The organism is Methylomonas sp. (assembly GCF_023228165.1).
GTDB lineage: Bacteria > Pseudomonadota > Gammaproteobacteria > Methylococcales > Methylomonadaceae > Methylomonas.
Genome location: NZ_JALOBS010000007.1, coordinates 57672 through 115342, shown reverse-complemented (window position 1 = coordinate 115342; position 57671 = coordinate 57672). Strand labels below are relative to the sequence as shown.

General features: G+C 51.9%; 53 protein-coding genes (2 of these 53 cut by a window edge). 35 read left to right on the top strand and 18 right to left on the bottom strand.

Going from position 1 to position 57671, the window contains the following annotated elements; genetic code table 11:
* The 8 genes from gor to M0R33_RS06955 all read left to right on the top strand — a co-directional run.
* A protein-coding gene (gor, locus tag M0R33_RS06990; RefSeq protein WP_292567023.1) for a glutathione-disulfide reductase crosses the window boundary here: on the top strand, positions 1-153 show its 3' end. It extends 1206 nt beyond the left edge of the window; the window shows 153 of its 1359 coding nt (coding positions 1207-1359); its start codon lies off the left edge, out of view; it ends in the stop codon at positions 151-153.
* Between the two features lie 118 nt (positions 154-271).
* The gene (locus M0R33_RS06985) at positions 272-1453 is read left to right on the top strand and encodes a cytochrome c peroxidase (RefSeq protein WP_292567021.1); all 1182 of its coding nucleotides are present in this window, start codon (positions 272-274) and stop codon (positions 1451-1453) included.
* Positions 1446-2522 (top strand): metallophosphoesterase, encoded by a 1077-nt coding sequence (locus M0R33_RS06980; protein ID WP_292567018.1) that lies wholly within the window; start codon positions 1446-1448, stop codon positions 2520-2522. Before M0R33_RS06985 ends, M0R33_RS06980 begins: the two co-directional genes overlap by 8 nt.
* Positions 2523-2536: 14 nt before the next feature.
* On the top strand, positions 2537-2947 hold the full coding sequence (locus M0R33_RS06975; protein WP_292567016.1) for a cytochrome C: 411 nt from the start codon (positions 2537-2539) through the stop codon (positions 2945-2947).
* A gap of 117 nt (positions 2948-3064) precedes the next feature.
* Positions 3065-3352 (top strand): ferritin-like domain-containing protein, encoded by a 288-nt coding sequence (locus tag M0R33_RS06970; RefSeq protein WP_292567013.1) that lies wholly within the window; start codon positions 3065-3067, stop codon positions 3350-3352.
* Positions 3353-3619: 267 nt separating this feature from the next.
* Positions 3620-4129 carry a hypothetical protein gene (locus tag M0R33_RS06965; RefSeq protein ID WP_292567010.1) on the top strand — a complete coding sequence of 170 codons (510 nt, stop codon included), beginning with the start codon at positions 3620-3622 and terminating at the stop codon, positions 4127-4129.
* A gap of 799 nt (positions 4130-4928) precedes the next feature.
* A complete protein-coding gene (locus M0R33_RS06960) occupies positions 4929-5294 on the top strand; it encodes a glyoxalase superfamily protein (RefSeq protein ID WP_292567007.1) in 366 nt (121 codons plus the stop codon).
* Positions 5295-5430: 136 nt separating this feature from the next.
* Positions 5431-6177: a 3-oxoacyl-ACP reductase family protein gene (locus tag M0R33_RS06955; RefSeq protein ID WP_292567004.1), complete on the top strand. Its 747-nt coding sequence runs from the start codon at positions 5431-5433 to the stop codon at positions 6175-6177.
* A 377-nt stretch (positions 6178-6554) separates the two neighbouring features.
* On the opposite strand, the gene M0R33_RS06950 is transcribed toward M0R33_RS06955, so the two are convergent.
* A complete protein-coding gene (locus M0R33_RS06950) occupies positions 6555-7565 on the bottom strand; it encodes an IS110 family transposase (protein WP_292567001.1) in 1011 nt (336 codons plus the stop codon).
* 494 nt (positions 7566-8059) lie between these two features.
* Here M0R33_RS06950 and M0R33_RS06945 point away from each other — a divergent pair, with 494 nt between their 5' ends.
* The gene (locus M0R33_RS06945) at positions 8060-8449 is read left to right on the top strand and encodes a lipocalin family protein (protein WP_292566998.1); all 390 of its coding nucleotides are present in this window, start codon (positions 8060-8062) and stop codon (positions 8447-8449) included.
* A gap of 97 nt (positions 8450-8546) precedes the next feature.
* Here M0R33_RS06945 and M0R33_RS06940 read toward each other — a convergent pair whose 3' ends face one another.
* Both M0R33_RS06940 and M0R33_RS06935 read right to left on the bottom strand, forming a co-directional pair.
* The gene (locus M0R33_RS06940; RefSeq protein WP_292566996.1) at positions 8547-9362 is read right to left on the bottom strand and encodes a PhnD/SsuA/transferrin family substrate-binding protein; all 816 of its coding nucleotides are present in this window, start codon (positions 9360-9362) and stop codon (positions 8547-8549) included.
* Positions 9363-9523: 161 nt separating this feature from the next.
* Positions 9524-10324: an exodeoxyribonuclease III gene (locus tag M0R33_RS06935; RefSeq protein WP_292566993.1), complete on the bottom strand. Its 801-nt coding sequence runs from the start codon at positions 10322-10324 to the stop codon at positions 9524-9526.
* A gap of 257 nt (positions 10325-10581) precedes the next feature.
* Between M0R33_RS06935 and M0R33_RS06930 the strand changes: the two genes are divergently transcribed.
* Complete coding sequence (locus M0R33_RS06930) at positions 10582-10830, top strand: hypothetical protein (RefSeq protein ID WP_292566990.1); 249 nt, start codon at positions 10582-10584, stop codon at positions 10828-10830.
* Positions 10831-10944: 114 nt separating this feature from the next.
* Complete coding sequence (erpA, locus tag M0R33_RS06925) at positions 10945-11277, top strand: iron-sulfur cluster insertion protein ErpA (RefSeq protein WP_292566987.1); 333 nt, start codon at positions 10945-10947, stop codon at positions 11275-11277.
* 62 nt (positions 11278-11339) lie between these two features.
* Here the strand turns inward: erpA and M0R33_RS06920 are convergent, their stop codons facing one another.
* Positions 11340-12209, bottom strand: a complete 870-nt coding sequence (locus tag M0R33_RS06920; protein WP_292566984.1) for a hypothetical protein — start codon at positions 12207-12209, stop codon at positions 11340-11342.
* Between the two features lie 252 nt (positions 12210-12461).
* Between M0R33_RS06920 and M0R33_RS06915 the strand changes: the two genes are divergently transcribed.
* Positions 12462-13946: a DUF2235 domain-containing protein gene (locus M0R33_RS06915; protein ID WP_292566982.1), complete on the top strand. Its 1485-nt coding sequence runs from the start codon at positions 12462-12464 to the stop codon at positions 13944-13946.
* A gap of 51 nt (positions 13947-13997) precedes the next feature.
* Here M0R33_RS06915 and M0R33_RS06910 read toward each other — a convergent pair whose 3' ends face one another.
* From M0R33_RS06910 to glnE, 4 genes are all read right to left on the bottom strand, one after another.
* Entirely contained in the window at positions 13998-15821 is a 1824-nt protein-coding gene (locus tag M0R33_RS06910) for a hypothetical protein (RefSeq protein ID WP_292566980.1), read from the bottom strand.
* A 3-nt stretch (positions 15822-15824) separates the two neighbouring features.
* Complete coding sequence (locus M0R33_RS06905) at positions 15825-16250, bottom strand: putative lipoprotein (protein ID WP_292566977.1); 426 nt, start codon at positions 16248-16250, stop codon at positions 15825-15827.
* 150 nt (positions 16251-16400) lie between these two features.
* On the bottom strand, positions 16401-17342 hold the full coding sequence (locus tag M0R33_RS06900; protein WP_292566974.1) for an MBL fold metallo-hydrolase: 942 nt from the start codon (positions 17340-17342) through the stop codon (positions 16401-16403).
* 235 nt (positions 17343-17577) lie between these two features.
* A complete protein-coding gene (gene glnE / locus M0R33_RS06895) occupies positions 17578-20448 on the bottom strand; it encodes a bifunctional [glutamate--ammonia ligase]-adenylyl-L-tyrosine phosphorylase/[glutamate--ammonia-ligase] adenylyltransferase (protein WP_292566972.1) in 2871 nt (956 codons plus the stop codon).
* Between the two features lie 274 nt (positions 20449-20722).
* Here glnE and M0R33_RS06890 point away from each other — a divergent pair, with 274 nt between their 5' ends.
* The 10 genes from M0R33_RS06890 to atpE all read left to right on the top strand — a co-directional run bounded on the left by M0R33_RS06890 (position 20723) and on the right by atpE (position 34301).
* The gene (locus M0R33_RS06890) at positions 20723-23245 is read left to right on the top strand and encodes a chemotaxis protein CheB (protein WP_292566969.1); all 2523 of its coding nucleotides are present in this window, start codon (positions 20723-20725) and stop codon (positions 23243-23245) included.
* 2 nt (positions 23246-23247) lie between these two features.
* Complete coding sequence (locus tag M0R33_RS06885; RefSeq protein ID WP_292566967.1) at positions 23248-24651, top strand: PAS domain-containing hybrid sensor histidine kinase/response regulator; 1404 nt, start codon at positions 23248-23250, stop codon at positions 24649-24651.
* Between the two features lie 73 nt (positions 24652-24724).
* Positions 24725-26956: an EAL domain-containing protein gene (locus M0R33_RS06880; protein WP_292566965.1), complete on the top strand. Its 2232-nt coding sequence runs from the start codon at positions 24725-24727 to the stop codon at positions 26954-26956.
* A gap of 374 nt (positions 26957-27330) precedes the next feature.
* On the top strand, positions 27331-30438 hold the full coding sequence (locus tag M0R33_RS06875) for an AAA family ATPase (protein ID WP_292566963.1): 3108 nt from the start codon (positions 27331-27333) through the stop codon (positions 30436-30438).
* Complete coding sequence (locus M0R33_RS06870) at positions 30431-31285, top strand: mechanosensitive ion channel domain-containing protein (RefSeq protein WP_292566961.1); 855 nt, start codon at positions 30431-30433, stop codon at positions 31283-31285. Before M0R33_RS06875 ends, M0R33_RS06870 begins: the two co-directional genes overlap by 8 nt.
* Positions 31272-32651, top strand: coding sequence for a F0F1 ATP synthase subunit beta (atpD, locus tag M0R33_RS06865; protein ID WP_292566959.1), 1380 nt, complete (start codon positions 31272-31274; stop codon positions 32649-32651). Before M0R33_RS06870 ends, atpD begins: the two co-directional genes overlap by 14 nt.
* Positions 32648-33052: a F0F1 ATP synthase subunit epsilon gene (locus M0R33_RS06860; RefSeq protein ID WP_292566957.1), complete on the top strand. Its 405-nt coding sequence runs from the start codon at positions 32648-32650 to the stop codon at positions 33050-33052. Before atpD ends, M0R33_RS06860 begins: the two co-directional genes overlap by 4 nt.
* 2 nt (positions 33053-33054) lie before the next feature.
* Positions 33055-33327, top strand: a complete 273-nt coding sequence (locus M0R33_RS06855; protein ID WP_292566954.1) for an AtpZ/AtpI family protein — start codon at positions 33055-33057, stop codon at positions 33325-33327.
* A 6-nt stretch (positions 33328-33333) separates the two neighbouring features.
* Positions 33334-34026, top strand: a complete 693-nt coding sequence (locus M0R33_RS06850) for a F0F1 ATP synthase subunit A (RefSeq protein ID WP_292566951.1) — start codon at positions 33334-33336, stop codon at positions 34024-34026.
* Positions 34023-34301, top strand: coding sequence for an ATP synthase F0 subunit C (gene atpE / locus M0R33_RS06845; protein WP_292566948.1), 279 nt, complete (start codon positions 34023-34025; stop codon positions 34299-34301). Before M0R33_RS06850 ends, atpE begins: the two co-directional genes overlap by 4 nt.
* Positions 34302-34402: 101 nt before the next feature.
* On the opposite strand, the gene M0R33_RS06840 is transcribed toward atpE, so the two are convergent.
* Complete coding sequence (locus M0R33_RS06840) at positions 34403-34720, bottom strand: hypothetical protein (RefSeq protein ID WP_292566945.1); 318 nt, start codon at positions 34718-34720, stop codon at positions 34403-34405.
* 401 nt (positions 34721-35121) lie between these two features.
* Here M0R33_RS06840 and M0R33_RS06835 point away from each other — a divergent pair, with 401 nt between their 5' ends.
* From M0R33_RS06835 to M0R33_RS06825, 3 genes are read left to right on the top strand one after another with little or no spacing between them, the layout of a single operon-like run.
* On the top strand, positions 35122-35883 hold the full coding sequence (locus M0R33_RS06835; protein WP_292566942.1) for a F0F1 ATP synthase subunit B: 762 nt from the start codon (positions 35122-35124) through the stop codon (positions 35881-35883).
* The gene (locus tag M0R33_RS06830; protein WP_292566938.1) at positions 35876-37315 is read left to right on the top strand and encodes a F0F1 ATP synthase subunit alpha; all 1440 of its coding nucleotides are present in this window, start codon (positions 35876-35878) and stop codon (positions 37313-37315) included. The genes M0R33_RS06835 and M0R33_RS06830 overlap by 8 nt, the downstream gene beginning before the upstream one ends.
* Entirely contained in the window at positions 37312-38124 is an 813-nt protein-coding gene (locus tag M0R33_RS06825; protein WP_292566936.1) for a F0F1 ATP synthase subunit gamma, read from the top strand. The genes M0R33_RS06830 and M0R33_RS06825 overlap by 4 nt, the downstream gene beginning before the upstream one ends.
* Positions 38125-38241: 117 nt before the next feature.
* Here the strand turns inward: M0R33_RS06825 and M0R33_RS06820 are convergent, their stop codons facing one another.
* Entirely contained in the window at positions 38242-38712 is a 471-nt protein-coding gene (locus tag M0R33_RS06820) for a hypothetical protein (protein ID WP_292566933.1), read from the bottom strand.
* Positions 38713-38826: 114 nt separating this feature from the next.
* Between M0R33_RS06820 and M0R33_RS06815 the strand changes: the two genes are divergently transcribed.
* Positions 38827-39222: a hypothetical protein gene (locus M0R33_RS06815; protein ID WP_292566930.1), complete on the top strand. Its 396-nt coding sequence runs from the start codon at positions 38827-38829 to the stop codon at positions 39220-39222.
* 258 nt (positions 39223-39480) lie between these two features.
* Here M0R33_RS06815 and M0R33_RS06810 read toward each other — a convergent pair whose 3' ends face one another.
* Positions 39481-39921: a DUF3124 domain-containing protein gene (locus tag M0R33_RS06810; RefSeq protein WP_292566927.1), complete on the bottom strand. Its 441-nt coding sequence runs from the start codon at positions 39919-39921 to the stop codon at positions 39481-39483.
* A gap of 585 nt (positions 39922-40506) precedes the next feature.
* Entirely contained in the window at positions 40507-42672 is a 2166-nt protein-coding gene (gene glgX, locus M0R33_RS06805; RefSeq protein WP_292567191.1) for a glycogen debranching protein GlgX, read from the bottom strand.
* Positions 42673-42855: 183 nt separating this feature from the next.
* Here glgX and M0R33_RS06800 point away from each other — a divergent pair, with 183 nt between their 5' ends.
* From M0R33_RS06800 to M0R33_RS06790, 3 genes are read left to right on the top strand one after another with little or no spacing between them, the layout of a single operon-like run.
* A complete protein-coding gene (locus M0R33_RS06800; RefSeq protein WP_292566925.1) occupies positions 42856-43527 on the top strand; it encodes a DUF4912 domain-containing protein in 672 nt (223 codons plus the stop codon).
* Positions 43528-43535: 8 nt separating this feature from the next.
* Complete coding sequence (locus M0R33_RS06795; RefSeq protein WP_292566921.1) at positions 43536-45137, top strand: 1,4-alpha-glucan branching protein domain-containing protein; 1602 nt, start codon at positions 43536-43538, stop codon at positions 45135-45137.
* 10 nt (positions 45138-45147) lie between these two features.
* Positions 45148-46617 (top strand): endonuclease/exonuclease/phosphatase family protein, encoded by a 1470-nt coding sequence (locus M0R33_RS06790; RefSeq protein ID WP_292566918.1) that lies wholly within the window; start codon positions 45148-45150, stop codon positions 46615-46617.
* 128 nt (positions 46618-46745) lie between these two features.
* Here M0R33_RS06790 and M0R33_RS06785 read toward each other — a convergent pair whose 3' ends face one another.
* Positions 46746-47006: a hypothetical protein gene (locus M0R33_RS06785; protein WP_292566916.1), complete on the bottom strand. Its 261-nt coding sequence runs from the start codon at positions 47004-47006 to the stop codon at positions 46746-46748.
* Here M0R33_RS06785 and M0R33_RS06780 point away from each other — a divergent pair.
* Positions 47005-47220, top strand: coding sequence for a hypothetical protein (locus M0R33_RS06780; RefSeq protein ID WP_292566913.1), 216 nt, complete (start codon positions 47005-47007; stop codon positions 47218-47220). The two genes, M0R33_RS06785 and M0R33_RS06780, sit on opposite strands and share 2 nt — an antisense overlap.
* A 61-nt stretch (positions 47221-47281) precedes the next feature.
* On the opposite strand, the gene M0R33_RS06775 is transcribed toward M0R33_RS06780, so the two are convergent.
* A complete protein-coding gene (locus M0R33_RS06775) occupies positions 47282-47515 on the bottom strand; it encodes an outer membrane beta-barrel protein (protein WP_292567188.1) in 234 nt (77 codons plus the stop codon).
* A gap of 183 nt (positions 47516-47698) precedes the next feature.
* Here M0R33_RS06775 and M0R33_RS06770 point away from each other — a divergent pair, with 183 nt between their 5' ends.
* On the top strand, positions 47699-49291 hold the full coding sequence (locus M0R33_RS06770) for a phospholipase D-like domain-containing protein (RefSeq protein ID WP_292566910.1): 1593 nt from the start codon (positions 47699-47701) through the stop codon (positions 49289-49291).
* Between the two features lie 24 nt (positions 49292-49315).
* Here the strand turns inward: M0R33_RS06770 and M0R33_RS06765 are convergent, their stop codons facing one another.
* From M0R33_RS06765 to M0R33_RS06755, 3 genes are all read right to left on the bottom strand, one after another.
* The gene (locus tag M0R33_RS06765) at positions 49316-49720 is read right to left on the bottom strand and encodes a hemerythrin domain-containing protein (protein ID WP_292566908.1); all 405 of its coding nucleotides are present in this window, start codon (positions 49718-49720) and stop codon (positions 49316-49318) included.
* Between the two features lie 140 nt (positions 49721-49860).
* The gene (locus M0R33_RS06760; protein WP_292566905.1) at positions 49861-53331 is read right to left on the bottom strand and encodes a hypothetical protein; all 3471 of its coding nucleotides are present in this window, start codon (positions 53329-53331) and stop codon (positions 49861-49863) included.
* A 162-nt stretch (positions 53332-53493) separates the two neighbouring features.
* Positions 53494-53751 carry a hypothetical protein gene (locus M0R33_RS06755; RefSeq protein ID WP_292566902.1) on the bottom strand — a complete coding sequence of 86 codons (258 nt, stop codon included), beginning with the start codon at positions 53749-53751 and terminating at the stop codon, positions 53494-53496.
* Positions 53752-54226: 475 nt separating this feature from the next.
* Between M0R33_RS06755 and M0R33_RS06750 the strand changes: the two genes are divergently transcribed.
* Both M0R33_RS06750 and M0R33_RS06745 read left to right on the top strand, forming a co-directional pair.
* Positions 54227-55129, top strand: a complete 903-nt coding sequence (locus tag M0R33_RS06750; RefSeq protein WP_292566899.1) for a cation diffusion facilitator family transporter — start codon at positions 54227-54229, stop codon at positions 55127-55129.
* A gap of 46 nt (positions 55130-55175) precedes the next feature.
* Positions 55176-56441, top strand: a complete 1266-nt coding sequence (locus tag M0R33_RS06745) for a D-alanyl-D-alanine carboxypeptidase family protein (RefSeq protein ID WP_292566896.1) — start codon at positions 55176-55178, stop codon at positions 56439-56441.
* 12 nt (positions 56442-56453) lie between these two features.
* On the opposite strand, the gene M0R33_RS06740 is transcribed toward M0R33_RS06745, so the two are convergent.
* A complete protein-coding gene (locus tag M0R33_RS06740) occupies positions 56454-56660 on the bottom strand; it encodes a SlyX family protein (protein WP_292566894.1) in 207 nt (68 codons plus the stop codon).
* A gap of 132 nt (positions 56661-56792) precedes the next feature.
* Here M0R33_RS06740 and M0R33_RS06735 point away from each other — a divergent pair, with 132 nt between their 5' ends.
* Positions 56793-57095 (top strand): DUF6763 family protein, encoded by a 303-nt coding sequence (locus tag M0R33_RS06735; protein ID WP_292566891.1) that lies wholly within the window; start codon positions 56793-56795, stop codon positions 57093-57095.
* 10 nt (positions 57096-57105) lie between these two features.
* Positions 57106-57671, top strand: the 5' portion of a protein-coding gene (locus M0R33_RS06730) for an ATPase (RefSeq protein ID WP_292566888.1). The gene runs 283 nt beyond the window's last position; only the first 566 of its 849 coding nucleotides appear in the window; its start codon is at positions 57106-57108; its stop codon lies beyond the right edge, outside the window.

Genomic DNA, 57671 nt, shown 5'->3' with positions numbered 1-57671 from the left:
CATATGGTCGGCGCCGATGCCGGCGAAATCATTCAGGGTATGGCAGTTGCCATTCGGGCCGGCGCTACCAAAGCAGTGTTCGATTCCACCATCGGTATACATCCTACCGCGGCAGAAGAATTCGTTAGCATGCGCAAATCCGTGCCGGAATGATGAATGCAGTTAGATTTTATTGGTGCAAATCGCAAAAAAGGTTACAGTTATAAAACAGTTCGGAATATACCGACGCCGGTCGGCATGATTTTCAAAAAACGCAAACAAGGAGGCCGTTATGCGCCACTTTCTGTTACTGGCCTTGAGTGCCGCCGGCTTTGCCGGTGCGGCTGGGGCGGTCGATAGCCCTCAGCCGCCCGCCACGGCACCGGTTTCGACGCATAGCGCTAATCCGTTATTGGGGTTGCCGCCCGTGCCGGTGCCGGCAAATAATCCGCAATCGCAGGCCAAAATCGCCTTGGGCGATAAGCTGTTTCACGATAAACGGTTTTCCATAGACGGCACCATCAGCTGCGCGTCTTGTCACGACGACGACAAAGCTTTTACCGACAATCTGCCGGTATCGGTCGGTCATCACGGCCTGACCGGCACCCGCAATGCGCCGACGGTCATCAACGCGGCATTTTACAAATTCCAGTTTTGGGACGGCCGCGAACCGGATCTGGAAGGCCAATCCAAAGGGCCATTCATTAATCCGGTGGAAGCCGGCTTGCCCAGCCATCAACCCATTTTGGATATCGTCCGCAGCGACCCTGACTATAAAGCCGCTTTCCAAGACGTATTCAATGTCGCTGATGCAAAGCTGACCATGGAGCATGTCGCCAAAGCCATCGCCAGCTTCGAGCGCAGCATCGTGGCCGGCAACTCGGCATTTGATCGGTTTTATTTCAAGGGCGACCAAACCGCGTTGAGCGAACAGCAAAAACGCGGCTTTCAGTTATTTCTGGGCCAGGGCCGTTGCGTGTCCTGCCATGTCATCGAGCAAGACCAAGCCTTGTTTACCGATAACCGCTTTCATAACATCGGCGTCGGCATTAACGCGATTCAGGCGGATGTGCCCAGATTGGCTTTTGCGTTTTTGGAAGCCAAAAACAAAGGTGGCGATGTCGATCAAATGGTGCTGACCGACAAAAAATCTTCCGAGCTGGGCCGCTTTGCGGTCACCGACGGCATTAGCGAAATGGGGGCCTTTAAAACGCCGACTCTGCGTAACATTGCCTTGACCGCGCCCTACATGCACGACGGTAGCCTGAAAACCTTGAAAGAGGTCATCATCCATTACAGCAACGGTGGAGTGACGCCGGCCACTGCTCCGGTCAATCCGTATCTTAGCGGCGGTATTCGGCCCTTGAATTTGTTGGACAGCCAGATCGACGATCTGGTGGCTTTCCTGGAGAGCTTGACCAGCCAGCAATACCTCAAACCCACTGCAGCCAAACCAGGAGAAAGCCATGAATGACATCAATCGGAGTCGGCGAGATTTTTTAAGAACCGGTGGCGCTTTGGCTTTGGGCGCTAGCCTACCTATCAGCCTGGTGGAGCTAGCCTTTGCGGAATCCAGCCAGAATTTTACCTTTGCCTATATTTCCGACGCCCACATTCAGCACATCAAGGGCAATCGCTTTGTACGCAACTGGGATATGGGCTTGCAGCGGGCGGTGGCGGAGGTTAATTTACTCACCCCCAAACCGGATTTCGTGATGTTCGGCGGAGACTTGGCCCAATTGGGCAGTAAGGAAGAACTGGATCACGGCGCGGAAATCATGTCGGCTTTAAAGCACGATGTGCGCTATGTGATGGGCGAACATGATTATTATCTGGATTTGGGCGCTTACTGGGAACAACTATTTGGTCCGCAGTACTACAGCTTCGATCATAAAGGCGTGCACTTCATCGTCTTAAACAGCATTCGCACTTACGACGACTGGACATTCAAGCGTTGGCCGACCGCCGAACAACGCATGTTGGAAATGGCCGGGCTGGATAATCCCAACGGTTCGCCATTCATGGTCGGCGAGGAGCAACGCAAGTGGCTGAAGGAGGACTTGGCCAAAGTGACCAAAACTACACCGCTGGTGGTGTTCTCGCACTCGCCGCTGCAAAAAATCTACAAGGGTTGGAATTTCTGGACCGAAGACGCCGAACAGATTCAGGCCTTGCTGAAAGCGTATAAAAAAGTCTCGGTGATCTACGGCCACGTACATCAGATTCAATACAACCAGATTGGTAATATCAGCTTTAACTCGGTGATGGCCACCGCCTGGCCGTGGCCGTATCCGCAGGCATATGCGCAAGCCGAGCAGTATTTGCCCAAGCTGACGGTGCCGATGAATCGGGCCGATCCGTTCTTCGAGCGCGACGCCACCGGCTGGCAGTTTATCAATGTTGCCAACGGCAACGTGGATCTGAATTTTACCTTGTACAGCAACAAGGATAGGGTAGTACGCTTCGATAAAGCCAAAAAACAGCCGCAAGATGTCGAGTATCAGGTCGACAAAGCCCGCATCGACCCGCAAAGCCATTATTAACGCCGGAGATTACTATGTCTACATTCGATTTTATTGGCAAAGGCCTGCTGGCGTTGAGTCTGATGGTCACCGTAAACACCGTTTCAGCGGACGAATTTACCCCGGAAGACCAACAACGCTGGCAGCAACAGTTCATGGACAGCGTCAAGCAGGGCCGGGAATTATGGACCAGCCCGACTCTGGGTACTAACGGCGTGGCGTGCGCGCAATGCCACCCCAATGCCGCCAACACCCACCCGGAAACCTATCCCAAATTCCAGAAACAAATCGGCAAAGTGATTCCGTTGTGGGAAATGATCAACTGGTGCTTGCGCAACCCACTGGAGGGCGTGCCGTTGGCGGCGGACGACCCGAAGATGATCGCCATTCAAGCTTACGTGACCTACGAGCGGCGCGGAGTGAAACTGGAGCCGGGGAAACATTAAATAGATGGTTTGCAGATTGAATTGTGATGCCCATATCCAAAAGTTGTCGGCAAGCTTGATGCCCGTATGGCACCGCGCGACACTTAATAACTTAAAACCAACGCAGGAGATAAAACCATGGCAAACGAAGGTTATCACGAACCCATTAATGAACTTAGCGATGCAACCCGCGACATGCATCGGGCCATTACCTCGTTAATGGAAGAACTGGAAGCGGTCGATTGGTACAACCAGCGCGTCGATGCGTGTAAGAATCCGGAACTGAAAGCCATTTTGGCGCATAACCGCGACGAGGAAAAAGAACACGCGGCGATGGTGCTGGAATGGATTCGCCGCCAGGACCCGAAATTCGACCATGAGCTGAGGGATTATTTGTTTACCGACAAAACCATTGCCCATGAGTAGTGTTGTTGGATGCGGCGGGGTAAATGCGGTATCCATACCATGGCTTTCGTATGGCAAGATTCTACGGAAGCTTTGATTTGGAATGATTAACGAATATCATGGGTTGGAAATTAATTACGCAGGCACATTTGCCTGATTTACCGGCTAATATCAAGTTATCAAGGCAAATATGCCCGGTTTACCGATTATGCAGGCAAAAGTGCCTGAAAACCCCGCCAATATCAACTTATGTAGGCATATTTGCCTGATAATCAATGGTTATGTTTCATGAGCCCAATGGCTAAGAAAAGCAATCCACTGCTGACACTGACACAGCTTCGGTACAAAATTATGCCGTTGCTTATGGAAGCCACTAAAGGTGACGATGGCGTCCTAGGTGAAATTGTGCGAATTCACCTTGTAACAGAATACTTGCTCGAAGAGTTAATCCGTTTGGTTTTAGAAAAAAATGCCGAGGCGGTATTGTCTATCGGGTTGAAATACAGTCAAAAGCTCCAGTTGGCAAGCCAACTGGAGCTTGTTGAAGAGCTTAATTTGCTGCCTGATTATGTGGTGGGCTCGCTACGCAAATTGAATAAGTTGCGAAATAGAGTTGCCCTTCGCTTAAATGAATCGGTCGAAGATGCTGAAGTACTAGAACTGTTTGTGGGGCTGGAAAGTGAATTGCCATACATTGACCTTATGGAGCTTGGCACAGTGATAACTCTTCGAAGGTATCGTTCCTTTATCTTTGGACACATGCTGCCCAAATTCGAGTCTATTGAAAATGAAACATAATCGGGTAAGAGCCGGTTTCTCTCCGGCTCTCCCCACAACACCCCGCATGCGGGTCCGCACGGGGCGTTTCCTCTGCATAGCTAAAATTGACCGCGCCGTCGCAATCAATCCCAAAGCTGGCTACGAAACCTTACCGCCGCACATGTCGAGCATGAACGAGATAAGGACGTCTCACTCTTTGACAGAGGTTCAGGCCTTCACCCTGTCCTACCCATTACAGTAGGCATTTGGCTACTATGCCGTCTGCTGACTTCTGTTTAATCACCTGAACGGTTGCCCGAGCAGGCGCTACGGAAGATGGCCAAGTCGCTATCAAATTTGCTCGATCACTGGCCGATAGCAGCCAGGTCGCCTGGACATTTATAGCAGTTGCCCAACTGTCATTCATCATCGATCATCTCCATCGCTTGTTAAACAGATCTCCCCAGATAAGAACGTGAACTGTCACTGCACAACTGCCACATTTACCGTATTCCTCGAACCGGTGGGTTTCGTTATCTGGTGCTAACTCACCCCTGGAACTCGGCCTTTTATGTGATTTCTGTCCGTCAGCTCGCAGCTTTGCACTGGGGCTTCCTCCAGACAACACCTCGCGGTATTGCCCTTACCGTCGGCTAGTCGTTAAAATAGTCGGCATATGTTAAATGCTAACCAATGTCGGTTCTCCGACAGGGGACTTTCACCCCATAAGTTCACGCCCATGCTGGGCGTACACAAAGCGCTGCTGTCGGACAAATTTTCCGTTGCTCTCCAAATTTGCCGCAGAGCACGGCGTTAAACACAAGTGGAGTTCATAGCAATGAAAGTTGGAAACCCAATACCAATAATTCGTTCATTTGATGAAGCTAAAGCTAAGGAGTTCTATATAGAGTTTCTTGAGTTTAAGGTGGACTGGGAGCATCGATTCGAAGATGGAACACCGCTATATATGCAAATATCTAAAGGCGGTTGTGTTATCCATGTCTCCGAGCATCACGGTGACAGTAGTCCAGGTTCTTCCCTTAGAATAGAGATCGATGAACTTGATGTTTTTCAAAAGCACTTGAGTGATAAGAAATATAAAAACGCTCGGCCTGGAATAACCGATCAACCTTGGGGTAGAGATATGTCAATTGCAGATCCGTTTGGAAATAGGGTTATTTTCAGTGAGTTGAACAATGTTTAACAAAGTGTTGCACGCGGATTTGGTAAAGTCGTCACCTTTTTTGCAAAGAGCTGCAAAAAGTCGCCAACTTTACCAAACCGGTGAACACGGCGTTAGGCGTATCACAGTCAGTTCTGTAACCAACCCAAGGAATCCTATGAATCACACACTCAAAAATAAACGTGCACTTGTCACAGGTGGTAGCCGAGGCATTGGCGCCGCCATCGTCAAACGTCTGGCCAGCGAAGGCGCTGACGTCGCATTCACCTATAGCAGCTCGCTCGACAAGGCAAACGATATCGCCGCAGCAGCGCGATCGCTCGGGATCAAGGTGATCGCCATTCAGGCTGATAGTGCCGATGCCAGTGCAGTCGTCTCCGCAGTCGATCGCACCGTGAGAGAATTTGGCGGGCTCGATATCTTGGTCAACAGCGCAGGCGTTTTGGCCATGGGCCCTATCGACACTTTCACGCTCTCAGACTTCGACCGGACGGTCGCTATTAATGTGCGGGCGGTGTTCGTGGCGACCCAGGCGGCGGTCAAGCACATGAAAGAAGGAGGACGCATCATCAACATCGGCAGCTGTAACGCCGAAAGGATGCCCTTTCAAGGTGGAGGAGTTTATGCGATGAGCAAGTCCGCTCTGCAAGGGCTAGTTAAGGGCTTGGCGCGCGATCTCGGAACGCGCGGTATCACCATTAACAATGTGCAGCCTGGCCCGATAGACACGGAGATGAACCCCGACAAGACCGAGTTCGCCGAGATGCTCAAAAAGCAGTTCATGGCGCTACCGCGCTATGGCACAGTCGAGGAGGTCGCGGCGATGGTCGCTTACCTTGCCGGCCCGGAAGCCGGTTACGTCACAGGCGCAAGCCTGACCATTGACGGAGGATTCAACGCCTAGCAGTTCATCAACAGACGCCCAACATGTCGCTCCACCTGACCGCTTCGTCGCTGTGCTTCTCAGCAGCAGGTAAGCTTAGTCTCAGGTGTCGGATGAATCATCCGCACCGGTCACCCATCTGGATCAAGGTCGTTGATGTCGGCGTAGTCAACCGATTCATTCAACACCCCTGGCGCCCTGGCGCCCCACAAAAACCTTGGTTCCGAACCGTGTCCAAAATGTTTATCACAGATCTCATGGTTCTGTTTGTTCAACAGTCCAACCCCAGTGTGGTTCGCGGTTCGGGCGAATGATGTCAATCGATGGCGGACTGCGGCATCCAATCAGAGTCTCATGGTTTTACCAACCCCAATCCTGGCTTACCGCAGTCGCCAAACTTAACTGGCAAACAAGCGTGTCGCATCAAATCGCGTTTGATCTCGCAACATATAATAGGCCGCCCTGGCCAATTTATGCGCCACCGCGCGAATCGCGACGATGCCATTGGTGCGGTGCCGTTTGCGTTCGTAAAACCGTTTCGCCAAAGGCTCGTAGCGAACCGCAAAATGCGCCGCTTCGGAGAACGCCCAGGACAAGTATTTATTGCCACTTTTCGCATTGCCTTCGCCTTTCTTCTTGCCATTGCTGGTTTTCTCGCTTTTAACGCAACGACAATAAGACGCATAGTGGCCTACTTGTTTAAATCGGGTGATATCGCCGGTTTCCAGTAGGATCGTTGTCCCCAGCATCGGTCCGACGCCGGTCATGCTGGTCAGAATATCGTAATCGTCTTTTGGTTTGATCTGTGTCATCACTTTTTGCTCCAATTGAGCGATTTCCTGAGCAATCGTACGGTAAACCCGTAAATGGCTGTCCACGCCTAACTGCGTGGCCTCATCAGGCAGTTCTAGGGTCACGTCCGATTTCTTCAACTGATTGCAACTCAGCCGTATACCGGTACTTCGCCAGATCTGGCTTTGTACACAGATCAATTGTCGACTACCGGTTCTGACCAGTTGCATACGGCGTCGTAACAAATCCCGAATCGCTCGTTGTTCACGCGGATAAATGTAACCGGTTTTCAATAACCCTAAGCGCATTAAATGGGCTAGCCAGAAAGCGTCATAACGATCATCGGTATATTTTAAGCCTTCATATTGCTTGATCCCGGCCGGGTTAACCAGTTCAACCCGGAAGCCTGCCGCCTGCAAACCATCCACTAACCAATACCAGTTAAACGTCGATTCAACGGCAATAGCCACTAGCCGGTCCTGGTACGGTGCCAATAGCGACAAGGTGAGAGATACATTATTACCGATACGCCGCTCTTCAAGTCGTTGGTCATTCTCGTCAATCACCACCACAACGTGGTTATTTGAATGCAAATCGATTCCGCAGTAAAGTGCCATGTCAGTCTCCTCTTGTTTTTCCTCAAACGCCAGTGTAACGCACCGGCGATGGAGGAGGCTGGCTAGAGGATTATCAGAGTAAAATTAAATTTCTACTACACTGCCACTATTGATTAACTTCAGGCAAAACACATGGCGCGACTAGCTATGTAGGGTATGCATCGCATACCGTTTGCAAAAGATAATGATCAAAAAAATGTACGCGGTGCGTACCTACGTGGCTGGTCAATGGTAAGAGTCCTATGCGCAATTTAAATTCTAACCACGCGGTTGATGCGGTTATTGCTGCATCCTACCGGGCTGCGCGCATGCGGGCAACGATGCCGCAGCCAAGCAAGTGGCATTTAATATTCTTGAAAATGGAGTTTTGTTTAAATTTATTGTTATTAAACAATTGTTTATAAAATATAGGGGCTTGAATTATATTTTCTTTAGTTATCGGATTTAGGCGAGTAGAATCCAAAAGGTGTTAATTAGAGAATAGGAAAATAATAATGAAAAAGATCAATGCAGCGGTGATTTTGTTGGGCTTGTCCTTGTGCGTTCCTGCGGTTTATGCGGACATTGCGTTGCAGGCCAAAGACGAAGTGAATGGTTCCTGGAAGCTGGACCACACTAAAAAAAATGCGGATAGCGAGGAAAATCTTAAGCGGGAAGACACCTGGAATTTTAAAGACGGTAAAGTCACTATTTTACATATCCCCCGCGAAGGGGTTTTCTACGATCAACCTCCGGTTAATTACGAAGTGGAAGGCGGAAAATTAAAAATCTCCATTTTAGGCCGGTCCGACAAATATGACGTGTATTCCTTGGTGGAAAAAAACGATAAAAATATGACCTTAAAAGGAAAATTCGGCGATTTGTATTTTTTTAACAAAAAATAAAATAGTAGCTTGGGTTATGGCGAAGCGGGGGTTTCGCCATAACTATCCTATCCCTGCTTGCTGCGTCTATTGTTAATCAATACCAAGCTTAACTACGCTAACGGGTTTTTATGTGCTGATTTTTCTGATATCGGCGATACAGGTCCAGCATGCTATTCAGAGACTCAGGCTGTATGCGGGTAATGGCTTTAACATGAAATAAGTCCAATATCTGCTGTCCGGCAATGCTGTTCGGTAATGCCTGTAGATTGGTGCGGATGGCGTTCGCTTCCACTTCGGGGTTGTTTTTGAACACCAGTATTAACGCCATAATGAAATGAGCGCCGGAGTGATGGACTATTTTGATGCCCTGTTTTACGGCGGGATTGAGTTCCATGACTAAATCGACAACGTGATTCGGCACCAGACAGGCGTCGCTGGTTTTAAAATACACATCCAGCACGGATTGAGACAAGGTTCTGGTGTCTTTGATGGATTTAAAAAAACTGCTGGGGGCTTTATTAGCCTCTTTTTGGATGAGCTGTTGTAAATAAAACCCCATCAATAAATCATCGGCATAAAGGGATAGCCGTTTGCCGGACAGGCTGCGAATATCTTGATAGGCAATGTCATTGTTGACGATTAATACATAATCTTCTTCAAGCTGCTGACCGCGTTGGGCCGCCCATATTTCCTTCTTTAGCAGCGGGGCTAGGCTTTCTTGGTTTTTCAAGTAAAAATAGCTGTTGATCAGACTGTAATTGATTTTGCCTGCTTTGGCTAAATCAAGCATTTCCTGCATGCTGTTTAACGGCATAACCGATAATTCCACGTCGATATTTTTGGTTAATTCCCTGGCCAATATCTGCAGGGCGACTTGTTTGTCGGTGTTGTTTAGTTCCTTTAAACCGGTTTCGATATAAGCCAACGTCATGTGTTTTTCTTGGGCGCACACTGCATTGCCGCACAACCATAGGCCAAGCAGGCACCTCAAGCCAATATTTACGCAACTATTCTTCAACATCCGATTTTGAGTATTAACGATTCAGGGTTAGGTTAATAGGATAGGCGCTTGCGGGGTTTTTAATCTGGTCGCTAGGCGATCGATGACAGCGCGGATAATGGTTGTCGGTAATCGATAATTAATGGGGCATGGTCGCTGAAGCGCTGTTGTTTATAAATGCTGCAGGATACCGCCGTGGCGGCCAGTTGGGGGGTAGCTACTTGGTAGTCGATGCGCCATCCCACATTGTTGTCCCAGGCTTGGCCTCGGTTGCTCCACCAGGTGTAGCAGGCGTCGGTCGCGTCCGGGTGCAGTTTTCTATAAACGTCCACCCAGCCTTGCTCGTCTAAGACCTGTCCAAACCAGGCTCTTTCTTCGGGCAGGAAGCCGGAGTTTTTTTGATTGCCACGCCAGTTTTTTAAATCAGCCTGCTGATGGGCAATGTTCCAATCCCCGCATACCACCACCTCGCGGCCGCTGGCCATCAAAGCCGCCAGATGCGGATAAAATCGGTCCATGACGCTGAACTTCACGGCTTGCCGGTCCGGTCCGCTGGAACCGGAAGGGAGATATAGCGAAACCACCGATAAATTGCCGAACCGGGCCTCCAGATAACGGCCTTCCGCATCTATGTCGGCATATCCCAAGCCTTCAATCACCTCATCGGCGGGCGCTTTGCTGTATATGCCCACCCCGCTGTAGCCCTTCTTTTCAGCGTAATGAAAATAACCGAAATAGCCGTTCGGGCTTTGCATTTGCTCGGTCAGATTGGCGTGCTGTGCTTTCAGTTCCTGTAGACAGATCAGCTCAGCGTGCTGATGCGCCAGCCATTCGTATAAGCCTTTACTGGCGGCGGAGCGGATACCGTTTAGGTTGAGGGAAATAATGCGCATGAGGGTCTTGGTTTAGGTGGTCAGGATAGAAAATAACGGCGGGTATTAGTCTAAAGTTTTGAATTAGACTGTATTTTATACCGAATAACAGCCTGGAAAGTGGCTGATTGCCCATCGCCGACAGGCCAGGCAAGTTGAGGGGTTGCTGGTTGCTGAAGCGCGTGCCAAAAGGCGGGATTATCCGCGCAACCGGGATTTATGCTGGGCTTTTCTAGAGAAGATGTAAAGGCAGAACTGATCATGATCCGTTATCCGGCGTGGCCAAGCGCATTCTGTCGAATAATCGTTGGCGATTCCGCGTGCCGGGCGGGAAATGGGGCGTCGTGCTAGGACTGACGGTAACTTCGCGGTTGGAGACCGGCACGGAAAGCATGGAAAATGGGCTGCAACGGGATTTTTTAATGGCGGAAGGTTGTCATTGCAGGCAGCGTTATTGCACCGCTAAGCCGGTGTCTGCTGCTGAATTCGTGGAACTTTATCTGGCGGACGCAGCTAACGCCGGTTGAGGCAACATACCGGCAGCGGTGTTTTGCGGTTATGGATAGCCAAGCGAATAAATCTTGATTAAAATAGTAGGTAAAAGCATAATCATTTTTTATCAGTTACTTAGAGAGACTTTTATGGCCGATCCTATTGTGTTTACCGATAGTGCTGCAAGCAAGGTTGCAGGTTTGATTCAGGAAGAGGGTAACGATAACCTCAAACTGCGGGTTTATATCACCGGCGGCGGTTGTTCGGGTTTTCAATATGGCTTTACCTTCGATGAAGAAGTTAATGACGACGACACGCAAATTCAAAATGGCGGCGTGACGGTATTGATCGACTCGATGAGCGTGCAATATCTGACCGGCGCCGAAATCGATTATAAAGAAGACCTGACCGGTGCCCAGTTCGTTATCCGCAACCCCAATGCCACCACTACTTGCGGCTGCGGTTCTTCCTTCTCGGCTTAATGAGATAGCGCTGAATCGGCCGGCAGGTTGCCTGATAGAGCTTGCGTTTCCGGACTATACGTTTAGCGTAGCCAATTGATTTCCAGAGCCGTGGCTTCGCCTATCATGCACTCGGCCAAACTGTCCGGCATGCGCATACGATTTTCCGATAGCGGAATACGCCCTGCCATGATTTCCGCCCGCTTTTGCGGGTAGAGCGGAGATTGATTGGGGTCTGCGTAGCCAACAGGAAACAAGGGGCTGTTGTCCGGAGCGTATTTGTCGCTGGCGCCGACGGTATGTAACACTTCGTGAGCGATGACGATATTGTTTTGTTGGTCTTGTTCGATTGCCGCAAAGGCCTGCACCAGCGCGACCAGACCTTTATCCAGCCCCAGTGAATGTTGTAAGCGTTTACCTTTGCCGGCCGCGTGATACTGCACAAATACCCTGATTCTGCGAATGTTGGAGTCCGAGTCCGGGGTGTTTTGATACACCCAATAGCGAAACTTTATTCCCCACCAGATAATGGCCGCATAACCGGCGCTCGGTAACGGTGCCGGCGGCGGTTGTACCGTTACGACCGGTCCCAGTTTGGTCGAAGTCGGTTGCCGGGTAATCAGGTTGTAATCCAGGCTTTGTTCGGCAAAGAAACCATCGATGGAGGCGAATACGCTATCGTCCAGATCGTGGATATAGTCATTGACGGCCGGATGGTCGTTGTCGGCATTGATGGGGTAAATCACCAGCTGTAATGGTTCGGTCCAGGAGCGGGATTTGAGTTTTTGCTGTTGGGCATAAAAGGCCAAGCCGATGAACACGCTGAATAAAATCAGGATGCGGATGATTTTGAATAATGGCATAAACGATAAATCCTCGTTAGCGGTACCGTGCAAATAGTTCGATTCGGCGGATACTTGGCTTACCCGTTGTCGATGAAGCAAGGCAGACAACAAGTGAGTACTAAAGTAAAAAAATCGCCCGGGCAAGCAGCGTTTCATTTAGCATAACAGGCGCTTTTTACAGACAGCCAGTAATCTTCCCGGCTCAACTACCCAAAAAGGCTACGCTGCCGGATAATCCTCAGAGCTTTCACGCTGGATTTTAAGAAAATTTATCGAAGGATAGCCGCGCAAAGCCTGGAACACAGTAACTTAGCAGCATGATGACAACCCGAAGCCAACAATAAAAAACAGGAGCCAGACATGAGCAAAAATATCATCCTGCTTTCCGACGGAACAGGAAACTCCAATATCAAAAAACGCGGAACCAACGTTTTCAAGATGTATGAGGCCATTGATTACAACAAACTGCATGGACCTGCGGATCAGGTCGCTTTTTACGACGACGGCGTCGGTACCCAGGAGTTCAAACCTTTGAAAATAATGGGTGGAGCTTTCGGATGGGGTTTGGCTAGAAACGTCAGGAATCTGTATAAGCGTTTGGTACAGGTTTATGTGCCGGGCGACAAAATATACTTATTCGGCTTCAGTCGCGGGGCTTTCACGATCAGAACCCTGGCCGGCTTAATTACCAATAACGGCATACTGGATAACGACAAATATCCCACCGACGAGGCACTGGAGCTGGCGGTTTTACAACTGTATGAAGGTTACCGAGCACAAAACGCGGCGTTATTGGAAAAAGTGTTTTATACCCCGCTGATGAAAGGTCTGTTCAACGCCTTTGGCGGTCCGGCGCCTGATGTGCATCCGGGCAAGCAAAACCGGCAAATAGAATTCGTCGGCGTGTGGGATACGGTAGACGCCGTCGGCCTGCCGTTCGATTGGGCGACCGACCAATGGGACAAGTGGATATTTCGGTTTACCTTCCCGGACCACGAGTTGCACCCCAATATCAAGCAGGCCTGTCATGCGCTATCCATCGATGACGAACGGTTAAGTTTTCATCCTTTGTTATGGCGGCAGGAGCCGCGAATCGAGCAGGTCTGGTTTCCCGGCGTGCATTCCAACGTCGGCGGCGGTTACCCGCAACAAGGGATTTCGCTGGTAGTCTTGGACTGGATGATCAACAAAGCCGAAGCGGCCGGCGTGCAATTTATCCCTTATCAAAAAGCCTTTGTGCAGGACCAAAAATTCGCCTTGGACAAGCTTTACGATTCCCGGTCGGGAGTCGGCGTGTATTATCAATATCAACCGCGCGACATTGCCGACGATTGCCGGCAAAACAATATCGACATTCCCCAAATTCATGTCAGCGCTTTCCAGCGGATTGCCGATGGTGTTTTCGGCTACGCGCCGGGAAATCTGCCGAATAATTTCCAGGTGGTCGATAATGACGGGCCCCATCCCAACTCGGCCGCGATACTGGCTACCGTTAATCCGGCCGGGCCGAGTAGCGTTTTAACACCGTTGCTGCTGGAAGCGGTCAGGGGCGACATTCGCAAGCGGCATGGCATTTATTATACCTTTCTGGCTTATTCCGGCTTTGTGTTGTATCGGCTGATGCAGGACGATATTCAGAAACAAGGATTTCTATATGCATTGCGACAATTGGTTGCGCCGGACAGTTTGCTGGAAAAATTAGGTAGCCTGTTGTGGTCGGAGGCCTGGCTGACGGGGATAGGTTTGATCATTGTCGGCGTTGCCGTCAAGGCGCGCGGCGGCATGGCCAACAAATTCTCGGTATTTTGGTCGGACAAACGGACAAAAATCCAAACGCTGCTCTAAATTGCGCGACCGTACCCGCCAAGCAGGGCCGAAGTGGCTATATTGGCGGGGCTATTGCTCCGGCACAAATTTGTAACTGCCTTTACGAATGTTGATAAACACCAGTTCCGGCAGGCTCATCAACAGGCCGCGCGCGCCGTTATGTAGCCCATCGCCGGCGTCGAACGGGAGTTGCAGCAAGCCCCAAAGACTTTGACCAAGACCGGTCAGCAGGTTGAAAGCGCCGAATAGCGGTCGCGCCAACACGCTGTCGTCGGTAAAAAATAGAAACGCCGCATCGTCGGGATTGTATTGGTACAGCTCGGCGGTCAACAGATTTGATTCGCGGGCAAACACCCAGGGGGCGAATTCCTCGGCATATTGTTTGGCCAATCGTTGCTGGCGCAACGACGGTAACAAGCGGATTTGGCTGGCCGGGTTTTGCTGGCTCAGACTGGCAAAAGCCACGAAGGGAATCACCTGCAGGACGGGATTCAGTCGGCCGCCCAGGATCTGTTCAGTTTCCGAACCCAAAGCTAGATTGATGCCGTGGAACAGTTCGGTCACGCAATTTCGCGATAAAAGTTCATAGGCGTACTGTGCTTGCAAGGCCCCGGCCATGGTCGCGGTGCGCTGTTGGGCGGCCTGCAAGGCCAGTTGCAGTTGTCGGTCGGATAAGTTTGGAATGATCCAGGCCGGCAGCGGTAACGGTTTTAAAGGCAAGCGCTGCTGGCCTTGGTAACGCAGGGTCTGTCGGGTCCGGCTAGTTTGCCATTCCCGGTATTGATTGGCGGCGATTTCCAGATCGGTATAGCCCGCGTCATCCAGCGCTGTTTCGATGCTTAAGGCCTGCCAACGTTGATGCCAGAGCCGTTGAGTCGCCAGAAATTTTTGCTGCATGGCCTCGGCTTGGCTAGTGTATTGCTCGGTGTCAATCGTCGTAGCCAGTGGCTCAAAGTCATCCAGAAAAAACCAGCGTCCACTCTGCAGGCTTTGCTCTATGGTTACCAAACGAGCCAAGCTTATCAGCAGCGCTTGTCCCCAATCCGGGCGGTTTGAGGTTAGCAAGACGTTTGCGCTTTGCAGTAGTTGTTGCTGATAGCGTTGCAAGCTTTGCCGTTGGTTGTTGTCCAGTCGTCCATCCGGGGACTCAAGCGCATGGCAGGCATCGACGGCCAAGGGTTTTGCCGTTCGCAACACTTGAATGGCCAAGGAGGCGTTAACCAAATCCAGATAGCGTTGCGAGAAGCCGTAGGTGGACGGCCGGTTTTGCGGGTCGGTCTGTGACGGCGACAAGCGTTGAATCGACTCGGTCAGCTCGCGGCTACGTTCGGTTAAATACTCGGCTCCGTGCCGTTGCCGCAACGCGCCCAGTACGTTGTCGGCCGCCGCTTGGGTTTGGCAGGCGCCGGTAATGGGTGGCGTTTGGTCAAAGTCGCTGGCGTTGTAGAACAGCCCGGCCGCGGGCAAACTTAACCGAGGGTGGGTTTGCGGCGTGGTTTGAGGTGGCGTTTTCAGGTTTATAAACCAGTCCAGCAAGCGCGTATCGTTTTCCAGGGTTTGCAGCTGTTTGAATTGCCTATCCTGCTCCCAGAATTGCCGCTTGAAGTAATCCTGCAACACCGCAAAGCTTTCGTCGGCGACCGCGATATCGGCAACCCGCAGCGTACGGTTTTGCAAGTAACGGTAATCGAAATCGAAGCCGGCGCTGTCGTCTTTGGTCAGGCGTATCAGGCCGTCCCGATATTGGTAATGGAAAACCGTATCGTCCAATTGCAGCGCGGCATGCCCGCCGCTGGCCGTGCCTTCGTTGGCTTCGATATACAGATAGTGCAAGGTTTTGGCATTGGCGTTGCTAAACAACAGCAACGCCAACAACCCGGCCAGCTTTTTCAAAGCTTATTTTTGGCTGATGTAGCCGTCCTGAATCTGCTGCATTTTCTCGCTGTCGCCGTCGGCGAAATTTTTCTTGAAGGTTTCATAGCCCACACCCTCGATATTGGCTTTTTTCAAGGCTTTACCGATGGCCTTATAGGTCAACGGATCGGATTCCCAGTCGTTGATACCGTGCTGGTCGGCAATTTCGGCCAGGCCTTTTTGAAAATCGTTATAGTCGGTTACATCGGACGACGATTTGAGATAGGCGTAGGTATAGTCCAGTACATCGGCCTGGTATTTTTTGCTGTCTCTGGATGAGGATATTGAGGACGGCGAAGATGCCAAATCGGAACTGGATTCCGAACTATGCGAAAACGAACAGCCATTCAAGGCTAGTAACAAACATAATGGTGGGACGGATGGTAGAAACGCTTGATAAGCAGACATGATGGCTTCCCGGGAAAGTGATCCAATAAACTTTCATGATAAAGATATTTACCGCTGTTTACCTAACATTATTAACATCTTTTACTGTTCCAATACGCCGGCGGATGTTTCCGGCCGGGCTAAGCCGGAAACCGCAGCTTTCGCCCATTCTCAACGGCAAGGCCGATAGCGGGCCATGTCCTCGGCAAACTCGACGGGCCCGGCATAAAATTCCCGAATCTTGGCCAGGGTTTCGGCTTCGCTGCCGGTTGTGCGCTGCATGCGATGGGACAGCAACAGGCGTTTGACGCCTGCTTCGGCGGCGAGTTTGCCTATTAACGAGGGCGGCATGTGTAAACCGAGGGCCGCCGGGCCGGCGTGTTCCGGAACGGCATGGTGGGCGATCAGTAAGTCGCTGCCGCGGGCCAAATCAGTCAGGGCCGGGCCTGGACGATTGGTGTCGCCGCTAAAGGTAAGAGAACACCCGCCGGATTCGATCCGCCAAGCCAATGCAGGCAGCGGTCCGTGCGGTACACTGACCGCGCGAAGGGTAATCTCGGGCGACAATTTTATCGCATAGGCGTGATCGGCTTGCGGTTTGACGTCGACCGGTTTGAGTTTGTAGGCGGAGGTTGCCGTCGGCGTCAGATATTCGTTTAGATAGCGGTAAACGCCCTGTTTGCCGAACAGGCCTTGGACGAATTCCGTGGTGGACGGCATCAGGGCGTTGCCGACCGGGCCGTATACCGGCAAGTCCCTATTCCGGCCGCTGAAGTAAGCCGCCTTGATATAGGCCGGCAAGTCGGCGCTATGATCGACGTGAAAATGGCTGAACAATACCGCGTCGATGTCGTTGAAATTTGCGCCGCTCGCTTCGAAATGCAAGCTGCTGCCCGGCCCCGTATCCAGCAATATGCTGGCTTTGCCATCCAGGCTAAGCAAATAAGAGCTGGACGCGCGCCGGTCCGACAACTCCGGCCCGCCGGAACCCAGCACTTGTAACCGCAGTGTCTGCGTATCCGCAAAGACGCCGCCGCACAATAACCCGCAAAGCAAGGCTGTCAAACATACTTGCCGGGGACGACGATGATTTTCCGCGTGTATCGTTTTCATGGCGATTACTCCTGCAAGACTGTTGCTTGCGTTAAAACTGCCGACCAACAACGTTAGCTACAAAACCATAGCGCAATCGAACGTGTCAACCTCAACCTGTCGATACTTACGGTTGTTATCGTCGCTTTAATGGCCCTAATACTTTAGAAGATAGCGTGGTTCGATAAATACGTCGCAAATTACCCTGCAACCCAGCCGGTTTGAGACGGTTCGATTCGGTAATCTTATACGGCGGTTATTCCATAAAAGCCTGCCAGATTCTGTCCACTTGCGCGCGCAGTTCAATGAACTCGGCATCGCTGGCGGTGGCACTTTCACCCTGCAACACTTGATGATGGCCGTAGTTGCGATAGCTAATATAGGCTTTTTTTAGTAGCGCGGCGTCATCGGCATTGATAAAGCCGTGCGCGGCCAAACCCTGCAGCAAACGTACGTTGTCGGTATAGGTGGCCAGAGCGGGGTTGTTGGCGGTTTCGGCCAACACACCGTATTGCACGATAAACTCGATATCGGCGATGCCGCCTTTACTTTGTTTCAAGTCGAACGTACCGGAACCGGAGCTGTCCAGATGTTCGCGCATTTTTTCCCGCATCTCCCGCACTTGTTGTTTCAAGGCCCCCACATCACGCGGCAGGGACAGGATGCGGGTTCGGATGGTTTCGTATTCGGCTTTAATCGCCGGATCGCCGGTTACGAAGCGGCCCCTTACCAGGGCTTGGTGTTCCCAGGTCCAGGCCTGGTCGCGCAGATAGTTTTCGTATTGATTAATGTGGGTGACCAGCAAACCGGAGTCGCCGTTGGGCCGCAGCCGCAAGTCGCACTCGTATAAGACGCCGGACAGCATTTTGGTATCCAGAATGTGACGTATCTTTTGCCCCAGCCGCAAGTAAAACTGGCCGCTGTTGATGGGTTTTTCGCCGCCGGTCATGGCATTGCCGTCCGCGCAGTCATATAAAAACACCAAATCCAGATCGGACGCGTAACCCAGTTCGATACCGCCGAATTTTCCGAAGGCGACAATGGCGAAACCGCCGGCTTTATCGGCTTGGGTGCCGGGCGGGCAGCCGTGTTTGTCGGTGAGTATCCGCCAGGCTCGTTCCAGTACTTGTTCCAGAATGGCTTCGGCGATCCAGGTTAAATAATCGCTGACTATCATCACCGGCACAACGCCCATGATATCGGCGGCAGCCACCCGCAACAGATTTTGATGCTTAAACTGGCGCAAAACGATCATGAGCTGTTCGCCGTCGCCATTGTCGACTTTGTCCAGTTCGCGCTGCAAATCCCGGCATAAATCGGCTTTTTGCAGCGGTTCGAACAAGCTGCGCGGATCCAGCAATTCGTCGAACAAAATCGGATACTCGGCCATGAATTCGCAAATCCAGGGGCTGGCGGCCGCCAGGGTGATCAACAAGGTGAGCGCATCGGGATTTTCGACCAACAAGGATAAGTACACATTCCGACCGGCCACTGTTTCGAATAAGCGCAAAATGCGGTTCAGGGTAATGTCGCGGTTTTCGACGTAAGGCACCCGGTCGATTAACAGCGGCATCACTCTGTCCAGCACGCCGGCGCCCTTGCGGGTCATGCGTTTGACATGGTGTGAGGTTTTGAAATCCTGCAAGGCGGTGTAAATGGCCTGCGGGTCGGCAAAACCGTAATCGACCAAATTTACCAGGGATTGTTCTTCGTCGACGCCGGTCCAGATCAGCCGGGCGGCTTGATGCTGATTATCTTGTTCGCTGAGTGAAAACACTTGGTCGAAGATGGCTTGAACGCTGTGGCGAACCTTATCCAGTTCCTGTTTGAAACTGTCCCAGTCTTCAAAGTCCAGCGAATAGGCCAGAATCTCCTGTACCAAGTCTTGCTGCGGCAAATCGTGGGATTGCCTATCCTGATATTGCTGGATGTGGTTTTCCACCCGGCGCAGGAAGCGATAGGCGAATTTCAGGCTGGCCACGTCGTCCTCCCGCATTAACTCCAGCTCGTCCAGCACGCTAAGTATCACCTGAATTTCGCGCTGCTGTAGCGCGTGTTCCTGGCCGCCGCGGATCAATTGAAAGGCCTGGCCAATAAACTCCACCTCGCGGATACCGCCGGGGCCGAGTTTGATGTTGTCCAGCCGATCCTTGCGTTGTAATTCCTGCATGATCTGGAATTTCAGGGAGCGCAGCTCCTCGAAGGCGCCGTAATCCAGGTAACGCCGGTACACGAATGGTTTGATTAATGCCGCCAACTGTTTGCCGGTTTCGAAGTCGCCGGCCACCTGGCGGGCTTTAATCATGGCGTAACGTTCCCATTCGCGGGCCTGGGTTAGATAATAGTTCTCCATGCCGTCGAAGGTCATGATCAAAGGACCGCTGTCGCCGAAGGGACGCAGACGCACGTCGGTACGAAACACAAAACCGTCCATGGTGGTTTCGTCCAGCATTTTGATCAGCGAGCGACAGATACGAGTAAAAAATTCGCCGTAACTGATTTCTTTTTTCTCGGTCAGCAGGCCATCTTCGGCATAAGCGAAAATCAGGTCGATATCCGAGGAATAGTTCAATTCCCAGGCACCCAGTTTGCCCATGCCCAGCACCACGATATTAAACGGCGTGCCGTTGCTTAATCTGGGCGTGCCCCAGCGCTTGCAGGCTTGTTGGTAGAAAAAATCCAGCGCGGTTTGAATGCAGGCCTCCGCCAGGGCGGTCAAGTCCGTCAGGGTTTCATCCAGGTCCGACCAGCCGGCCAGATCGCGCCAGGCGATGCGCACCATTTCCCGGCGGCGGAATTGCCGCAACTGTTTGGCCAAAGCGGCTTCGGTGTCGGCGGGTTTATTTTGCAAATCAGGCCGATAACATTGATTGCGGTTACTGGAAAATAAGGTACCGCTCGTCACCAAGTCAGGCAACAGGCCGGGGTCGCGGAGCCAGCTTTCACGGACAAATTGACTGCAGCAACAGACTTTCAATACCGAATTGGCAAAAGTGTCGTCGGCAAAAACGGTCAAATCAGCGGCTGATAATTTTTCATCCAGTTGCCGGCAAATGGATTCGGCAAGGCTATGCAGCGTATCCGGAAGATGCACTCGATGTTGTGACAACAAGGTCTGAAGGCTCATAGGCAATATCCATACGAATAAGTGAATGCCTAATCATACCTAAAACGCGGCGGAGATGATTTGTTGTTCCGACTCGGATAGTGTTCGCTTCGCGCCAGGGCATCGGCCAACATGAACCGAGGGTTCGGTTTTTAAAGATGACAACAGCAACGCTGAAAGCCTTGAATAGCCGGCGCATTTAAGTAATGATGGCTGCAACCCGGCCAGCCAGTTTAGATTTAGCCTGTGGTATCTTCATAATTTTTCAGAGTTAGCTTCCGCCAAGCCGATATCCATGAAAGCAAATAGCATACCAAGAATTATTGCCATAGGGACATCGGCCGGGGGATTGGAAGCGTTGGAACAATTCTTTACTCCTGTTCCAGCGGACTGCGGAGTTGGTTTTGTCGTCATTCAACATCTTGACCCCACTTACCAAGGTATTCTGCCGGAGTTGTTGCAGCGCTTGACGCCGATGAAGGTCGCCCAGGCCGAGGACGGTGTAAAGGTCAAGGCCGGCTGCGTCTATGTGATTCCTTCCAATAAGGATTTATCCATTGCCCAGGGCAAGCTATATTTGCTCGATCCCGTCGCGCCACGCGGTTTGCGGCTACCCATCGATTTATTCTTCCGGGCGCTGGCGGACGATCAGCATGAGCGAGCCATTGGGGTGATTTTGTCGGGTATGGGGTCCGACGGTACGCTGGGTTTGCGTGCCGTCAAGGAACATGCAGGACTGGCGCTAGTGCAAGCGCCGGATTCCGCTAAATTCGATGCCATGCCGCACAGTGCGATTGATGCGGGATTGGCGGATATTGTCGCGCCTGCGGACGCACTTTGGGAGAAAATAGCCGTCTGCCTCAAGCAAAGTCGACGCGGCGGGTATGCGCTTGCCGAACCCGTTTTGGCGCTTAAGTCGCAAAGCGCGCTGGAACAAATCATCGTATTGTTGCGCGCACGCACGGGCAACGACTTTGCCTACTACAAGAAAAACACCCTTTATCGCCGTATCGAACGGCGCATGGGCTTGCATCAGATCGACGCCATTTCTCACTATGCGCGGTATCTGCGCGAAAACCTCCAAGAGCAGGATCTGTTGTTCAAGGAACTGCTGATCGGTGTTACCAATTTCTTTAGAGATACTGTGGTATGGGAGCAACTTAAAAGTCATGCCATCCCGGCATTGCTGGCCGAATATCCCAAGGGCAAACAGTTACGGGCTTGGGTATCGGCCTGCTCGACCGGCGAAGAGGCTTATTCGCTGGCCATGGTGTTTAAAGAAGTCTTAACCCAAAGCAGTCTTGAGCACCGCTTCAGATTGCAGGTTTTTGCCACCGATCTCGACGCCGATGCGATCGAAAAAGCCCGACAAGGCTGCTATCCCGCCGCCATCGCCGCCGATGTTTCGCCGGAGCGGCTCGATCGTTTTTTTGTTGCCGAAGGCAATGGTTATCGGATCAGCAAGGAGATCCGCGAAATGGTGATTTTTGCCCAGCAAAACATCATCATGGATCCGCCGTTCACCAAGCTCGATCTGCTCTGCTGCCGGAATCTGCTGATTTATTTAGATGCGGCGTGCCAGAAGAAGCTGATGCCGCTGTTTCATTATGCGCTGACCGCGCATGGGATTTTGTTGCTCGGCAATGCCGAGACGATCAGTAATTTTACCGACTTGTTTACAGTCATCGATAGCCATTCGCGGCTGTATCGTCGCAGCGATCACGCTTTGCCCTATGCGGATATCGAATTCCCGCCCAAATACTTTCCCGTCGCCGCCATGATCCAGTCAGACATCTCCGCACCCAAAACCATCCTGAATATGCAACATCAGGTAGAGCAGTTGTTATTGCTGCACTATTCGCCCGCCGCGGTATTGGTCAATGCCGAAGGCGATATTCTGTATATTCACGGTCGGACCGGAAAGTACCTGGAACCCGCCGCGGGCAAAGCTAATTTGAATATTTACCCCATGGCCCGCGAAGGATTACGCCATGAACTTCCCAACGCTCTCAGACTGGCCCAACAGCAAACCGAAGCGGTGGTATTGTCCGGCTTGACGTTAGGTACCAACGGCGGCAGCCAAATAATCAACCTTACCGTGCAAGCTATCGACATACCCGAAACCTTAAAGGGTATGCTATTGATCACATTTACCGATGTGGCAACGCCGAAATCCAGAAAACGCGGCTCGCACTCGCCGAATGTCGAACTGCAGGCCGCACTGGACGAGTTGCAAAAAGCTCGTGAAGAAAACCAAAGTCTGCGGGAAGAAGCACAATCTTCCCAGGAAGAACTTAAATCCTCGAATGAAGAGTTGCAATCGACCAATGAAGAATTGCAATCCACTAACGAGGAATTGACCACTTCCAAGGAAGAAATGCAGTCCATGAACGAAGAATTACAAACCGTGAACGCCGAGCTGCACGCTAAGGTGACGGATCTGTCCTGGGTAAACAACGACATGAAGAACCTGCTCAACAGCATGGAGATTGCCACGGTTTTTCTGGACAATAAGCTCAATATCCGTCGCTTTACCAGCCATACCACGCATCTGTTCAAACTGATTGCCGGGGATCTGGGGCGGCCGCTGTCCGATATCGTCACCGATCTTGATTATCCGCAATTACATCAGGATGCGCAGGATGTGCTGAGCACCCTGGTGTTTGTGGAAAAACAAGTCAGAACTCGCGACGACCGCTGGTTCAAGGTGCGGGTCATGCCGTACCGAACGCAGGACAATGTGATAGACGGCGTGGTGATTACCTTTATTGATATAACCGAAACCAAAAAACTGGAAGCGCAACTGCGGGGGCGGTAGGCATGAAAAAAACAGATGCCGCAAATCACCCGGATGCCGTGCCCGACAGCGCGGCATCGCAAAGCGATACTCAACAAAAAGCAGTAACGCTAATCGAAGATCCGTTCGCGCCAATGCAATCGACGCAGGCTGAACAACTGCGTGTCAAGGCCGAGACTACCCTGCAAAAATATTCAAAATCGGTTCCGAGGATATCCGGTTCGCCTTCGCCGGAAACGGCGCAGTGGTTGTTCCACGAGTTGCATGTACACCAGATAGAACTGGAAATGCAGAACGAGGATCTGAAACAGACCCAAATAGCCTTGGAAACGTCGCGAGCGCGCTATTTCGCTTTGTATGATCAGGCGCCGGTTGGCTATCTTACTTTGGATGAGCTGGGCGTGATTCAGCAGGCCAATCTGACGGCCTGTCGGCTGCTGGGGGTATCGCGCAGTGCTTTGATCGAGCGGTCCATTACCGATTTTATTCGTGCCGCCGATCAGGATCTATACTACTTGCACCGTAAGCAGTTGATGACTAGCGATTTGCCGGGGGTTACCGAGTTACATTTATGCAAGGCGGACGGCGTTGAATTCTGGGCCAGGTTGGAAACCAATCAAACCAAAGCGCTAGAAGGCCGGGAGGTGTTTCGCGTCGTGATTAGCGATATCACGCTAAACAAGCAGTCCGAACAGCTGCTATTGGCGGCCAAACTGCAAGCGGAAACTAATGAACGCTTGAAATCGGAGTTTATAGCCAACATGAATCACGAGATACGCACGCCGATGAACGCCATTGTGGGTATTTCCGAGTTGATAATGTGCCAGGATGTATCGCCGAAAGTGCATCAATACCTGGAATACATGAGCAGCGCCACCCATAATTTGCTGGATATCGTCAACAATATTCTGGATTTATCGAAAATCGAATCGGGTTGTATGGCTATCGAAACAGTGCCTTTCGAGCTGGCTGAGATGCTGAATAACCTGCGTGGCTTGTTTGCCTTGCAAGCCCTGCAAAAGCAGCTGGCATTCACGCTTGAAGTTGGCGCCGATATCCCTAAAAGCCTGGTCGGCGATGGGCGCATTATTCAGCGGATTCTGAGCAATCTGCTTGGTAATGCGATTAAATTTACCCAGCAGGGCGAGATACGGCTAAGGGTGGAGATGCTTGAAGCAAAAACGGATCTGGTGGTTCTGGAATTTAGCGTGGAAGACAGCGGTATCGGTATTTCCGCGCCGGATGCAGGCAAGCTATTCCAACCATTCAGTCAAGTCGACGGTACGATTTCGCGTCGCTTTGGCGGTACCGGGCTCGGTTTAGCCATTAGTCAGCGGCTATTGCAGCTGATGAATAGTCAGTGTTGTGTTAGCAGTATCCCAGAGAAAGGGAGTCGCTTTAGTTTTAAATTGACCCTAGGCGTCTAGCCGATATCCCGGCGTGGTCATCGCAACATTGTCGACCATGATGCTTAATCATTACATCTGATGGAGAGTTACGATGGCTGATCGGCAAGATTTCAGTGCGATTGAGGTCGCGGAATTGCGCAAAGCGGCTGAACAACAGCTGATTGCCAAGCCGGAAGCCATGCCGACAACCCCAAGCGACGATAAAAAGCTGCTGCACGAATTACAGGTGCATCAGATCGAGCTGGAAATGCTTTATGAGAATCTCCGGCACGCTCAGGACGAACTGGAGAAATCCTGGGCCAGCTATTTCGATTTATACGAATTAGCGCCGGTTGGTTATCTCACCATCAACGACAGCGGCAGCATCCTGAATGCCAATCTAACGGCGACTACCCTGCTGGGCATTACCCGCAAAGCCTTGCTCAAAAAGACACTGACAGAATTTGTTTCGGCTAGCGATCAGGACAATTATTATCTACACCGAAAAAAACTGGCGGAAACAGGCGAACCGCAAGTTTTGCAATTACATTTAACCAAAGCGGATGGGGCGTTATTCTGGGTGCGATTGGAAATGAACCGGGCGGCGGAGACGGAAAATGGCCAGCTATTTCGGGTGGTGGTGAGCGATATCAGCGAACAAAAAGCCAATGACGACTACTTGCGCCAGGCCGCGGCCATGTTCGAGTCCGCCCGGGAAGGGGTGATGGTGACGGATGCCGAAACCCGAATTTTGGTTGTCAACCGGGCCTTTTGCCAGCTGACCGGTTATTCAGCGGATGAGGTTCTAGGTCAATCGCCGCAACTCCTCAAATCAGGCCGTCAGGACGAGGGTTTTTATAAGACCATGTGGTCCGACATCAACGACACGGGTTATTGGCAAGGCGAAATCTGGAACCGGCGCAAGAATGGGGAGGTTTATCCACAATTGCTCAGTATCAGCGCGGTATGCAACGAATACCAACAGGTGACGCATTATGTGAGTGTGTTTTCCGATATTTCCCAGCTCAAGAATGCCGTTAATCGCCTGGATCACTTGGCGCACCATGACCCCTTGACCAACTTGCCGAATCGGCTGTTGTTGTGTGCTCGCTTGGGACACTGCATCGAAGTATCCAGTCGCGATCGCAAATCGGCGGCGCTATTGATGCTGGATTTGGATCGATTCAAGGACGTCAATGACAGCTTCGGTCATTTGGCCGGCGACGAGTTGTTGCAACAGGTAGCCGCACGCTTGACCAGTCGGCTACGCGGCGTTGATACCGTGACGCGTCTGGGCGGCGATGAATTCGCCTTGTTGCTGGAAGACTTGTCTCATCCCCAGGATGCTGCGCTGGTGGCCAACGAGATTATCGAAGCTTTAAGCGATCCCTGGTATTTGTCCAACGGAGCGGAAGTTCGTATCGGCGCCAGTATCGGTATCAGCTTGTTTCCAGGCCACGGCCAGACCTCGGAGGAGCTGCTTCAGCATGCGGATGCGGCTCTTTATCTCGCAAAAGCGGATGGCCGGGGCAATTACAAATATTTTTCCGAAGCATTGACCGAAGCCTCCAAGCGGCGTATTAATCTGGAATCGCTATTGCGTCGAGCCATAATCAAACAGGAATTACAGGTTTATTACCAACCCCAGGTAGACTTCGCTAGCGGGGCGATTATTGGCGCCGAGGTCCTGCTGCGTTGGTATCAATCCGACGAAGGCGAGATACCGCCCAGTCAGTTTATTCCCGTGGCCGAGGAAACGGGCTTGATTTGCGAGATCGGCGAATGGGCGCTATTAAAAGCGTGTAGCCAAGGTCAAGTTTGGATCGAGGCCGGTGTTCCGCCGCTCAGGTTGGCCGTCAATCTATCGCCTCATCAATTTCGACACGGCGATATTGTTGCCAGTGTGACGAACATCCTCAAGGAAACCCGTTTTCCGGCCGAATGCCTGGAGTTGGAACTCACCGAAAGTACTCTGATGACAAGGGAAAGCGAAGCCGTGCGGATTCTCAGCGCGCTACGGATGTTGGGTATTCGCCTGGCGATTGACGATTTCGGTACCGGTTACTCTTCCTTGGCGTATCTGAAACGCTTTCCTTTGGATATCCTGAAAATCGATAAGTCGTTTATCGACGATATTCCGCAACTGGAAGACGATAAAGAAATTGCCTCCGCCATCATCGGCATGGCGCATACCCTAAGGTTGAAAGTACTGGCCGAAGGGGTGGAAACCGAAGCGCAGCTTAACTTTCTTAAAGAACAAGGCTGTGATTTTTACCAGGGTTACTACAAAAGTCCCGCGGTTAGCGCGGACGAATTTGTCGCGTTAATCAAAGCATCCCTTTGAGCGCGGCAAGGGTTCGCCGCCGCGAATCTTGAAATCGGACCACTCATCCCTTGAACCGGGCGGTTTGTCGCTGATTTTTTGCGCGTTGACGGCTCGCGCTTAATGGCAAATAGATTTCCAGACAGCCGATATTTACGACTGAAATGGCCGAGTTGGCGTCCCCGTTATTTGAGTTTTCCTGATTTGTGCGATTTTGTTGTATTTTTATCGTCAATTGGCGGATGCTTTAGCAAGGTTGGAGATTCGCGATTTATTCGACGTATTGAAACCATTGTCGTTAAACTCCAGTCTTCGCTTACTGCACAGTTAATCGCAGGGTCCGGTGCGGATAATGCCGGGCCGTTCACCATGCTTACCCCGGGAGGGATGTACAGATGAATTTGTTCTCCGGGCATTTGGCCCGTAGCCCGGGATTATGGCGTGGGGCGGCATTGTGGCTGGTGTTGTTATTGTGTTGTTCTGCGGTTCATGCGCAAGCGCCGATTTCGGCCTGCGCCGACAAAGCGGAACTGATGCGTGAGTGGGAAACACGCCGCGATAATCTGCTAAAAATCAAGGCCGGCCTGGAAAGTTTCGCGGCTGGCAGGAGTATTGCCGATCTGCCCTTGTCGGCCTTATTCGTGATTGATTTGAACGATGCCGGCAAAGTCGCCCAACGGGCCGAGGAATTGCGGCAGTCGCTGGCCGCGGTCGATGCCGGCGCGCCAGCCGATCCGTTGTTGCCGTGTCTGGCGCAGCAAAATCTACAGGACGATTTCCGGCAATTACACGCTTTATTGCAGGATATTGCCCGGCTACGTTTGCAGTTTCTGCAATTACCCACCGAGAAGCGGGCGGCAATTTTACATCCGCAAATTGAAGCCACCGAGCAAGCCGGCGTCATTAGCCAGCTGCAACAGGAACACCGCTCGGCGATCCAGGATCAAAAGCAATCCGCGGTGGTGCTGGCCAAAGTAGAGCAGCAGGTGTTGACGGCGGAAAGCGGGGAGATGTCGGAATTGGCCTCGGTACGCGCGGAGTTGGAAAGAACCCGCGGCGAATTAACCGCCCTGCAAGTCAAATGGGTAGGCTATCTGGAAAAACAGGCGGTTTTTTATCAACAAACCTCGGAGAAATTGGCCGAAATCGGCAAATACCTGCTGCAGCCCACACCGATTCATCTACTGGAACTGCAATACGACAAGTCCTTGCTGATTTGGCGCGAGCTGGTGGATAAAACCCCGCGGGTGGTTTCCGGGCGCTTTGCCATGGCATTACCGGTCATGCCGGATTTTGCCGGTAGCTTGGTCAAGCAGCTGGCCGATACCCCGGAAGCCAAACGCTATCAAGCGGCCTATCTGGAAACCCAGGCCACCCGGGATTTGTTGCAGGATAAAATCGGCAGCCGACTGCAACAAAGCGTCGATCTGCATTACCGGGTATTGCTGCAAAGCGGGGAGATACGCTCTCAATTATTGAATGTGCTGCTGGATCGGCACGATAATCAGCCTTTAAGGTTTTCGCTGGATTTATTGAAAGACCTGGAACGGGAAATTGCCATTGTGCCTTATCGCTGGATGGCGACCTTTTATTTGCGTTGGCTGGATATCCAGCAGCGGTTGAGGGAAGGCTGGGAAGGCGTTGCTGAAATCGGTTTCGACGCGATGATGTTGCTGGGTTTTCTATTGATACCCTGGCTGGTCTGGCTAGTGAGTAAGGTGATGTCGTATCGGCTGGATCTGCTGCGGGTACAACTGGTCCGCCGCAGCCGCAGACAGCCCAATGCCATACACCTGGCCCTGGCGATACAAAAAATTCAGCCGTATTCGGCTTGGCTTTTGATGCTGTTGGCCGTGTATGCCGGACAGCATTTGCTGGCTATTACCTTGTTCGCCGAACTGGCGATACCGCTGAACTATCTTAAATATTACCTTTATTACCGCTTGTTTCGGCAATTGATGCAATGCGATTTCATGTGGTTGAACAAGCATGTCAATCCGGCAAAATTTGCCGGTTTGCGTCGGGAAGTCAATCTGGCCGCCAAGGCGCTGGGGATACTGGCCCTGCTGATTTTCTCGCTGATGTTTGCCATCGAGAGCCTGATTCGCCGCGGCTTGGTATATCACTTTTCGATTCAAGCTTTTAGTTATCTGGGGGTGTTGCTGGCCATGGGGCTGGCTTATCAATGGCGGGTTATCGTCGCCGAAGCCTTGAAGCGGTTTTTGCCGGGATTTTTGGGCGAACGATTCGCCAAGGCCTGTGTCAGCCGCTGGGCGTTGTTTGCCGCGCTGCCGGGGTTTGCCGTGCTGTTGGTGATGCTGGTGTTGCGGATTGTTCGTAATTGGTTGAGCCGGTTCGAATTTGTGCGCCGCATTGCAGCGGAAGTATTTCGCCTGCAACTGGAAAGCGGCCTGGATAAACGTAAGGAGGTTATTCAGGCCACGCTACCGGCTGAATACCGGCAAGGCTATGTGTTTGCCGGCGTGGCTTCCGCCGAACAATTACAGCCACCGGCCATGGAGGGGCTGGAGGAGATTCATGCCTTGTTGAACGGTTGGCGGGAGGGTAACAGTTGGGTGCATTCCCTGGCGATTGTAGGGCATAAAGGCATCGGAAAAACCTGTCTGCTGGAGTATCTGGAGCAATCGTTCCAGGCCGACCGGGTGTTGCGGGTGGCGGTGCCGAAAAAGCTAACCACTCGTAAACAGGTATTGGCGTTGTTGGGCGAGGCGCTCGGTCTCGGTTTATCCGGCAAGGAAACGGCGCTAACCGCGGAAATGGTCGGCAGCCAGACCGTATTGTTTATCGACGATGCTCACAATTTGTTTTTATCGACCCAGGGCGGCTTCGAAGGGTTTAAGACCCTGTTGTCCTTGATGACCCAATCGTCGCACAAGTTGTTTTGGTGTTTGACTTTCAACCACCATGCCTGGAATTATCTCAACAGCGTTAATGGCCGGCATCAGTATTTCGGTGAGGTGTATCACTTAAAGCCATGGAGCGAAAAGGCCGTGCAAAGCCTGATTTTAAAAATGCACGAAAAAACCGGCTATCGATTGTCTTACGACGACATTATTCAGGCGGCGGGCAGCCAGAGCTATTCCAGTCATGTTACCTACATCGAAAACCGTTTTTTCAATCTGCTTTGGCAGCAGGCGCGCGGTAATCCGCGTCTGGCGGTTTATTTGTGGTTGTCGGCCTTGCGGCAGGTGGCCGAGCAATCCTTGCGGGTGGGTTTGCCGGAAGATCCCGATACCTCGATGCTGGGCGATTTATCGGACGATAGTTTGTTCGTTTTCGCCAGCATCGCCCTGCACGAAAATATTACCTTGCCGCAATTGCTGGCCACCACTCAACTGCCGGAAGGCGTGGTAAAACCGGTTTTGGACGAAGGGCGGCGCATGAAGCTGTTGGATTGCCAGGACACCGTATACCGTTTGTCGGTGCTTTACCACTATCCCGTGGTGCGTTATTTACAAGCCAAGCATTGTCTATATGAATGAACAAAACATGAGCGAAATTTGGGATGCCATGCTGAAGTTTGAAGCATGGCGAGCGCTGTTTCTTCTGCTTGGGATGGCGGTGCTGGTGTTTACGGCCGGCTTGTTTAAGCGGCTGGCCGATAGGGCCTCGGATTATTTTCCGTCCCGGCGGTTATTGTTTTTGCAAATTGTCACCACCCTGAATTTTTGCGTGTATATCTTTGGCGGCAGTCTGCTGATTTACGTGGCCTTGAGCCCGGCCAAGGAAATATTGTTGGCGTTGGGCGGCGGCGCGGCAGTGGCGATCGGTTTGTCTCTGAAAGACTTGGTCGCTTCGTTGGTGGCGGGTTTGACCCTGCTATTCGATCGGCCGTTTTTGGTCGGCGACCGAGTGCAATTTGCCGATACCTACGGCGAAATCAAGAGCATCGGGTTACGCTCGGTCAAGCTGGTGACCTTGGACGATAATCTGGTCACCATTCCCAACGCCCGTTTCATCAGCGATGTGGTGTCGTCCGGCAATGCCGGTTCGTTGGATATGATGGTGGTGATGCCGTTTCATATCGCATTGGACGCGGATTTGGAGACCGCTCGGCGATTGTTGTACGAAACCGTGGTCACCAGTCGTTTCGTGTACTTGGCCAAACCGGTCAAAATCGTGGTCGCCGAAGTGGTGCTGGGGCACAATCTGGCCTTGAAACTGATGGCCAAGGCCTATGTACTGGATGTGAAATACGAAAAGGATTTTCAAACCGACGTGGTTAGCCGGGTCAGTAAAGTGTTTATATCGCATCACGTCAAAAGGCCGCTATTGTTGAACTATGAACCGGCAACGTCCGTGAGCGCGGAATCAGATGATAACGGCTGAAGCGTCAACCGATCCGGTCGGCTGGATAGAAACCGCCCAAGGGCCGGTGATCGACGTGCGCTGCCAATATCTGCCGCCGATCGGCCAAGCCTTGGATGTCCGCAACAAGATTAGCCGTTATGTGCTGGTGGTGTATCAGCATCTGGAGCCGGGTTTGATTCGGGCCATTGCCTTGCATGCCGTGTCCGGCATTCATCGCGGCATGGCGGTGTACGATCGCGGCGCACCCTTGCATGTGCCGGTGGATGCGTCTTGTCTGGGCCGCATGTTGAATGTGTTTGGCGACCCGCTGGATGGCGGGGCCAGCCTGCCGAACGCGCAGTACCGCAATATTCTGGCCTTGCCGCCGCTATTGTCGGATACCTTGCCCTCCACGCAAATCCTGGAAACCGGTATTAAAGTCATCGATTTGTTGTGCCCGTTCGTGCGCGGCGGCAAGACCGGTTTGTTCGGCGGCGCCGGGGTCGGCAAGACGGTGTTGATGATGGAATTCATGCATTCAGTCAGCGCCGGCATGCAAGGCGTGTCGGTATATGCCGGGGTCGGCGAAAGAATGCGGGAAGGCCATGAGCTGTGGCACGAAATGACCGCTGCCGGTGTGTTGGCCAAGGCTTTGCTGGTATTCGGGCAAATGGACGAATCGCCCGGCGTGCGTTATCACGTCGGTTATACCGCCTTAACCTATGCCGAGTATTTGCGCGATACCCTGGAAACCGAAGTACTGTTTTTAATGGACAATATTTTCAGATTTGTACAGGCCGGCAGCGAAATTTCCGGCTTGCTGGGGCGTATGCCGGCTACCATGGGCTATCAGCCCACCTTGTTGACCGAAGTGGCATCCCTTGAAGAACGCATCGTCTCCACCAAATCCGGCGCTATTACCTCGGTACAGGCGGTTTACGTGCCGGCGGACGATATGTCCGATCCGGCGGTCGCCACTATACTGGGGCATCTGGACAGCGTGGTGATTCTGTCGCGGCAACAGGCCGCCAAAGGCATTTATCCGGCCATAGATCCCTTGCGCTCCAGCAGTCGCATGATTGATCACCGTATCATCGGCGACCAGCATTATCAGGTGGCGCTGGCGGTGCGCGAGCACTTGGCCCGCTATCGGGAGCTGGAAGACATCATTGCCATGCTGGGCATCGAAGAGCTGTCGCCGGAAGACCGCAAAATCGTCGAGCGGGCCCGCCGTTTGCAGCACTATCTGACCCAGCCGTTCAATACGGTGGCCGACCACACCGGCATGCCGGGGGTGCGGGTGCCGCTGAGCCGGACCATCGGCGATTGCGAGGCCTTTATCGACGGTAAATACGACCAGCTGCCGGAAGCCGACTGTTACATGAAAGGGGCCATGCCGGTATGAACACGTTTGAATTACGCCTGCTGGACAGTCAAAACAGCCAGACTTTCAGTGCGGTGACTCGGTTTATCGGCGCCGACGAAGAGGGCGGTTTTGCGGTGTTGGCCGGGCACGCGCCGTTGATCGTGCTGTTAAGACAGGGTTTGGCCCGCTTTTGCGATGCCGAGCAGCGTTGGTATTATCTGGCCTTGCCGGGCGGGGTATGCCGGTTTGCCGACAATTGCCTGTCGATTTGCACGGTGCGGTATTTTGTCGGTGACAAGCGGGATGAAATCTGCCAACAATTGAGCGACGAATTGGCCAGAACCGACTCGCAAGTGCATGCGGCCCGCTTGACGCTGTCGCAAATCGAAAAATCCCTGGTGCGTCGGCTGGCCGAGTTGAGTTTGCATGGGGGCGTTTAAAAATGCGTGATCGACACAGCTTGCTGGAAAAAACCCGACGCGACGTTAACCGGTTGATCAAAAAGGAAAACCAGCCGGCCAGCTGGATAGGCATGCTGTTTTACGGCGGCACGCTGGGCCTGTTGTTCGTGACGCCGATTGTACTGGGGGCTTATTTAGGACGTTGGCTGGATACCCTGGCGGCCGGTTATTCGGTGCGCTGGACGGTCAGTCTGATAGTGCTGGGTATCGTCACCGGCGGCTACAATGTGTTTCGCTTTATTCAGAGGCATTGAGACATTATGAATCAAGAGACAGAAGGCTTGGTATGGCGGCTGGGGAGTTGGGTAATCAGCAACACGGTTATCACCACCTGGTTGATCATGCTGGGATTTGCGCTGTTGGCGCTGTTGTTGCGTTTGTCCGGGCATCAAAAACCGTCGAGTCTGCAAAATGCCCTGGAAGCGATTTTGGTCACCATCGAAGCGGCGGTTGCCGAAGTGGTGCCGGCCACCGCCGTGCGGCAGGTGCTGCCGTTTGTCGCCACGCTGTGGTTATTTGTGTTGGTCGCCAATCTGGTGGGTTTGTTACCGGAAATGCATGCGCCGACCCAGGATTTGTCCGCTACCGCTGCGCTGGCAGCGCTGGTGTTTCTGTCCACCCATTGGTACGGAATACGCGCGCACGGATTGGTCGGGCATCTCAAACATTACTGTCAACCCAGCGTCATTTTGCTGCCGTTTCATATCATCAGCGAAATTACCCGTACCCTGGCTTTGGCGATTCGTTTGTTCGGCAACATGATGAGCCTGGAAATGGCGGCTTTGCTGGTGTTGCTGATTGCCGGTTTTCTGGTGCCGGTACCCTTATTGATGCTGCATGTGGTCGAAGCGGTGATTCAAGCCTACATTTTCGGCATGCTGGCCTTGATTTACATCGCCGGCGCTTTGGAGTCCAGCGAGCCGGATTCTGTTAATCGCGAGGAACGTTTATGAATGAGCTGCATTTATTCAGCATGATTTCCACCGGCGTGGCCGGGCTGGTGATTGCCCTGGGCACCATGTTGCCGGCCGTCGCCATGGGTCGGGCTATCGCCAGCGCGCTGGAAGCCCTGGCCCGGCAGCCGGAAGCGGAAAAGACCATCACCCGCACCTTGTTCATCGGCCTGGCCATGATCGAGTCGTTGGCGATTTATTGCCTGGTGATCGCCTTGATCGTGTTATTCAGGAATCCGTTGCTGGAGTATTTCTTAAGTAGTGCCGGCAACTAGCAGATAGCCAGGGATGCAATCCGCGGTTTAAGGGTTAAGCGATGTAAAACTGCAGGTCGACTTTGGCTGATTTCACCGAAAAAATAGGCTTGATCAACAAGTTAGTTTCTTCGGTCGGTAAGTATGATTTTGATCAAATTTATTTCTTCCCTGCTGAATAAATCGGGAGACAGGTCGGTAGCGTGGCTGGCGTAATGCTGCAGTTCGGTCAATCTTTGCAGGCACTGGCGGGGATTCATTTCAGTGCTACGTCTATTTTGCTTGCGACGGTCCATTGTAGGCGCTACCGAATTATGCGTTTTAATGTGCTCCAGCCATTGCGAGGAACCGAAGCCATAAGGCACTTTGCGTCTTTCCATTGTGCTTCGCCGCTCCAGCTGAGAGCCGCGTGGATCGGGTAATGAATTAGGTACATTCATGTTGGCTCCTCGATTTATGTTCTCGATTACGCTCAAGTTGTTTTGACTTTGAGCAATCGATCATTGTTGTAAGCAGCCAATGCATGATCCAAAAAATTGATCGCGGCAGGGAGCTTTATAAAACAAAAACCTTGGAAAACTCAGTCTGTTTGACGACTGAATTTTTTCCGGAATCTAACGGTTTGGGTGATTGTAAACCGATAATTTGTCTCCTGACAACATCTGCGGTTTTCGTTTGAGCTGGAGGCGCTGGCCCGGAGAGTATGGCATTTAGCCACCCGGTCATTTTTTTACGCTCGGTTCAGTCGGTATATATTGGATTCATGGGTGGAGATGGTGGGGTGTACAATTGAAATTCGCCTGGTTATTGCTGGGCGCTGGTTTATTTTCTTGCAAACGGGATGACTGCCATGCAACTGGACTGGACGACTTTCTTTCTGGAAGTCATCAATTTTTTGGTGTTGCTGTGGATATTGCAACGGTTTTTGTACAAGCCGGTCATGGCCAGTCTGGATGCGCGGCAGCAGCGCATCAAGGACGAAACCGCCCGCGCGGCACAATTACGCGACGAAGCCGAAGCGTTGCGGTTGCAGTACCAAACCCAATTGGCCGACTGGGCCAGGGAGCATGAAGCCAGTCGTCATCAGCTGGAAGCCGAGCTGCAGCAAGCCCGTGGCAAAGCCCTGGACGAGTTGAGAAAATCGCTGCTCGATGAAGCGGCTAAAAAGCAAGCCCGCGATGGTGCGGTCATCGCGGCGCACGAATCCGCATTGATTCGGGAAGCCGCCGGCGAAGCTTACAAACAAGCGGCGCGGATGTTGGTCAGATTGGCCTCGCCGGCCTTGACCCAGGTTATCGTTGAAGTGTTTTTAGCGGATTTAAAGGCATTGAACGAAGCCGAGTTAACCACCTTACGCAAAGCGGCTCAAGTCTTGATCAGTGCCTCCATGGTTGAAATACGCGCTGCGCATGCCGTGGACACGGAATTGCAGGCGGATATCGGACAGGCGCTTAGCGCTGCCGCGGGGCAAACCCTGGCACCTGTTTTTATAGAAGACGCCAGCCTGATTGCCGGTATCAGGGTGGTGGTGGGCGAGTGCCAGATGCATGCCAATTTGCTGGACGAACTGGCTTTTTTCCGCCGCCAGAACCAACATGTTTAATATCCCTGCCGATTACCGATTCGGCTTGCGTTTATCCGAGCGTGGTTGCGTGGCCGGGATCGGTGACGGCATTGTCTGGGTGCGCGGGTTGCCCTCCGCGGAGTTGGACGAGCTGATCGGCTTCGATGATGGCAGCACGGGTCTAGTGTTTCAGCTGGGCAAGGATATGCTGGGGGCGATTTTGTTGTCGCAAACTCACGATTTGACGGCCGGCATGTCGGCCCAACATATCGGACGCAAGCTGGAAGTAGGGGTGGGCGAAGTCTTGCTGGGTCGGGTGATCGATCCCTTGGGCAAGCCGCTGGATGGTCTGCCCGCGGCGGATTTCCGCCATTATGCGCCGCTGGAAGCGGCGGCACCTACCATATTGGAGCGCGACTTTGTCAATCAGCCGCTCTACACCGGCTGCAAGATCGTCGATGCCTTGATCCCGATCGGTAAGGGACAGCGGCAGCTGATCATAGGCGACGATGGCTTGGGCAAAAGTTCCCTGGCGCTGGACGCGGTGATCAACCAGCGCGGTCGGGACATCCTCTGCGTAATGGTGATGATTGGACAAACCCGGGCCTCGATTGCCGGCGTGATAGAAACACTGAGGCAGACCGGCGCATTGGAGCACACGGTGGTAGTGGTGGCCGAAGCCAACGCCTTACCGGGGTTTCGCTACTTGGCGCCGTTTTCCGGTTGCGCGATTGCCGAACACTGGCTACGCATGGGGCGGGATACCTTGATTGTCTATGATGATTTGACCCGACATGCACAGTCTTACCGGGAGTTGTCTTTGTTGTTGCAGCGTCCGCCGGGCAGGGAAGCCTACCCGGGCGATATTTTTTATTTGCATTCGCGGTTGTTGGAACGTTCTACGGTGTTGTCCATCAGCAGCGGTGGCGGTAGTATGACCGCCTTGCCCATCATCGAAACCCGCCAGGGCGAGCTGTCGGCCTATATTCCGACCAACCTGATTTCCATTACCGACGGGCAGATTTATTTCGACAGTAAATTATTCGCCGCCGGGATGTTGCCGGCCATCGACATCGGTCGCTCGGTGTCGCGGATCGGCGGCAAAGCCCAGCATGCCGCCATTAAAGCCGCTTCCGCGCGGATTCGGCTGGATTATCTGCAATTTCTGGAGCTGGAGTTGTTCGCCCGCTTCGGTACACGGCTGGAATCCGGTGTGGAAGAAAAATTGCAGCGCGGGCGTTTACTGCGGGAAGTATTAAAACAGGACAGGCTGGAGCCTTTGCCGGAATCAGCGCATTTGGCTTGGCTGTTGGCTTACAGCGAAGGCTTGTTGGCGGGCATTGCGCCGGCGGCTGTCAATGTAATTCTAGGCAAACTGCTGCAATCATTAGTTGAAAGTCCGCTCAGCCTGAATTCGCCCAAGCCGCAATGGCTGGCCTACTTGCGCGAACAATTGCTGGTTTTGAAATGAGTCAGCGCCAGGATATAGAAGCCAAACTGGCGCTGTATGACGAACTGAACGGCATTTTGGGGGCGATGCGCAGTTTTGCGCTGGCGGAGCTGAAACGGATAGGTAAACGGGAAGCCGCCCAGCAGCAAGTCATGGACACGCTGGCCTTGGCCTTGCAGGAATTGTCGGCTTTTTTGCCGGCCACCTCCGTTTCCAGGCTGACGGCGAAGACTCGCCTAAACGATATTTGGGTGTTGTTGGGCTCGGGACGCGGTTTTTGCGGTAGTTTTAACGAGGACCTGATACGGGTTTGGCGCCAGCAAGCCCAACCCGGCAGTCCGACCATTCTGGTCGGCGAACGCTTGCGGAGTCTGCTGGACGGCGATGATTTGATTGGCATAGCCGGTGCCGAAAGTGGTCTGGATGCCTCGGCGGCTATCGATCGTATCCTGGATGCCATTACCGGGTTAAGGTTGGATGATCCCGCCGAATTCGGGGTGATTGTTTGTGTGCGTGACGATCACGCCGCCCGCTGCCAACGCTTATGGCCGCTACTGTCCTGCATGCCCGAAAGTGCCGGCTACCCGCCCTTGACCTTGGTTTCGCCCTCGGAAGTGGCGGCCGGGGTGGCCGAACATTATTTGTATCACAGCCTGTTGGCGCTATTGTTATGCTCGATTCGGGTCGAAAATCATATGCGTCTGATGCAAATGGAAAATGCTTTGCGCCATTTGGATGACGGTTATGAGGACCTGCAAAGGCGGCGCAATCGTTTGCGTCAGGAAGAAATCGTCCAGGAGATCGAGCTGATGGCGGGGCGGCGGCATTAAGCCGAGGGCGGCTTCAGCTAATTAAAAGGCTCGTTGCGTAAGCCGTCATTTCGGTAGGGATTGCCGTGCATGGCGGACATTGTTGTTTTGACTGAAGCCGCTGACTAATCAGGATAATTATTGTAACCAGGCCGCAAATTTGAGTTTGACTTCAGCTTTCCAACGTTTGGCCGATTGATAAATGGCCGTTTCGACGAGTTTTTGATGCGCCCAATTCAACCAAGCGGTGATGGTGATGTACATCAGTGATATATAGCGAAAGGTAAGTAATTGCGGTTTGGTTAGGGCAAACACCCTGGCGACTATCACGGTGGCTAATAATTTTGCCAGAATTTCCAGCATCAGGGCTTTCAAAATCAGCCCCAGCACCAGCAAATTCAGCACGGCCGCGTTGATCGGGATGATCAGCAACATTGGAATCAAAAATGCGATGAGCGCGGTATTGGGTGGGGTTTGGCTCAACCATAGTTCAACGCGCTGCAGATTTAACCAGCGCACCAAGGCGTGGCCGAATGCGGACAATGCATCCCATAGCCATTCCTCGATAATCAGAATGATCGCCAGCAGGGTAAGTAGAATTTTTTTCATAAGCGGCAGGTAATTGGTGGGCAAACGAAACAAGTCCAAGCGTACACAAATTTTGTGCTACTTTGAGTAGCATTCGTTAATCATTATGGCTAATTAAAAGAACAAAGGAAAAAAATGAGTATTAAATCTGCCTTATTAAAAATGGTCATAAAACTGACCCCCAATTTTTTGATTATTTGGGTGTCAAATATCGTCCTTAAGGGCATTGCGGAATTAACCGAGTTTAATTTTGATATAGACGCGCGAAAAGTATACGTCCAAACCCGTTTATATGGTGAAGAGGATACTATAGAAGTTTGTCTGGAAGATTTCGCGGTTTTCAACGATGGCGAATCGTATAGAGTGATTATCCACCATGCCAGATCGGATCGTCCTTGGCTGAATAATTTATTGTCTCGTCTTGTCGGAAAAGCCTGGAAAATTCCCGCGCTACCGCAGTTCGCCACCCAACTTGAGCTGGTGGCGGAGGTATTCCAGGCTCAGCCGCCTGCTATCGAAAATGTTGAATGAGGCGCGGCGCGGCGCGGATAAATGCCGGTAATCAGACTTGTTGCCAACTGAAATAAAGCGTTTGATTGCTGGGTATGCCGATCGAAACCGGCATTGACACTGGCTTAAAAAAAGCCACCCATTCGGATACCGCCCCAGCCTGATTTCGAACGCCTTGAGTCGACCGTTATGCAACGGCCAAAACCCGCCTGACCGCAGCAGTCTATAGGTCAAGCGCACGTTATCGTGTTATCGGTGCGCGCTTGGCCGATAGCGGGATTATTCGTTACAGGATATGTTCTCGCCACGAGAAGAGAAGCTATAACCCTTGGTCCCCACATTGCCAACCATAATGGCTTCGATAATGGGCGGATGCATCTGTTTGTCTCCAGCCCAACGCACTATAAAGTTAGCGCCCACTCCTCCGCGCATATCATCCTGGGCAATGACATATGAAGCCGTAGCCATCGGTTCCAGGGCGAACAAACCGGTGGTAAGGGTATCGGTCAACATGCCATGAGTATCGTAATACTCGACCTGTGTGATATAGATTTTCCGTTTACTATCGATGTTGCGAATGCTGAGAGTGATACCAAGCGATGCAGTTTGACTTTCCGACAGATATACGTGCGAATAGGCTGGAACGTAGACGGAGCAAGTATGTTCCAATTTTATTTTGTCCGGATCAACCTTATAAAAATAGCTGTCCATAATAGGCATTTTATAAAGATGGGCGGGCTCACCGTAAACTGCGAACGCTACCAAAATAAAGATACCGGTAAGGATAGGTCTAAACCAACTGATTTTTGGCGATATTGGCACGCTGCCCCCTGTGCGAAAGAAGTTTATATAAATACCGCACTCAACATGTTCAAATTTCGCAACAATGATCCTCGGGATTTACCGGATGATAGTATAAAACCGTCGCTTAAGTGTTCCTCCTTTTTTCACTAACAAGATAATTTAAGGCCGCGTAGCGCCGATTAGCGATAGCGTAATCGGCGGAATGTTGACTTCTAACTGTACGATTACGCAAGCTTTTATGTCTTTTAGGGTAAATCGTACCTACAGTTTGAATGGCGGCTTATTTGCGTTTCTTTTCAAATTAAGCTTCATCGGCTGCTTGGGGGCGATTTCAACAATTCGCCACTGCCAAAAGCCGGCATTCAGTTCCGGATTAATCGTATCGGAAGCGGTGGTCGGCAATTCAGCAACAGTTAGCTGATTTGGCGCTGAATGTACAAGCGCGTGGCCGGAAAGGTAGCCGTTACGTGGGTAAACGAAACGGCTACCGGTCAATCCGTGTTACTCGTTCAAGTCAAAGATCTTCATATGCGCCAGTTTGCTGAAAAAGCTGGGCGACGCATTGTTTAGCAGATGGCTTTCGATGTTTTCAAATACCACCACGGAGTGGCTGTCTACGCTGTAAACCGGTTTTTTAAGCGGTTTTTGCTGTTCGGACGGAATGATGTCGTGAGGGGGTTTTAAGGCGGTATCGACCGCCAGACACCAGGTTCTGTCCTGTATGTTGGGCAAGGACAGGGTGAGCTTGTCGTCTGACATATTCATCACTACATGCAAATCGGCGTCTTCCTCGTCAATGCCGGCCAGAGTATAAGCCAGAAAACGGTTTTCCGAATTGTTCCACTCGGGCGGTTGATCCGGCGTTAAGCCATGCCAAGTGATATCGGCGATATCTCGGTGTTCCAGTACGGTGCCGGTTAGGAAGTTACGGCGCATCAGTGACGAGTGGCGTTTGCGCAGCTGGATCATTTGCTGCACGAAACGCAGGATATCGGCATTTTGCTTGCTGTCCGCCCAGTTCAGCCAGCTAAGTTCGTTATCTTGGCAATAGCCGTTGTTGTTGCCTTGCTGGCTATGCAGAAACTCATCGCCGGCCAGCAACATCGGTACGCCGTGGCTCAGTAACAAAATGGCAAAGGCGTTTTTGGCTTGTTTATGTCTGAGAGCTTTAATTGCTGTGTTGGTAGTGGGACCTTCCGCACCGCAGTTGTAGCTAAGATTATTATTGCAGCCGTCCCGGTTGCTTTCGCCGTTGGCGGCATTGTGCTTGTGGTTGTAGCTAAACAAGTCGTTCAGGGTAAAACCGTCATGGCAGGTGATGAAGTTGATGCCGCTAATGGGCAGGCGGCCCTGGTGTTGGTATAAATCGCTGCTGCCGCAAATGCGGGTCGCCACTTCGTTGGCGACGCCATGGTCGCCGCGTAAAAAGCGCCGGATCGTGTCCCGGTACATACCGTTCCACTCGCCCCAGCGGTAACCCGGAAAATTGCCGACCTGATATAGCCCCGAGGCATCCCAGGCTTCGGCAATCAACTTGGCTTTGGCCAATTTTTGAGAAAGCTCTATGCCCCATACTACGGGTGGATCTTGCAAGACTTGGCCGTCTTCCCCTCGCGCCAGGGCACTGGCCAGGTCGAAACGGAAGCCATCGACGTGCATTTCCCGTACCCAATACTCCAGGCAACTGATGATGAAGTTGCTGACCAAGGGATGATTGGCGTTGACGGTGTTGCCGCAGCCGGTATAGTCGTGAAAAATGCGTTTGTCGAACTTGTCGGTCAAATAAAAACTGTTGCCGGTGATGCCCTTAAAGTTGATCACCGGACCTTCGGCGCCGGCTTCCGAGGTATGGTTAAACACCACATCCATGATCACGCCGATGCCGGCCTGGTGCATGGCCTTTACCAAGTCGCGGAATTCGCGGATATGGCTGGCCTGTTGCGGGCTGACGCAGTAACCGGGGTGGGGGCTAAAGAAACTGTGGGTACTGTATCCCCAGTAATTATGCAGATTCAGCTCCGCCGTGTGCGGCGGTACATCCTGTTCGTCAAACGCCATAACCGGCAGCAGTTCGACATGGGTGATGCCCAGCTGTTGTAAATAGGGGATTTTTTCGATTAAACCGGCAAAAGTGCCCGGGTGTTTAACCTTGGCCGAAGGGTGGCGGGTAAAGCCGCCCACGTGCAATTCGTAAATAATGGCTTTTTCGCTGCGTATAGCCAGGGGCGTATCGTCTTCCCAGTCGTATTCGCTTTCGTCCACCACTGCCGCGCGCATGGCGCAATGGGTGTTGTCGCCGGGTACGCAAGCGGCGGCGCGCCGCCAGACTTTATCGCTGACCGCCCGTGCCCAAGGGTCGACCAATAATTTCTGCTTGTCGAAGCGCAGGCCGGATTCGCGGGTCAACGAGGGGCCGTCTATACGCCATCCATACCAGACACCCGCCGGCAGGTTTTCGACAAAGATGTGCCAGGAAAAGAAAGTATGGTTTTTGCTTTTGTCTAATAGAATAGCCTGAAAAGGCTGCGGGCTATCGTGACGGGAAAATAGCAATAATTCCACTTGCGTGGCATGACGGCTGGAAATCGAAAAATTGACGCCGTCTTCGCTGACTTGAGCGCCATGTGGGTATGGGCTACCGGTTCGTAATGTGTACTTTTTATGCATCGAGTCGATTAAGAGCATATGGGGTTATTTATGATTCTACTGCAAATGAGGGCAATTCGGGCTCTATCTTGCGCAAATAATCGACAACGGGTAGAGTTTGAGCCAATTCCTGCCCGCTTTTCCACGAATTTGCGGTTATTTTTGCAGGGTCGTTTTGAATCGAATCAACTTTTCAGGCCCCAAATGCCCATTTCGAGCTCCAATGTTCGCCCACGCATCGTGCTGTCACGGCAGGAAATGTGCATCATTAGTCAGAACATCAGCCGTGATTTTTCGCCGCGCTTATTCGCCAGCCGGGCCGGACTGCAGACGAAAAATCACTTTACGCCGCGAGAGTTATTGGAAATCAGCCAGCAAATCAGCCGTGAATACGCACCGAATAAAGTCAGCCATCAGGCCAGATTGGTATTGCTGGCGGTATCTCCGCGCCGGTTGCATGTGTATTGGCACTTGGCTAAACGCCGCTTGAACGAAGCGTCTACGCGGGTGGGGGTGGCGCAACCGATGACGTTGAGAATATATACGGATACCAAAACCCTCCCGGCTCCCTCGCCGCAACCAGCCGCCGAGCAGACTTGGTTTGACGTGAGCGTGGATAGCTTGGACGGCCAGCAGGACGTATGGTTGCCGGAACCGTTGGTCACCATTTCCCCTTTTCGGTACCTGGCGGCCTTGGGCGAAATAGACGACGAGCAGATATTTACCCCGCGGGTATATTCGAATGCCGCTTCGACGCCGCAGACAATTAAGCCGGAAAGGCGCGAGGAACTGCCGAATGCCATGGTTCCGTTTATAATGCCAGCCTTAAATACCGCGTCGTCCGCCGGCAAAACCGCCTCAGGACAAGGAAAATAATTTTCACGATGAATAAAGGCTATCTCTGCATCGTTCTACATGCCCATCTTCCTTATGTGCATCATCCGGAACATGACAGTTTTTTTGAAGAAAACTGGTTGTTTGAAGCCATTACCGAGTGTTATCTGCCTTTGATTGCCATGCTGGACAGGCTGCAGCAGGACAATATTCCGTGCCGGTTGACGCTGTCCCTGTCCCCGACTTTGATCACCATGTTGCAGGACGAATTGTTGCAGAGCCGTTATTTGCGGCATTTGCGGAAATTGCTGGAACTGGCCGGGAAGGAGGTGGTTCGCACCGAGGGTCAGCCCGCGTTTCATGAATTGGCAAAGCGTTATCGGCGCGAGTATCTGGAAGCCTTGCATTGTTACCAAAATCATTACCAGGGCGATCTGCTGGCGGCGTTTGCCAAGCATTATCGCGCCGGCCGCCTGGAATTAATCACCACTGCGGCTACTCACGGATTTTTACCGCTGTTGAATGTCAGCGAGGTGGCGGTGCGCACCCAAATCAAGGTCGGCATCGATACCTTTAAAGCCCGGTTCGGTTTTGCGCCGGGCGGATTCTGGTTACCGGAATGCGGCTATTATCCGGGGCTGGAAGCGGTTGTGCGGGAAGCCGGAGCGGCATACTTTTTTGTCGATACCCATGGTCTCATGGATGCCAGCCAAGCGCCTCGGAATGGCGTGTATGCGCCGTTGGACTGCGGTAATGGGGTAATGGCTTTCGGTCGCGACCCGGCCTGTTCGCAACAGGTCTGGAGCGCCGAACAGGGATATCCGGGCGACCCCGCTTACCGGGAGTATTACCGCGATATCGGCTTCGATTTGCCCATGGATTACATCGCGCCTTATATTCTGGACGGTGTTACCCGCATTAACACCGGAATCAAATACCATCGTATTACCGGGCGGGATGCGCCGGTCAAGGCCGTTTATCAGCCGGAGAAAGCCTTGGAAACCGTTCACCGTCATGCCGAAGATTTTATAGGCAAGCGGCAACAGCAGATTCAGGCCTTAAGCCCGGATATGGATCGGACGCCCATCATTGTCGCCCCTTACGATGCGGAATTGTTCGGACATTGGTGGTATGAAGGCCCGCTGTGGCTGGAGCAGGTATTGCGGCTGGCCGGTCAGGACAGCAGCTCGGTGGAAACCGTCGGCTGTGGGGATTATCTGCGCCGTGAACCGCTGCAGCAGCAGGCCGTGCCGGCCATGTCGACCTGGGGCGATCAAGGGTATGCGGATTTCTGGCTGAACGAAACCAACGATTGGATTTATCCCTTGTTGCACCAAGCCAGCAACGAAATGGAAAAGCTGGTTAGTGATTTGAAGGCCTTCAAGGTTAGCCAGCTGCAGCAACGGGCCTTGAATCAGGCCTTGAGATCGCTATTATTGGCGCAAGCCTCCGATTGGCCATTTATTCTAAAATCCGGTACCACGGCCGATTACGCCAAAAAGCGGCTCACCGACCATCTGGCGCGATTTAATTACCTGCATGATTGCATACGCAAAAATCGCATTGATGAACGTAATTTGACCGCGTTGGAAGTGATGGACGATATTTTTCCGGATATCGATTTTCGCGATTACCACGCGCCCTCGGCCTAAGGAGTAAATCATGGCTGCTATTCAATGTTTAGCGGTGGAAAACACCATTACCCGCAAAAAAGCCGGCAGTCAGCAGCTGTTGGTGTTTTTACTGGCGGTGGATAATCTTGATTTTGATAAACAGGTCGATGTGACCTGGGCCGGGCCGGATGGCGAGTGGCATATCCTGGCCGCCAAGTATTTGGGGCCGCGCGGCGAACGGCAGGAATATTGGCAGGCACGGCTGGTATTAAACGGTAAAATCGGCCGCGACTTGGCCGGCAATGTCAGCTTTGCCTTGCGTTTACGCTGCCAGGCGGGCGAGTTTTGGGATAACAATGGCGGTTGGAATTTTCAAAGTAAACAAGGCAGCGGCGTTACTTTGGCGCGCGGGTTGCGGTTACAAAATCTGCGCATAAAACCAAAGCTGGAGGACGGACAGCAATATGTGCAAATTAAGGTGGCGGTCGATCCGGACATGCGTGCCGAAGCGGTGGTGTTGCACTGGACGGACGACAACTGGCGGCACACCCGGCAAACTAAATGTCATCGTAACAAACGCCTGAAACAACGCGGTGCCCAGGTATGGACCGCCCGCCTGAAAGCGGACGACGCGTTTGCGTTGCAATACAGCATTTGCTGCCAAACGCCGCAGCAAGAGATTTGGGACAATAATGGCGGCAAAAATTATTGCATCAGCCGCGAACCGCTCAAAGTGATGATTTTAAATCTGCACTGTTATCAGGAGGACAGGCAGGATTTCAAGTTTTCGCAAATCGCCAAAGCCATTACCGAGCAAGCCGTGGATATTGTCTGCTTGCAGGAAGTTGCAGAGCATTGGAATGACGGCCGTGGCGACTGGAACTCCAATGCCGCCAATATCATCAACCAACGCTTGAAACCGCCCATGCATCTCTACACGGACTGGTCGCATTTGGGCTTCGATAAATACCGCGAAGGTGTGGCGATATTAAGCCGCTATCCTTTGCATCACACCCATTCCCGCTACGTGTCCGATAGTCACGATGCTTACGGCATTCATTCCCGCAAGGTGGTGATGGGGCAAGTGCATGTACCTTACATGGGCGCTATCAATGTGTTTTCCGCGCACTTGAGTTGGTGGGAAGACGGCTTCCGGCAGCAGTTTCAGCGCCTGAGCGAATGGGCCGACAGTTTGCAGGACTCGTCCGTCAAGGCCACCCTATTGTGCGGGGATTTTAATATCGCCGCCGGCTCCATCGGCTATCGGCAGGTGGTGAGCGGCAATCAATACGAAGACCAGTATTTGGCGGCCAATCACCAGGGTTTGTTCGAAAAAATCTTCCGCGTCAACGACGCTCACTGGGGCGGTTTAATGACCGACGATTACCGTATCGATTACATCTTTATGAATAAAAGCAGTGATTTGCAGGTGGCTTCGGCCAGAGTGCTGTTTACCGACTGGGATTACGGTCAGGTCTCCGATCATGTCGGCTATTTGATGGCCTTTCAGCCAAAATAGTTTGGAAGTGTTTTCGGCAATTTGCCGCTAACAAAATCCCCCTTGTTTCAGGGGGAAGGTCGAATGTTGTCGGCGCCTCAAGATCGAGGGGCTAAAACTACCGTGCGAAATGCGGCTATTTTACGCCTTTACGCCATTTTTTCCGGTATGCAGGCCTGTTCCGTGGGTAATGCGGTACGCAAGTCTTTAACCAGAAAGCGTTTGAGACCGCGTCCCAAACGTTGCGCCAAAAGCGAAATTGCTCGTTCTTTGCTGACGAAAGTGGCGGGTTGTCTGCCTTTACGGTGTTTGGTCAGCGCTTTGCGTGCTGATGGGCGCAGGTAGCATTCCGTGCCGGTGGGCAGTGTTGAGTCCAAGTCTCTTAATAGATGGGGGGTGATTTTATTCATGGCATCCTCCAGTCTCCTTGCGGAGCTTTGGGTAATTCCTGTACCAGGAAAAGGTCAAATTCCAGACCTGTTATTTAGAAAAAATAACCCGATCAAACTAGCAGTTTGGCTGCAAATGTCAACGAAAAATAACGGTTTTGCGGTCAGCCTGCGTATGTTTATTAAGATTAATATGGCAGGCGTACGCCTTAGCTACTTTGCAAAAATGCAATGAAACCCTGCGGATTGCCGAAAAATTATATGATTCGACAAGCCATGGATTTTAAACGGTCGGTTCAAAAATGCGCGCCTACGCCGAGCCTGAACATACTGTCGCTATTGTCGAATTCCACTGTGTCTGAGCTGGCTTGTGTGGTGGTGAAACGGTAAGGGGAATAGTCGGTATAGTTGTATTCCATGCGCAGAAACAGGCTTTCGGTCAACGGTGAATCCGCACCGACGCCAAACCGGTAACCCAGCTCTCTGTCATCTCTGTCAATATCGGTTGCCGAATTGTTGCCTTTTGCAATACATGCGCATACGTATTGACGCGGGGATCGGGTTTTCCCGAAAGGCAGTGGCGGCGTATAAAAAGCATGATTTGATATTCATGCTAGCCGATTTGTTACAGGTTGGTAATTACATTTATAACAACGCTGAATCAATTGAATAATTGGTGCATAATCTGCGTTGGTTATATTTTGGACGGCGATATGCAAGTAGCAGAACAATACGCAAAACCCGTATTTGGTAAATTGGGCGGATATTTTCAGCGTGTTAACGATTTTAGAGATACCTTTAATCTGCGCTGGGGCAGGATAGAATTTGATATGTTTCACGGCATGTCGGCGAACCTGAAGGTCATTCTTTGGGTGTACCGGGATAATGTGTGCGAGAAATATATCGTCGATACCGATGCCTATGATATCCAATGGGATCGACATAAACGCGCCACCCGGGATTTTTTCATCCTGCCCAGCTCCGTGCATTTCGGTAAGATCAACTGCATTAAATTTTCATTTATCGTGCATCTGGGCGAACATTCCATCGCTTCGCGGAATGAATACATCTTTATGGATTGGTATCAGCTGCAGGATGGCAATCACCAGCAACGCACCATTACCGATGACCATGCCACCGCCAATTATTACCGTACTTACGAGCTGAATCCGGGTGAATTGCAGGCCGATGTGGATTGGTATAACCACCACTTTCATTCGCTTAACCTGATCCCGAAATTCACCAAGGGTCAGCAATACCATCCTTACCACCCCAAACGCTTTATTCACGATCATATCGATAAGGTGATCATGGCCAAGCGGGATAATCCCAATCGGTTATGTACCATTAAAGTCAGTGTGGATTGTATCGACGACCATGACTTCGTCAATCATTTGATACACGCCAGCCATCAGGGGGTATGGGTGCAATGCGTGGTGGATTGGCGCAAGATGACACTGACCAACAGCCAGACTTATGCCAACCTGAAACGCTCCGGCGTCGAATTGATCGGGGTGTTTTGCACGCCCAAGCACCATTTGATTGAAGTGGAGCCGGATATGCATACCAAGTTCGTCATTTTTAATGATGAAGACTGCATTCTGGGGTCGTTCAATATCACCTTCGATCGGTGGTGGGCCAACTGGGAATCGGGCATGACCTTTCATTCCAAGGGCGTGTGCCGGCTGCTGGACAATATTTTCCAAAGCCAGCGCGGCGGTGTGATCCAAAAATACGGTATAGATCCGCTCAGTCCGTTTAACCTGCTGTATACCTTTGGCAGGCATACCATGGCCAACGGTCAGATCTATCGCCCGCATCATGCCATTTTGGCGGAAATTCACCGGGCCAGGCATTCGATCAAGATTTGCCTGTTTTTGATCGGCGATTTGTTGGGCGATCATCATGATAGCGTAGTGAATGCCTTGATTCAGGCCAAGGAGCGCGGCGTGGACGTGCAGATTTTGTTCAACGGTCATCTGGCCCGGCAGGGCCGTATCGGCGTCGAGCGGCCCATGCACGAGGAATTGAATCGGCCGCTGTTGCCTGCGGTGCAGCGCTTAAAGTGGGGCGGTATTCGGGTAGGTTTGGTATATGGACAGGACGATCATCCGGTGCCGTATTCGCCGATTCATTCCAAGTATTGCTTGATCGACAATTACATTGTCATCGAAGGCAGTTTCAATTGGTATAACACCTCGGTGTTTTCCCACGATTTGATCGTGGTGGCGGCCAACCACGATGTAGCTAAACCTTATCTTTACGAATTCGATCAGATTCAGCGTTCGTTTAGGGTGTATTACTAGCGGGGCGGGTCAATAAATACGCACTCATTCGTTGTGCCCGTCGAGGTATTTGCCGAATTTTTTATCCAACTTTGTGGTATGCATGGCAAACCAGTCGAACATGAATACCACCACTGCTTCAAGATTGATGCGGTCGATGGCATAGGCGTGTATACGATCATCCAGAAGGGTTAACAATTCGGTATGTTTTTGTTGATGTTCGGGATAGTCCGGATAACCGTTCCGCAGCATGATGTTTTCTTCGCTGAAAAAATGAAAGTCGGCGTATTTCCTAACCTCATTTAACAAACGCATGCACCATGCCTTGGGCTCCTCTGCCTCCGAAGCCAGCGATACGCTACGGATCAAATCCAGAAACACCTGGTGTTCGTGATCGATACGCAGGTGACCAACCTCAAAGCGTTTGTCCCAGCGGATGTCTATTGCCATGAGCGTGCCTCGGTTTAGGGTTGACGTTTAGGATAAGCTATTAACTCGATTCAACAACATTATTTTTTTAATCGCTTGGCAAATGGGTCGTCCGGTCCGAGCCGGGCGACGGTAAAATGCATGATGGGTTGAATCGTATGCTATTTCGATTGATAGGGCTGCAACGGATCGGCGCCCAGTGTCCCGACCAGGGCTTGTAAGTAGTCCGGCGTTTTTAGCTTTGCCAATTTTTCCATGGTCTGTTGACGGCGTGTTTGCAAATAGTTGTCCGTGGCTCGGGCATGCTGGCGGCCGTCCTGTATGAGTTTGTCCAGGTAGTCCAGGTGGCGCTGCCATAAAGCCACATCGCGTTGCTGTTTGATCGCCAGCCGCTCCCGGTACCAATCTGAATTTAACAGGTAATCGCGGGTGAACATGGCGCGTATTTCCGGGTGGTGCGCGTCCATGCCCTGGAAGTGGCCCAGCGCCATGATATGCAGCAGGGCGTGCAAGGGTGGGCAGGCATCCTCGATGCTGCCGTCGTCCAAATACTGTTGCGCTACCTTTTGTTGGGTTTCGACAATATTGTTGACCCCGTCGACAAATACTTCCAGATTTTGCCGCTCGGGTTGCAGGATTTCGTCGGTAAACACCGCGTAGGGGTTATCGAAAATCTTACCCATCAAACCGTGCACAAAATGACTGGTGATGCGATAGCCCAGGCGGCTGGCCAGCACGATGTTGCCGTTATGCTCGAAATCATTGAGCGGTTCCAGATAGCCGTGTTTCAAAAGATAGTCCGGATGGCGTTCTTCTTTTGACAAGCGCGACCAGATTTCCGGGATCAACAGGCTGATATCGTGATCGACGCGAATATTCGGGCCGATATAGCCGGCCGAGCTGGAAAAGCCGGGGTAGCCGGTCAGAATGAATGATACCAAGGCATTGTTCAGGTCGGCGGTTGGTCGCAAGGCATTGAATGGACCCTTGGTCAGCGCGCCTTCGCTGCCGGCGCCGGTGGTGGACGGCGATTTGCCTGTTAACGAGCAGACAAAATCCATGAACAACTCCGGCAAGTCCTGGTAATGGATAGGGTTGTAGACCGCCAGTGCTCGGATTTTACCGTCGGGCGGATTATTGCGGCGACCGGTGAGCACGGCATCCACCGGGTGGCAGAGCGGTTGATGCAAGGGGATTTTGCGATGCAAACGGGTGCCGATTTCCGCCACATATTTGCGCAAGGGTTTGACCAAATCCACCCGTGTTTCCAGGTAACGCGGGTTTTTCGAGGGTTTGCCATTCACCAGGCGCGGATGTGCGGACGATACCACGTAGGGCGTATGTTCTTGATATGCCTGTTTTAGTAATGTTTCCATGGGGGGGGTAAACTTGGAAAATGTCTGTACGTCTTCCACCACTTCCGCCAGCTTGTTATGGTCCAGCGGCTCGAAATTGGCCATGAAATTACCGGGCGCGGACATGTTTAGTTCGGTTTGCTTGTCGTAGCCGGGGATGATGGCGTCATCCGGGCGTTGGAACAATCGGTATTCGCAGTTACTGATGAGTTTTACGCTATGTTCGCCGGAGTCCAGGGCTATCCAGGGGCGTATCGCCGAAACCGGTACCACCACCGAGGCGCTGATATCGTCTTCCATCTGAATTTTTTCACAGGCCAGGTAATCCTGCCGGACTTTAAATGTGCGCCAACCGCCTTCGTAATCAAAGCCTACTCGCAAATAGGTGGCAACGATTTTGCGCTGCCATAGCTTTAATTCATGGCCCGGTGCGCCATCAATGATGTCGACGGATAACTGATCGCGCCATTTGTCGCCCCATTCACTGCGATAGAACCGTTTGATAAAAAATACCAGTGCCAAAATGCTGGGTGGGATCGACTTCAACCAGGCATTGAATTCAGGGGTATGGTGGTGTGAAGGGCTTAACAGCTTGATGACCGAGCCCAAACTGCGTTCTTCACTGAGTATTTTGCGAGAGGGGCCATGGTCTTCGCGCTCAAAACCGGGCAGAAAGCGCCCCGTGTAATCCTTGTCGAAAATGGCCTGCACCCGATCAAGATCGCGTTGTATGTCGTCAACAAACAAGGGGCCGTAAATCACGGCATCTTCAATAGATTTGGAAATTTCAGACTTACCGCCGCCGGATACCGTGCTGGGCTTATGACAAAACGTGCCTTCGGCAACCGTGCCGACCAAACGCCAGGACGGTGCGCCCGGATGTTTGCACATCTCAATCTTATAGCCGTTGGGTTGAATATAAATTTTGCCTGGTTGTAGTCGTATAGTTTGGCTTTGGCCGTTTTTAACCCAGGTGATCTTCTGGGTGTTCAAATGCATCCGTAAATCCTGCGGTACATAGATGACGTTGGGAAACCGGTTGTCGATGGCGTAACCTTCCGGTTGCAAGGTCATGATGGCGCCATAGTGGTAGGCCATTTCATCAAAATCGTAGCCGGGTTCGCGGGTCAGGCTGCCGACGCCGAATTCGTCGCCGTGATTGAAGCGTCTGAATGCCAGCGCACCGCCGGCGTGCTCTTCTTCCGCCGAACCGAACAAATTGGCGGCGTAACTGATCTGAGTTTTGACTTCTTTTTTGCAATAACCGTAATAATTGTCCGCCAGTATTGTGACGATGACGCCGGAAGTGTCGCGGGCGCAGAGTTTGAATGCCTGACCGTTATTATAAAGTTCGTCTTCCTGTTCCCAGCACATGCCGTCGGCGCGTTGCCGCTCGCTGGCATCGTCCCACTGCGGCAGACCGACCGCTTTCTTGGTAAGTTTGGTCAAGTGCGGGGCCAGAATCACGCAACCGCTGTGGCCGCTCCAATGTTCGATATCCAGGGCCGCATCGCATTCTGGCAAGGCCGGGTTGCCGCCATTACCGAAAATACTTTCCACAAAATCCAGATTACTGACCAGATTGCCGGGGGCGAAAAAGCGAATTTCCATGGATTTTTCCGCTTCCATGCCGGGAATTTCCGGACAAATTACCGGACGTAATAACAACGATGCAAACATCCGTGCCGGCTGGGGTTGATTGGCGGTAAACGGCACTATCAGCATGTCCGCCGGCGGCTTCAGGGCCTGTTCCAGCATCTTGGCGAAAGTCAGTTTGGGGACTTGCTTCTTGTCGCCGGGCACCGGCAGGCCGCCTTCCGCGATATGAAAAGAACCTTCGGTGGTGCGGCGGTCGCTGGCTGGATTATGCAGTACGCCCTGTTTGACCCGGTAACTGGAGACGATTTCCGATTTGAATTCGTCGGCTCCCAACGGTAAAGATAGTTCGCGGGCAACCCCATGCCGGTCCAATTCAAAGGTCATGGTGGGTAAAGTAGGGGTTTTATCCAGATTTAAGTCGGCCAGATAGCGGTCCAGGAAATTCTGAATACGGCGGTCGGCAGGATATAAAGAAGAACCGGCCAGCTGGCGGTTTTTTTCCAGATAGCTGTTTAGCAAGTCCTGCGCAGTATCCATAAAGGCCGCAGACTCGGCATCGTTGCAGGTGGGCTGTCCGCAAGATGCCAGCTTCAGGTTGATATACAGATGGAGTTGCCGGCTGATGCTTTGTTGATCCTGATGTTCCGAACCAAGACCCAATGCCCGTAGCTTATCCATAATGTCCCCCCGTGTTTGGTTAATTGATAACGGCATAATATAGCAAACAGCGCATTTGCGGCAGGGGGAGCTGAGTTCGGATTTTTTCGATAACTACTGTTTCGCTGCGACCTTAACGGTTGTCCGGATGGTTTTAAGCGGGTTCGTTTTTTAATCAAGCCTTCAATGATTCGGTTGATGCTCGGCTATCACATGTAGCTCCGACAATGTTGCCGTCGGGCCAGGCGTTTCGGCGAGCATTTTGCCGGTATAAGTGTTTTTTTCAGTGATGGCTTTGCGGAACAAGCCCAGATTGGCGAAATTAAACGCTTCGAACGGGCCGGTATTGTCTAAAATCCCCACATCCTGAAATGCTACGATGCCTATCCCACTTGATAGGTATATGACGCCTTCGGGTTTGGCAAAACTGCATGTTGTCATAGCTACACCTCACTGGCTGAGCGCGTTAACATCGTGTCCAAAGCTTTTAGCTTATCTAGTGACAAATATCGCTCGATTTCTGCCAACCTGGCTGTTGTATGCTGGTGGCATGCAAAACAACCGCGAATGTGTGATGGCTGACAATGCTGATTCGTGATTCAGCTAAACTATATAACCTTATATAGGGCAAATGGTTTCTGATTATAAAGCTGTTTCAGCAACAACAAAATGGCCGGCATACCCGCCGGGAAACGGGTCGACTGCATAGACGCAAAAGGTGGCCCATTGCCAGGAACAATTGCCGATCCAGTTTCATGGAAGAGTAAGCTTGAATTCGCCGGCCCCAGCAATCCCTGCCGGAACGACGGTCGCGAATGAGTGTTTTTTACCATTTGGCTGAAGCAGCTTGCTAATTAGGAAGTGGTTTGCTTGTTGAGCCAAAAACCATGCTGTTTTAATTACTTGGATTAGCGCCATGTCACACGATAACTCTACGAAAGCCATTATTTACGCCTTTGCGGCTAATTTGGGTATTGCCATCAGTAAAACGGGGGCCGCGGTTTGGACCGGCTCCGGGTCTTTATTGGCGGAAGCCATTCATTCCTTTGCCGATTGCGGCAACCAAATACTATTGTTCATCGGTATGAAGCGGGCGGAACGGCTGGCGACGGATAAGCACCCCATGGGCTATGGTCGGGAATCCTATATTTGGTCGATGATGGTGGCGATTACCTTGTTCTCGGTGGGCGGCTTGTTTTCCATTTACGAAGGTTGGCTGCGCATGGGCGAACAGCATGCGGTGGAAAATGCCGGTGTGGCGTTACTAATTTTATTAATTGCCGTGGTACTGGAGGCTTTCTCGTTAAAAGGCGCCTTAAATGCGTTAAAGGAAGAAAAAGGTCAGCGCGGCTTGTGGCAATGGTTTAAAGAAACCCACTCCAGCGAGTTGATGGTGGTGGTTGGCGAAGACTTGGCCGCTTTGGTGGGCTTGGTGATTGCCGTGCTCATGTTGGGTTTGACCATGCTGACAGGCAATACCGTTTATGACGCTATCGGTTCGATCATGATAGGTATGCTGTTGGTGATTGTGGCGGGTTTGGTCGGGCGGGAAGTGCATTCCTTGTTGCTGGGTGAGGCGGATACGGCCATTCGCGATGATGTCACTGCTTTTCTACAGCAACAACCCGAAGTGGTAAGGGTATTGAATATTTGGGCCATCAATCACGGAAATCAGGTGATGATTGCCATCAAGGCCGAGCTACAGGCGGATTTACGGGTTATCGATGCGGCGGTGGCGATCAATAAAATGGAGCAACAGATTAAAATTTCCCATAATCGCGTAAATTGGGTCTTTTTTGAAATCGATAATTCTGATTAAATGACTATCAAATACTTAGGCCATTTATCTACAGAGACTTAATATCTTGAACGACGCTTTAAAAATTAAAATCGGCATCTTCGTCTGCGCTTTTTTATTACTGATGAGTTTGCCCGCTTCCGCGCGTTACGCGGCGATAGTCATCGATGCCGATACCGGGCGTATCGTGCATGAAGTAGAGGCTACCCATCGCTGGTATCCGGCGTCCTTGACCAAAGTCATGACGATTTACATGACCTTTGCCGCCATAGAAGCAGGACGGTTGCATCTGCATGACACGCTGACCGTATCGTCTCACGCCTCCCGGCAACCCAGCTCCAAGCTAGGTTTGCGCCAAGGGCAAAATATCAGTGTCGAACAGGCCATTATGGCCGTGACTACCCGTTCCGCAAATGATGCGGCAGTGGTATTGGCGGAACATTTGGGAGGCAGCGAGTCGCAGTTTGCCGTTATGATGACCCAGCAGGCGCAGCGCATGGGCATGTATAACAGCTCATTCCAAAATGCCAGCGGTTTGCCCGACGAAGGCCAAATCAGTAGCGCACGCGACTTGGCTTTGCTTTCCGCGGCCTTGATTCGCGACTTTCCGCAATACTACCGCTATTTTTCGGCCCCCGAATTTGCTTATAAAGGCAGGGTTTTGCCGAATACCAACAAGATCTTAAAAACCTATCCCGATGCGGACGGCTTGAAAACCGGCTTTACCTGCGGTTCCGGCTATAACCTGATCGCTTCCGCGAAGCGCGATGGCCGTCGCTTGATTGGGGTGTTGTTAGGCGCACAAAGCAGCGCCGAACGCTTTCAGCAAATGGCTAATCTACTGGATCTGGGATTTGAAAAGTCGCAGATGGGGGTCTTCGGTTTGCCGGTAGCCCAGTTAAGGGATGCGAATTTTACGCCGCCGCCGTTTCAATTATCATCCAATCGCTGCGCGGGCAGCGCCGAACAGATGGGGGCGGATTCCGGTTCCGGTCGCTCGGAACCCATTCGTATTAAATCCAGCACGTCTACCCGGTTGGCTGATAAGCGGACGGTTAAAACGAAAACCTCAAAAAATAAAGCCGACAGTGGGCGTTGGGCGGTAATGCTGGGCGATCACAGTCGAAAAATCGACGCCGATGTCAACTTAAAGCAAGCGCGTTATGCGTTGGGTTCGGCGGCAAAGACCGGTCAAGCTCATGTCGTCAGAGTCAAAACCAAGGGCAAACTGCTGTGGCGCACGGAGTGGATGAACTTGACTTCAACTCAAGCCAGGGATTTCTGCAAGAAATTACGGGCCAAGGGCCGGAATTGTACCTTGTTGCCGGGTTAACGAGGGCGGCGGTTAATAATGCGGCGGTCTTTCATCGACAATCTCGGGGTTGCGTTCGGCTTGGGCCAAGCTTTTAATTTTGTCGTGCAGTAGTTTGCAGGTTTCTTCCAATTTGCTGATTTGTTTTTGCTGCTCGGCAACCACGTTATTCAATGCTTGCAGCAAATCTTCCTGATACGCTTGTTTAATTTCCAGTTCGATAATACGTTCTTCGCTCATGGCCTGCCGTAGGTTTGTGTATGAAAGCGATATTCTAATAGAATTTAGCCGGCAATTTTGCCCGGCCGTTGACACGACCAGAAAAAACTCGGCTATGATAGGTCCACCATCAACCATAGCGAGGATGCGACAATGACAACGATCACAGATCCGGTCATAGGCCGTTGGTATAAAGACTTTGAAAACAACCTCACCTTTAAAGTCGTAGCAATTGACACCAAAGACGAAACCATTGATGTGCAATACGCCAATGGCGACCTGGGTGAGTACGATAATGACGCATGGTATGCGTCTACTTTTGATTACATTGAAGATCCGGAAGACTGGAGTGCGCCGTTCGATGATTTGGAAAGCGATGACTTGGGATATAGCGACCCAGACCGGCATGCCCGACCGGATCAGGAAGATTTGGATATCAGTAATTTATTGGATTGAGTAACGTTTTATGAAAATGACCCCGCAACAATTTTTGGACTGGGAATCCAAAAGCATTACCCTGCTGGCCATGTCCGGCGCCGGCAAAACCACCTTGTCAAGCAAATTGCCGCGCGACAAATGGTTTCATTATTCCGGGGATTACCGAATCGGTACCAAATATCTGGAAGAACCGATTTTGGACAATATCAAGCAACAAGCCATGGGTGTGCCTTTTTTGCGGGATCTGCTGAAATCAGACTCGATTTATATTTGTAGCAATATCACGGTCGAAAACTTGTCGCCGGTATCCAGCTTCCTGGGTAAAATCGGCAATCCAGCCAAGGGTGGGCTGACGCTAGCCGAATTCAAGCGTCGACAGGCCTTGCATCACGAGGCCGAAATTGCCGCCATGAATGATGTGCCCGAGTTCATCCATAAAGCGGAGGCGATTTATGGATATAAGCACTTCATCAACGATGCGGGAGGCAGTGTTTGCGAATTGGATTGCCCGGAAGTGATAGAAAAGCTGGCCGAACATACCTTGCTTCTGTACATCAAAATTCCGCCGGCTCTGGAACAGACCATCATCGAACG

Bases quoted from the DNA above. Each gene is read 5' to 3' on its own strand.
- atpE (WP_292566948.1), top strand. From the start codon at position 34,023: ATGAATGAGCTGCATTTATTCAGCATGATTTCCACCGGCGTGGCCGGG.
- M0R33_RS06885 (WP_292566967.1), top strand. From the start codon at position 23,248: ATGAAAAAAACAGATGCCGCAAATCACCCGGATGCCGTGCCCGACAGC.
- atpD (WP_292566959.1), top strand. From the start codon at position 31,272: ATGATAACGGCTGAAGCGTCAACCGATCCGGTCGGCTGGATAGAAACC.
- M0R33_RS06980 (WP_292567018.1), top strand. From the start codon at position 1,446: ATGAATGACATCAATCGGAGTCGGCGAGATTTTTTAAGAACCGGTGGC.
- M0R33_RS06890 (WP_292566969.1), top strand. From the start codon at position 20,723: ATGAAAGCAAATAGCATACCAAGAATTATTGCCATAGGGACATCGGCC.
- M0R33_RS06800 (WP_292566925.1), top strand. From the start codon at position 42,856: ATGCCCATTTCGAGCTCCAATGTTCGCCCACGCATCGTGCTGTCACGG.
- M0R33_RS06795 (WP_292566921.1), top strand. From the start codon at position 43,536: ATGAATAAAGGCTATCTCTGCATCGTTCTACATGCCCATCTTCCTTAT.
- M0R33_RS06820 (WP_292566933.1), bottom strand. From the start codon at position 38,712: ATGAAAAAAATTCTACTTACCCTGCTGGCGATCATTCTGATTATCGAG.
- M0R33_RS06965 (WP_292567010.1), top strand. From the start codon at position 3,620: ATGAGCCCAATGGCTAAGAAAAGCAATCCACTGCTGACACTGACACAG.
- M0R33_RS06735 (WP_292566891.1), top strand. From the start codon at position 56,793: ATGACAACGATCACAGATCCGGTCATAGGCCGTTGGTATAAAGACTTT.
- M0R33_RS06850 (WP_292566951.1), top strand. From the start codon at position 33,334: ATGAATCAAGAGACAGAAGGCTTGGTATGGCGGCTGGGGAGTTGGGTA.
- M0R33_RS06790 (WP_292566918.1), top strand. From the start codon at position 45,148: ATGGCTGCTATTCAATGTTTAGCGGTGGAAAACACCATTACCCGCAAA.
- M0R33_RS06960 (WP_292567007.1), top strand. From the start codon at position 4,929: ATGAAAGTTGGAAACCCAATACCAATAATTCGTTCATTTGATGAAGCT.
- M0R33_RS06955 (WP_292567004.1), top strand. From the start codon at position 5,431: ATGAATCACACACTCAAAAATAAACGTGCACTTGTCACAGGTGGTAGC.
- M0R33_RS06870 (WP_292566961.1), top strand. From the start codon at position 30,431: ATGAATGAACAAAACATGAGCGAAATTTGGGATGCCATGCTGAAGTTT.
- M0R33_RS06740 (WP_292566894.1), bottom strand. From the start codon at position 56,660: ATGAGCGAAGAACGTATTATCGAACTGGAAATTAAACAAGCGTATCAG.
- M0R33_RS06750 (WP_292566899.1), top strand. From the start codon at position 54,227: ATGTCACACGATAACTCTACGAAAGCCATTATTTACGCCTTTGCGGCT.
- M0R33_RS06970 (WP_292567013.1), top strand. From the start codon at position 3,065: ATGGCAAACGAAGGTTATCACGAACCCATTAATGAACTTAGCGATGCA.
- M0R33_RS06830 (WP_292566938.1), top strand. From the start codon at position 35,876: ATGTTTAATATCCCTGCCGATTACCGATTCGGCTTGCGTTTATCCGAG.
- M0R33_RS06780 (WP_292566913.1), top strand. From the start codon at position 47,005: ATGGCATCCTCCAGTCTCCTTGCGGAGCTTTGGGTAATTCCTGTACCA.
- M0R33_RS06765 (WP_292566908.1), bottom strand. From the start codon at position 49,720: ATGGCAATAGACATCCGCTGGGACAAACGCTTTGAGGTTGGTCACCTG.
- M0R33_RS06855 (WP_292566954.1), top strand. From the start codon at position 33,055: ATGCGTGATCGACACAGCTTGCTGGAAAAAACCCGACGCGACGTTAAC.
- erpA (WP_292566987.1), top strand. From the start codon at position 10,945: ATGGCCGATCCTATTGTGTTTACCGATAGTGCTGCAAGCAAGGTTGCA.
- M0R33_RS06755 (WP_292566902.1), bottom strand. From the start codon at position 53,751: ATGACAACATGCAGTTTTGCCAAACCCGAAGGCGTCATATACCTATCA.
- M0R33_RS06815 (WP_292566930.1), top strand. From the start codon at position 38,827: ATGAGTATTAAATCTGCCTTATTAAAAATGGTCATAAAACTGACCCCC.
- M0R33_RS06900 (WP_292566974.1), bottom strand. From the start codon at position 17,342: ATGAAAACGATACACGCGGAAAATCATCGTCGTCCCCGGCAAGTATGT.
- M0R33_RS06760 (WP_292566905.1), bottom strand. From the start codon at position 53,331: ATGGATAAGCTACGGGCATTGGGTCTTGGTTCGGAACATCAGGATCAA.
- M0R33_RS06935 (WP_292566993.1), bottom strand. From the start codon at position 10,324: ATGCGCATTATTTCCCTCAACCTAAACGGTATCCGCTCCGCCGCCAGT.
- M0R33_RS06945 (WP_292566998.1), top strand. From the start codon at position 8,060: ATGAAAAAGATCAATGCAGCGGTGATTTTGTTGGGCTTGTCCTTGTGC.
- M0R33_RS06825 (WP_292566936.1), top strand. From the start codon at position 37,312: ATGAGTCAGCGCCAGGATATAGAAGCCAAACTGGCGCTGTATGACGAA.
- M0R33_RS06840 (WP_292566945.1), bottom strand. From the start codon at position 34,720: ATGAATGTACCTAATTCATTACCCGATCCACGCGGCTCTCAGCTGGAG.
- M0R33_RS06940 (WP_292566996.1), bottom strand. From the start codon at position 9,362: ATGACGTTGGCTTATATCGAAACCGGTTTAAAGGAACTAAACAACACC.
- M0R33_RS06905 (WP_292566977.1), bottom strand. From the start codon at position 16,250: ATGTCTGCTTATCAAGCGTTTCTACCATCCGTCCCACCATTATGTTTG.
- M0R33_RS06770 (WP_292566910.1), top strand. From the start codon at position 47,699: ATGCAAGTAGCAGAACAATACGCAAAACCCGTATTTGGTAAATTGGGC.
- glnE (WP_292566972.1), bottom strand. From the start codon at position 20,448: ATGAGCCTTCAGACCTTGTTGTCACAACATCGAGTGCATCTTCCGGAT.
- M0R33_RS06810 (WP_292566927.1), bottom strand. From the start codon at position 39,921: ATGCCTATTATGGACAGCTATTTTTATAAGGTTGATCCGGACAAAATA.
- M0R33_RS06985 (WP_292567021.1), top strand. From the start codon at position 272: ATGCGCCACTTTCTGTTACTGGCCTTGAGTGCCGCCGGCTTTGCCGGT.
- M0R33_RS06880 (WP_292566965.1), top strand. From the start codon at position 24,725: ATGGCTGATCGGCAAGATTTCAGTGCGATTGAGGTCGCGGAATTGCGC.
- M0R33_RS06915 (WP_292566982.1), top strand. From the start codon at position 12,462: ATGAGCAAAAATATCATCCTGCTTTCCGACGGAACAGGAAACTCCAAT.
- M0R33_RS06835 (WP_292566942.1), top strand. From the start codon at position 35,122: ATGACTGCCATGCAACTGGACTGGACGACTTTCTTTCTGGAAGTCATC.
- glgX (WP_292567191.1), bottom strand. From the start codon at position 42,672: ATGCATAAAAAGTACACATTACGAACCGGTAGCCCATACCCACATGGC.
- M0R33_RS06785 (WP_292566916.1), bottom strand. From the start codon at position 47,006: ATGAATAAAATCACCCCCCATCTATTAAGAGACTTGGACTCAACACTG.
- M0R33_RS06875 (WP_292566963.1), top strand. From the start codon at position 27,331: ATGAATTTGTTCTCCGGGCATTTGGCCCGTAGCCCGGGATTATGGCGT.
- M0R33_RS06950 (WP_292567001.1), bottom strand. From the start codon at position 7,565: ATGGCACTTTACTGCGGAATCGATTTGCATTCAAATAACCACGTTGTG.
- M0R33_RS06975 (WP_292567016.1), top strand. From the start codon at position 2,537: ATGTCTACATTCGATTTTATTGGCAAAGGCCTGCTGGCGTTGAGTCTG.
- M0R33_RS06860 (WP_292566957.1), top strand. From the start codon at position 32,648: ATGAACACGTTTGAATTACGCCTGCTGGACAGTCAAAACAGCCAGACT.